Source organism: Buchnera aphidicola (Cinara piceae), assembly GCF_900699035.1.
Classification (GTDB): domain Bacteria; phylum Pseudomonadota; class Gammaproteobacteria; order Enterobacterales; family Enterobacteriaceae; genus Buchnera_F; species Buchnera_F aphidicola_AV.
Map to the genome: position 1 here is coordinate 230686 of NZ_LR217739.1, position 57671 is coordinate 288356.

General features: G+C 20.8%; 49 protein-coding genes and 4 tRNA genes (2 of these 53 only partly in view). 25 read left to right on the top strand and 28 right to left on the bottom strand.

All coding sequences use genetic code 11. The features are described 5' to 3' along the window. The 4 genes from BUCIPICE3303_RS00975 to pfkA form a co-directional block, all read left to right on the top strand. On the top strand, window positions 1–802 hold the end of the coding sequence (locus BUCIPICE3303_RS00975; RefSeq protein ID WP_154049254.1) for a 2-oxoglutarate dehydrogenase E1 component. It extends 1991 nt beyond the left edge of the window; the window shows 802 of its 2793 coding nt (coding positions 1992–2793); its start codon lies beyond the left edge, outside the window; it ends in the stop codon at window positions 800–802. Window positions 803–829: 27 nt separating this feature from the next. Beyond that, the gene (gene sucB / locus BUCIPICE3303_RS00980; RefSeq protein WP_154049255.1) at window positions 830–2026 is read left to right on the top strand and encodes a dihydrolipoyllysine-residue succinyltransferase; all 1197 of its coding nucleotides are present in this window, start codon (window positions 830–832) and stop codon (window positions 2024–2026) included. A 360-nt stretch (window positions 2027–2386) separates the two neighbouring features. Continuing rightward, entirely contained in the window at window positions 2387–3079 is a 693-nt protein-coding gene (gpmA, locus tag BUCIPICE3303_RS00985; RefSeq protein WP_154049256.1) for a 2,3-diphosphoglycerate-dependent phosphoglycerate mutase, read from the top strand. A gap of 216 nt (window positions 3080–3295) precedes the next feature. Next, complete coding sequence (pfkA, locus tag BUCIPICE3303_RS00990) at window positions 3296–4261, top strand: 6-phosphofructokinase (protein ID WP_154049257.1); 966 nt, start codon at window positions 3296–3298, stop codon at window positions 4259–4261. 229 nt (window positions 4262–4490) lie between these two features. Here pfkA and tpiA read toward each other — a convergent pair whose 3' ends face one another. The 6 genes from tpiA to serS form a co-directional block, all read right to left on the bottom strand. Next, on the bottom strand, window positions 4491–5255 hold the full coding sequence (tpiA, locus tag BUCIPICE3303_RS00995; protein ID WP_154049258.1) for a triose-phosphate isomerase: 765 nt from the start codon (window positions 5253–5255) through the stop codon (window positions 4491–4493). 118 nt (window positions 5256–5373) lie between these two features. Beyond that, window positions 5374–5688 (bottom strand): integration host factor subunit beta, encoded by a 315-nt coding sequence (gene ihfB, locus BUCIPICE3303_RS01000; protein ID WP_198410364.1) that lies wholly within the window; start codon window positions 5686–5688, stop codon window positions 5374–5376. 29 nt (window positions 5689–5717) lie between these two features. Then, complete coding sequence (gene rpsA / locus BUCIPICE3303_RS01005) at window positions 5718–7388, bottom strand: 30S ribosomal protein S1 (RefSeq protein WP_154049260.1); 1671 nt, start codon at window positions 7386–7388, stop codon at window positions 5718–5720. A gap of 334 nt (window positions 7389–7722) precedes the next feature. Further along, a complete protein-coding gene (gene aroA, locus BUCIPICE3303_RS01010) occupies window positions 7723–9009 on the bottom strand; it encodes a 3-phosphoshikimate 1-carboxyvinyltransferase (protein WP_154049261.1) in 1287 nt (428 codons plus the stop codon). Between the two features lie 62 nt (window positions 9010–9071). Beyond that, window positions 9072–10160: a 3-phosphoserine/phosphohydroxythreonine transaminase gene (serC, locus tag BUCIPICE3303_RS01015; RefSeq protein WP_154049262.1), complete on the bottom strand. Its 1089-nt coding sequence runs from the start codon at window positions 10158–10160 to the stop codon at window positions 9072–9074. A gap of 80 nt (window positions 10161–10240) precedes the next feature. After that, window positions 10241–11554 (bottom strand): serine--tRNA ligase, encoded by a 1314-nt coding sequence (gene serS, locus BUCIPICE3303_RS01020; protein WP_154049263.1) that lies wholly within the window; start codon window positions 11552–11554, stop codon window positions 10241–10243. 322 nt (window positions 11555–11876) lie between these two features. Between serS and trxB the strand changes: the two genes are divergently transcribed. The 4 genes from trxB to BUCIPICE3303_RS01040 all read left to right on the top strand — a co-directional run bounded on the left by trxB (window position 11877) and on the right by BUCIPICE3303_RS01040 (window position 15809). Further along, complete coding sequence (trxB, locus tag BUCIPICE3303_RS01025) at window positions 11877–12842, top strand: thioredoxin-disulfide reductase (protein ID WP_154049264.1); 966 nt, start codon at window positions 11877–11879, stop codon at window positions 12840–12842. A gap of 35 nt (window positions 12843–12877) precedes the next feature. After that, on the top strand, window positions 12878–13093 hold the full coding sequence (infA, locus tag BUCIPICE3303_RS01030; protein ID WP_154049265.1) for a translation initiation factor IF-1: 216 nt from the start codon (window positions 12878–12880) through the stop codon (window positions 13091–13093). A 165-nt stretch (window positions 13094–13258) separates the two neighbouring features. Further along, window positions 13259–14977 carry an aspartate--tRNA ligase gene (gene aspS / locus BUCIPICE3303_RS01035; RefSeq protein WP_154049266.1) on the top strand — a complete coding sequence of 573 codons (1719 nt, stop codon included), beginning with the start codon at window positions 13259–13261 and terminating at the stop codon, window positions 14975–14977. A gap of 109 nt (window positions 14978–15086) precedes the next feature. After that, window positions 15087–15809 (top strand): YebC/PmpR family DNA-binding transcriptional regulator, encoded by a 723-nt coding sequence (locus BUCIPICE3303_RS01040; RefSeq protein WP_154049267.1) that lies wholly within the window; start codon window positions 15087–15089, stop codon window positions 15807–15809. 405 nt (window positions 15810–16214) lie between these two features. Here the strand turns inward: BUCIPICE3303_RS01040 and pyk are convergent, their stop codons facing one another. Then, complete coding sequence (pyk, locus tag BUCIPICE3303_RS01045) at window positions 16215–17657, bottom strand: pyruvate kinase (RefSeq protein WP_154049268.1); 1443 nt, start codon at window positions 17655–17657, stop codon at window positions 16215–16217. Window positions 17658–18021: 364 nt separating this feature from the next. Here pyk and zwf point away from each other — a divergent pair, with 364 nt between their 5' ends. From zwf to tsaB, 3 genes are all read left to right on the top strand, one after another. Further along, entirely contained in the window at window positions 18022–19488 is a 1467-nt protein-coding gene (gene zwf, locus BUCIPICE3303_RS01050) for a glucose-6-phosphate dehydrogenase (RefSeq protein WP_154049269.1), read from the top strand. An 808-nt stretch (window positions 19489–20296) separates the two neighbouring features. Then, window positions 20297–21880: a TerC family protein gene (locus tag BUCIPICE3303_RS01055; RefSeq protein WP_154049270.1), complete on the top strand. Its 1584-nt coding sequence runs from the start codon at window positions 20297–20299 to the stop codon at window positions 21878–21880. A gap of 48 nt (window positions 21881–21928) precedes the next feature. Then, window positions 21929–22597, top strand: a complete 669-nt coding sequence (tsaB, locus tag BUCIPICE3303_RS01060) for a tRNA (adenosine(37)-N6)-threonylcarbamoyltransferase complex dimerization subunit type 1 TsaB (RefSeq protein ID WP_154049271.1) — start codon at window positions 21929–21931, stop codon at window positions 22595–22597. 27 nt (window positions 22598–22624) lie between these two features. Here the strand turns inward: tsaB and minE are convergent, their stop codons facing one another. Genes minE through minC form a run of 3 tightly spaced genes read right to left on the bottom strand, consistent with a single transcriptional unit; the run spans window position 22625 to window position 24456 of the window. Further along, window positions 22625–22873, bottom strand: a complete 249-nt coding sequence (gene minE / locus BUCIPICE3303_RS01065) for a cell division topological specificity factor MinE (protein ID WP_154049272.1) — start codon at window positions 22871–22873, stop codon at window positions 22625–22627. Window positions 22874–22878: 5 nt separating this feature from the next. Then, window positions 22879–23691, bottom strand: a complete 813-nt coding sequence (gene minD / locus BUCIPICE3303_RS01070) for a septum site-determining protein MinD (protein WP_154049273.1) — start codon at window positions 23689–23691, stop codon at window positions 22879–22881. A 39-nt stretch (window positions 23692–23730) separates the two neighbouring features. After that, window positions 23731–24456, bottom strand: coding sequence for a septum site-determining protein MinC (gene minC, locus BUCIPICE3303_RS01075; RefSeq protein ID WP_154049274.1), 726 nt, complete (start codon window positions 24454–24456; stop codon window positions 23731–23733). 251 nt (window positions 24457–24707) lie between these two features. Here minC and rsmC point away from each other — a divergent pair, with 251 nt between their 5' ends. Continuing rightward, a complete protein-coding gene (gene rsmC, locus BUCIPICE3303_RS01080; RefSeq protein WP_154049275.1) occupies window positions 24708–25739 on the top strand; it encodes a 16S rRNA (guanine(1207)-N(2))-methyltransferase RsmC in 1032 nt (343 codons plus the stop codon). 9 nt (window positions 25740–25748) lie between these two features. On the opposite strand, the gene BUCIPICE3303_RS01085 is transcribed toward rsmC, so the two are convergent. The 5 genes from BUCIPICE3303_RS01085 to murJ all read right to left on the bottom strand — a co-directional run bounded on the left by BUCIPICE3303_RS01085 (window position 25749) and on the right by murJ (window position 28981). Next, window positions 25749–25833: transfer RNA gene (locus BUCIPICE3303_RS01085), tRNA-Leu, on the bottom strand. A 37-nt stretch (window positions 25834–25870) separates the two neighbouring features. After that, a tRNA-Cys gene (locus tag BUCIPICE3303_RS01090) sits at window positions 25871–25941 on the bottom strand. 22 nt (window positions 25942–25963) lie between these two features. Further along, window positions 25964–26048, bottom strand: a tRNA-Ser gene (locus tag BUCIPICE3303_RS01095). Between the two features lie 157 nt (window positions 26049–26205). Next, window positions 26206–27261: a hypothetical protein gene (locus BUCIPICE3303_RS01100; protein ID WP_154049276.1), complete on the bottom strand. Its 1056-nt coding sequence runs from the start codon at window positions 27259–27261 to the stop codon at window positions 26206–26208. 166 nt (window positions 27262–27427) lie between these two features. Then, entirely contained in the window at window positions 27428–28981 is a 1554-nt protein-coding gene (gene murJ / locus BUCIPICE3303_RS01105) for a murein biosynthesis integral membrane protein MurJ (RefSeq protein WP_154049277.1), read from the bottom strand. Window positions 28982–29675: 694 nt separating this feature from the next. On the opposite strand from murJ, the gene BUCIPICE3303_RS01110 reads away from it, so the two are divergent. The 11 genes from BUCIPICE3303_RS01110 to BUCIPICE3303_RS01155 all read left to right on the top strand — a co-directional run bounded on the left by BUCIPICE3303_RS01110 (window position 29676) and on the right by BUCIPICE3303_RS01155 (window position 37469). Beyond that, complete coding sequence (locus tag BUCIPICE3303_RS01110; RefSeq protein WP_154049278.1) at window positions 29676–30386, top strand: hypothetical protein; 711 nt, start codon at window positions 29676–29678, stop codon at window positions 30384–30386. A gap of 359 nt (window positions 30387–30745) precedes the next feature. Next, the gene (locus tag BUCIPICE3303_RS01115; protein WP_172598703.1) at window positions 30746–31405 is read left to right on the top strand and encodes a flagellar basal body L-ring protein FlgH; all 660 of its coding nucleotides are present in this window, start codon (window positions 30746–30748) and stop codon (window positions 31403–31405) included. Window positions 31406–31455: 50 nt separating this feature from the next. Further along, window positions 31456–32214, top strand: a complete 759-nt coding sequence (locus BUCIPICE3303_RS01120; protein ID WP_154049280.1) for a flagellar basal body P-ring protein FlgI — start codon at window positions 31456–31458, stop codon at window positions 32212–32214. A gap of 81 nt (window positions 32215–32295) precedes the next feature. Next, a complete protein-coding gene (locus BUCIPICE3303_RS02095) occupies window positions 32296–32553 on the top strand; it encodes a S4 domain-containing protein (RefSeq protein WP_232512956.1) in 258 nt (85 codons plus the stop codon). Beyond that, window positions 32487–33242: an RluA family pseudouridine synthase gene (locus BUCIPICE3303_RS01125; RefSeq protein WP_232512957.1), complete on the top strand. Its 756-nt coding sequence runs from the start codon at window positions 32487–32489 to the stop codon at window positions 33240–33242. The genes BUCIPICE3303_RS02095 and BUCIPICE3303_RS01125 overlap by 67 nt, the downstream gene beginning before the upstream one ends. 25 nt (window positions 33243–33267) lie before the next feature. Beyond that, entirely contained in the window at window positions 33268–33465 is a 198-nt protein-coding gene (rpmF, locus tag BUCIPICE3303_RS01130) for a 50S ribosomal protein L32 (RefSeq protein ID WP_154049281.1), read from the top strand. Window positions 33466–33653: 188 nt separating this feature from the next. Beyond that, entirely contained in the window at window positions 33654–34592 is a 939-nt protein-coding gene (locus BUCIPICE3303_RS01135) for an ACP S-malonyltransferase (RefSeq protein ID WP_154049282.1), read from the top strand. Next, window positions 34589–35326: a 3-oxoacyl-ACP reductase FabG gene (gene fabG, locus BUCIPICE3303_RS01140; protein ID WP_154049283.1), complete on the top strand. Its 738-nt coding sequence runs from the start codon at window positions 34589–34591 to the stop codon at window positions 35324–35326. Before BUCIPICE3303_RS01135 ends, fabG begins: the two co-directional genes overlap by 4 nt. Before the next feature lie 59 nt (window positions 35327–35385). Further along, entirely contained in the window at window positions 35386–35631 is a 246-nt protein-coding gene (locus BUCIPICE3303_RS01145) for an acyl carrier protein (protein ID WP_154049284.1), read from the top strand. An 11-nt stretch (window positions 35632–35642) separates the two neighbouring features. Further along, window positions 35643–36638 (top strand): DNA polymerase III subunit delta' C-terminal domain-containing protein, encoded by a 996-nt coding sequence (locus BUCIPICE3303_RS01150; protein ID WP_154049285.1) that lies wholly within the window; start codon window positions 35643–35645, stop codon window positions 36636–36638. Window positions 36639–36665: 27 nt separating this feature from the next. Continuing rightward, complete coding sequence (locus BUCIPICE3303_RS01155) at window positions 36666–37469, top strand: TatD family hydrolase (protein ID WP_154049286.1); 804 nt, start codon at window positions 36666–36668, stop codon at window positions 37467–37469. A gap of 131 nt (window positions 37470–37600) precedes the next feature. Here BUCIPICE3303_RS01155 and asnS read toward each other — a convergent pair whose 3' ends face one another. The 3 genes from asnS to BUCIPICE3303_RS01170 all read right to left on the bottom strand — a co-directional run bounded on the left by asnS (window position 37601) and on the right by BUCIPICE3303_RS01170 (window position 43144). Beyond that, a complete protein-coding gene (asnS, locus tag BUCIPICE3303_RS01160) occupies window positions 37601–38998 on the bottom strand; it encodes an asparagine--tRNA ligase (protein ID WP_154049287.1) in 1398 nt (465 codons plus the stop codon). A gap of 225 nt (window positions 38999–39223) precedes the next feature. Further along, window positions 39224–40165 carry a rhodanese-related sulfurtransferase gene (locus BUCIPICE3303_RS01165; RefSeq protein ID WP_154049288.1) on the bottom strand — a complete coding sequence of 314 codons (942 nt, stop codon included), beginning with the start codon at window positions 40163–40165 and terminating at the stop codon, window positions 39224–39226. A gap of 114 nt (window positions 40166–40279) precedes the next feature. Then, window positions 40280–43144 (bottom strand): valine--tRNA ligase, encoded by a 2865-nt coding sequence (locus BUCIPICE3303_RS01170; RefSeq protein WP_154049289.1) that lies wholly within the window; start codon window positions 43142–43144, stop codon window positions 40280–40282. Between the two features lie 684 nt (window positions 43145–43828). On the opposite strand from BUCIPICE3303_RS01170, the gene argF reads away from it, so the two are divergent. Beyond that, window positions 43829–44842 carry an ornithine carbamoyltransferase gene (gene argF / locus BUCIPICE3303_RS01175; RefSeq protein WP_154049290.1) on the top strand — a complete coding sequence of 338 codons (1014 nt, stop codon included), beginning with the start codon at window positions 43829–43831 and terminating at the stop codon, window positions 44840–44842. Between the two features lie 39 nt (window positions 44843–44881). Next, window positions 44882–45259 (top strand): RidA family protein, encoded by a 378-nt coding sequence (locus BUCIPICE3303_RS01180; RefSeq protein WP_154049291.1) that lies wholly within the window; start codon window positions 44882–44884, stop codon window positions 45257–45259. A 77-nt stretch (window positions 45260–45336) separates the two neighbouring features. On the opposite strand, the gene BUCIPICE3303_RS01185 is transcribed toward BUCIPICE3303_RS01180, so the two are convergent. The 10 genes from BUCIPICE3303_RS01185 to ftsH all read right to left on the bottom strand — a co-directional run. Beyond that, entirely contained in the window at window positions 45337–47082 is a 1746-nt protein-coding gene (locus BUCIPICE3303_RS01185) for a DEAD/DEAH box helicase (RefSeq protein ID WP_154049292.1), read from the bottom strand. Between the two features lie 273 nt (window positions 47083–47355). Further along, entirely contained in the window at window positions 47356–49449 is a 2094-nt protein-coding gene (gene pnp, locus BUCIPICE3303_RS01190; RefSeq protein ID WP_154049293.1) for a polyribonucleotide nucleotidyltransferase, read from the bottom strand. 211 nt (window positions 49450–49660) lie between these two features. After that, window positions 49661–49930, bottom strand: a complete 270-nt coding sequence (gene rpsO / locus BUCIPICE3303_RS01195; protein WP_154049294.1) for a 30S ribosomal protein S15 — start codon at window positions 49928–49930, stop codon at window positions 49661–49663. Window positions 49931–50162: 232 nt separating this feature from the next. Then, entirely contained in the window at window positions 50163–50930 is a 768-nt protein-coding gene (truB, locus tag BUCIPICE3303_RS01200; RefSeq protein WP_154049295.1) for a tRNA pseudouridine(55) synthase TruB, read from the bottom strand. 42 nt (window positions 50931–50972) lie between these two features. Beyond that, window positions 50973–51332 (bottom strand): 30S ribosome-binding factor RbfA, encoded by a 360-nt coding sequence (gene rbfA / locus BUCIPICE3303_RS01205; protein ID WP_154049296.1) that lies wholly within the window; start codon window positions 51330–51332, stop codon window positions 50973–50975. Between the two features lie 71 nt (window positions 51333–51403). Continuing rightward, window positions 51404–53641 carry a translation initiation factor IF-2 gene (gene infB, locus BUCIPICE3303_RS01210; RefSeq protein WP_232512958.1) on the bottom strand — a complete coding sequence of 746 codons (2238 nt, stop codon included), beginning with the start codon at window positions 53639–53641 and terminating at the stop codon, window positions 51404–51406. 341 nt (window positions 53642–53982) lie between these two features. Continuing rightward, window positions 53983–55470 carry a transcription termination factor NusA gene (gene nusA, locus BUCIPICE3303_RS01215; protein ID WP_154049298.1) on the bottom strand — a complete coding sequence of 496 codons (1488 nt, stop codon included), beginning with the start codon at window positions 55468–55470 and terminating at the stop codon, window positions 53983–53985. Between the two features lie 287 nt (window positions 55471–55757). After that, window positions 55758–55847: transfer RNA gene (locus tag BUCIPICE3303_RS01220), tRNA-Leu, on the bottom strand. 82 nt (window positions 55848–55929) lie between these two features. Then, window positions 55930–56178, bottom strand: a complete 249-nt coding sequence (gene secG, locus BUCIPICE3303_RS01225; protein WP_172598704.1) for a preprotein translocase subunit SecG — start codon at window positions 56176–56178, stop codon at window positions 55930–55932. Window positions 56179–56774: 596 nt separating this feature from the next. Beyond that, window positions 56775–57671, bottom strand: partial view of an ATP-dependent zinc metalloprotease FtsH gene (ftsH, locus tag BUCIPICE3303_RS01230; protein ID WP_154049300.1) — the 3' portion only. It continues 936 nt past the right edge of the window; only the last 897 of its 1833 coding nucleotides appear in the window; its start codon lies off the right edge, out of view — the gene reads right to left on this strand; the stop codon is at window positions 56775–56777.

Genomic DNA, 57671 nt, shown 5'->3' on the forward strand with positions numbered 1-57671 from the left:
TGGTTATTCCATGGTATCTAATAAATTATTAAATATATGGGAAGCTCAATTTGGTGACTTTTCAAACGGAGCACAAATTGTTATTGATCAGTTCATAGTATCAAGTTTACAAAAGTGGGGTTATTCTTCACCTTTAGTAATTCTATTACCACATGGATATGAAGGTCAAGGACCAGAACACTCTTCAGGAAGATTAGAGAGATATTTACAGTTATGTGCTCAAAAAAACATAAAAATATATATACCAACTCAAGCATCTCAAATGTATCATATTTTATTAAAAAAAGGAAAAAGTTTATCTAAAAAACCATTAATTATTTTTACTCCAAAATCATTATTAAGAAATCCATTAACATTTATTTCTATTAAAAAATTATTACTTGAAAAATTTCATAAAATATTACTTACAAAATTAAATAACAAAAAAAATTTAATATATCGTGCTATTTTTTGTTCAGGAAAAATTTATTACGAACTATTAGCATTCTATAAAAAAAATAATATTGCTAATACAATTATAATTCGTATTGAACAATTATATCCTTTTCCTTTTTTGAAAATAAATAATATCCTACATCAATTTATCAATATTCAAAATTTTATATGGTGTCAAGAAGAACCAAGGAATCAGGGTAGTTGGTCATATGTGTATTTTTATTTTAAAAAACATATTTTAATAAATTATAACAAAACAGAATTAAAATATGCTGGTCGACCAAAATTATCTTCTACCGCTGAAGGAAATTTTATTAATCATCAAACACAACAAATAAAAATTATAAAATTAGCATTTTCTATATAAATAGAAAAAAAATAATAAGTGAAATCTATGAAAAAAAATATCAAAATTTTAGCACCAGATTTACCTGAATCTGTTAATAATGCAGTTATGTTAAAATGGCATAAAAAAATAGGGGATTATGTTCAAGAAGATGAACTTATTTCTGAAATTGAAACAGACAAAATTATATTAGAAATTTCATCTCCTATAAATGGTATTTTAAAATCACAAATATTATTAACAGGTCAAAAAATAAAATCACAGTCAATACTAGGATATATTCAACCAACTGATTTTAAAAAAAAATTGCATAATATAAATAATGAAGTTAAAAAAAAGAATAACTCTTTATTTTTTTTTACCCCTAAAATGCGTAGATTAATTTCATATAATCAGATAAATAAAAAAAAAATAAAAGGTATTCAAATACACGGTAAAATTACAAAAAAAAAATTCATTATTAATGACATACATAAAAAACAAAAAAAAGAACTAAATAAAAAAATAGATCCAAAAAAAATATTTAACAATAAAAATATAGATAATCGCAGTGTTAATAGAATTACCATGAATCCATTAAGAAAAAAAATTTCTGAAAGATTATTATTAACTAAAAAAAAAACAGCAATGCTAACAACTTTTAATGAAGTTAATATGAAACCTATTATTTCATTAAGAGAAAAATACAAAGATATTTTTGAAAAAAAATATGAATCTAGACTTGGTTATATGTCTTTTTATGTAAAAGCAGTAACTCAAGCATTAAAAATATTTCCAGAAATAAATGCATCAATTGATGGTGCTGATATTATATATCATAATTACTATGATATTAATATTGCGGTATCAACACCAAGAGGGTTAGTCACTCCTATTTTAAAAAATACTAATTATTTATCTATGTTTGAAATTGAAAGAAAAATTAAATCTTTTTCTACATTAGGTCAAAATGGAAAGCTGAAATTAGAAGATTTAGAATCTGGTACGTTTACAATTACTAATGGAGGTGTATTTGGTTCATTAATGTCAACCCCTATTATTAATTATCCACAAGTAGCTATTTTAGGTATGCATCATATTAAAAATAGACCTGTAGTAATGTTTAATAAAATAAAAATATTACCTATGATGTATTTAGCATTATCATATGATCATCAATTAATTGATGGAAAACAAGCAATACAATTTTTAAATTATATAAAAGATATTATAGAAGATTTTTCGCGCATCATAATTGATATATAAAATATGATATTAAAATTTGATAAATTCATAAAATTTATATCCCATATTTAATATATATACAGAATAAAAAAAATATTTAATATTTATTTAAATAAAAAAATAATAATTTATTTTTAATGCTTATTGTACAAATAATAAAATTATTGCTATATATCAAATACGTATAATCAAAATAATTAGAAAATAATATTTTATAAATAATTGATAATTATACTACTATTTAATTAATATTAAATATATATACATATCGTTATAAAAATAATAAAATATTTATTATATTAATAATATATGTCATCATATAATAATATGATATTAAATTTATACAAAAAATTATTATAAAAATAAAAATTTAGGTAATATATGAATATAAAAAAAATAATTCTAATGAGACACGGGGAAAGTAAATGGAATCAATTAAATAAATTTACAGGATGGAAGGATATAAATTTATCAAAAAAAGGAAAAAAAGAGGCGTTAAATGCAGCAAAATTGCTAAAAAAAAATCATTTTTCTTTTGATATAGCTTATACATCTGTTTTAAAAAGAGCAATTAAAACCACATGGATAATTTTAGATTATTTAAATCATATGTGGATACCAGTATATAAATCTTGGAAATTAAATGAACGTAATTACGGTTCTTTAGAAGGATTAAATAAAGAAGAAACAACAAAAAAATATGGGGAAAAACAAGTTCAATTATGGAGACGTAGTTTTACGACACTCCCCCCATGTTTAAATACTCAAGAATACAATAATTTAATAAATAATAAAAAGTACAAAAAATTAAAAAAAAATGAAATACCAACTTCTGAAAGTTTAGAAAAAACATTTAATCGAGTTATTCCTTTTTGGAAATCTAAAATTATTCCGCAAATAAAAAAAAATAAAAATATCATTATTATAGCTCATGGTAACTCATTACGCGCATTAATAAAATATTTAAATAAAATTAATGACAATGATATTATAAATTTAGATATTTCTACAGGTTCCCCGATTGTATATGAATTCTCCAGTGAAAATAAACCAATAAGATATTATTATTTATAAAAAATATTTTTTTAAATAAATTTTTTATAATCTCATTAATATTTAAATTATAAATAATTTTATTATATAAATATATTTTAATAAACATATTAAAAATATAATTTTTTTTTTATATATTTTTAATTTTTATAAATAATATACTTTTTATATATTATGAGATATTAATAATTTTTATATTATTAAAATACATATAAAAATTAAGGTTGTATAATTATAATGATTAAAAAAATAGGAGTTTTAACCAGCGGGGGTGATTCTCCAGGAATGAATGCAGCGATTCGTTCTATAGTGTATACAGCTTTAAATAATAATTTAGAAGTCATTGGGGTTCATAATGGTTTTTTAGGTTTATATAAGAATACAATGACACCTTTGTATCATAACGATGTTTCTAATTTAATTAATAAGGGTGGAACATTTCTAGGTTCTTCTAGATTTTTAGAATTTAAATCAGAAAAAGTACGGCTTATAGCTATAAACAATCTTTTGAAAAGAAAAATTGATGTTTTAATTATTATTGGTGGTGATGGGTCATATATAGGAGCAAAATATTTAACAGATATGGGGGTTCCATGTATTGGAATACCTGGCACAATAGATAATGATGTTTCGGGAACAGATTATACTATTGGGTATTTTACTGCTTTAGAAACTATAGTAAATGCTATTGATAAATTAAGAGATACTACTATTTCACATCAACGTATTTCAATAATAGAAATTATGGGACGTTATTGCGGGGATTTAACTTTATTTGCATCTATAGCTGGGGGGTGTGAATTTATTATTATTCCAGAAATTGTTTATAAAAAAGAATCATTATTATTAGAAATAAAAAAAAAAATTAACGAAGGAAAAAAACACGCGATTATAGCAATCACTGAAAATATATGTGATGTAAATAAATTAGCGAAATATATTCAAAAAGAAATAAATCAAGAAACGAGAGCAATAACACTCGGATATATTCAACGAGGGGGGATTCCAGTTGCTTATGATAGAATTCTTGCGTCGCGAATGGGAATATATGCAGTACAATTATTATTAAAGGGGCAGAAAGGAAAATGTATCGGAATTATAAACAATAAAATTATTCATAATGACATTGGTTATGCTTTATCACATATGAAAAAATCTTTTGAATATGATTTATTTAATACAATCAAATATTATAATAATTAAATTTTAATATAAAAAATAATAATAATATAATAAGTGCCGGTATCCCGGCGCTTAAAAATAATTTAATTATAAATAATTAAAACAATTATTTTTAAAAATTTAATTGAGAATTAAAATTATATTTTAAATTTATATTTTTATAAAAAAATATAAATTTTTTTGATATTTATTAAAATTAATTGATTTATTATCAAAATTTTTAATATTAAATTATGTACAATATTATATTTTACATATTTGCTATTTCTATAATTTTAGTAAATTCTTTTATTTTTAAAGAAGCGCCACCAACTAAAAAACCATCAATGTCATTTTGAAGAATTAATTCTTGTGCATTTTTATCGGTAACAGAACCCCCGTATTGAATAAAAAAATTTTTAATCTTATGAGTAATTTTACTCTTTATATAATTACGTATAAAATAAGAAATATATTGAGCTTCTTTAGGTTTAGCCGAATGATTAGAACCAATTGCCCAAATAGGTTCATATGCAATAATGGAATTATCAAAAGCATAAGCACCACATATATCAAATATTATATCTATTTGTTTTTTACATATTTCCTTAGTTTTTTTATTTATTTTTTCTTCTTTTGTTTCTCCTATACATAAAATAGGAATTAATTTATTTTCTTTTAAAATATGAAACTTTTTTGCAATCAATGTATTACTTTCTTTATGATTAAATCGTCTCTCTGAATGACCAATAATAACATGTTTAATCCCAATATCTGTTAACATACATGGAGAAACTTCTCCTGTAAACGGACCAAAAGTATGAATATCAACATTTTGCGATCCTAAAAAAAAATTTTTTTTATCAGAAAATAATATTTTTTGAATTAAAGGAATATATAAAATAGGCGGTGTAATGATTGTAGTACATTTTTTATGATATGGATTTAAAAACTGATTTAATAACTGAAAAAAATTTCTAATAAATATTTTATTACCATTTAATTTCCAGTTTCCTACAATAATTGGTTTGATCATTTATTAATTACCTCTTTGAGCAATTATTGGAGTATTACGTACTCTAATAATTGCTAAATTATAAAAAAAAACTTACTGAATAGAATTATATTTTAATTGCTAAAATTAATTAATACATTTAACTATTTTTATACATATGATTTATTCGATCTCTTAATTGTTTACCGGGTTTAAAATGAGGAACATATTTTCCTTTCAAATAAACTTGTTCACCTGTTTTTGGATTTCTACCTATTCGAGCAAATCGATAATGTAAAGAAAAACTACCAAAACCTCTAATTTCAATCCTATTACCTTTTTCTAAAGATAACGACATGTATTCTAAAATATTTTTTACTATATATTCAATATTTTTTGCTGAAATATAATTTTTTTTTTCAGTAATTCTTTCAAATAATTCTGACTTTTTCATATATCCTCTAAATAAAACTATTAAATATTTTGAACTTTTTAGTAGTTTGTTTAATTTATTGCTTTTTCAAATGCTTTTGTCATAGTATTATTAATTTTGTTATTTTCAATTAAATTTTCTTCTAATAATTTTCTTTGTATATTTTCATTATGAACATCTTCTGTAATAGACAAATAAATAATTCTATTTTTTTTATCAAAACCTAAAATTTTTGTTAATAAATTTTTTCCGATAGAAATCTGAGATATATATTTTGAGCGATAATCGATAGGGATATCAATTAATTTTAAACATCCCTGAATTCCTGTTTCTATATTAAATAGTATAGCTTTTTCTTCAATAGATTTAATTTCACAAGTAATTATAGTATTTTTTTTATTTTTTAAAATATATTTACGAAATGGATCTTCTTGTAATTGCTTAATACCTAGAGATATACGTTCTCTATCTGGATCTACTTGTAAAACAATAGCTTCTATATTTTCTCCCTTTTTATATTTTTTTACGAATCGCTCTCCTGCAACTGACCAAGATAAATCAGATAAATGAACCAAACCATCTATACCTCCCTCTAATCCTATAAAAATTCCAAAATCAGTAATAGACTTTATTTTTCCTTGTACTTTAGATCCTTTATTATTGTTTTCAAAAAATTGTTTCCAAGGATTGATTTTACACTGTTTAATTCCTAAGGAAATTCTTCTTTTTTCTTCATCGATATTTAAAATAGATACACTTATTTTTTCTCCAGAAACTACTACCTTAGATGGATGAATATTTTTATTTGTCCAATCCATTTCTGATACATGCACCAAACCTTCTACACCTTCCTCTATTTCTACAAAACAACCATAATCTGTTAAATTTGTTACATACCCTGTATGTATACTTTCTTCTGGATAACGTTTAGAAAGATCTTTCCATGGATCAACACCTAATTGTTTTAAACCTAAAGATACTCTTATTTTTTCTTCATCAAATTTTAATATTTTAACTTTAATTTTATCACCAATTTTTACTATTTCACTAGGATGTTTAACTCTTCTCCATGCCATATCAGTAATATGTAGTAATCCATCTACACCACCTAAATCAATAAAAGCCCCATAATCCGTTAAATTTTTTACTATTCCTTGAATAATATTATCTTCTTGTAAATTTTTTAATAATTGATCACGTTCTGCACTATTTTCAGATTCAATAACAGCTTTACGTGAAACAACAACATTATTTCTTTTTTTATCTAATTTAATAACTTTAAATTCTAGTTTTTTACCTTCAAGGTGTAATGTTTCTCTAATAGGGCGAATATCAACTAAAGATCCAGGTAAAAAAGCTCGTATGTCATTTAATTCAACAGTAAAACCACCTTTTACTTTTCCATTTATAATACCAATTACATTCAATGCTTCGTTATGTGCTTTTTCTAATTTTATCCATGATTCATGTCTTTTTGCTTTTTCACGCGATAAAATAGTCTCACCAAATCCATCTTCGATGGCATCTAATGAAACATCTACTATATCACCTATTTTTACTTCTATACTACCTTGTACATTTTTAAATTGTTCAATTGGAATAGAAGATTCTGATTTTAATCCGGCATCAACTACAACTATATCACTATCTATAGATATTATAGTACCCTGAATAATAGAACCTGGACGTGTTTCTACTTTTTTTAATGATTCTTCAAATAGTTCCGCAAAAGAGATAGTCATATCAAATAATCTGTTAGTATAAAATTATAGATGTTTAAAATAAAAATGCTTAAAATAAATTAAACATAAATAATATGAGTCAATAAAAACCATTTATATTGTAAAATGGGGCGTAATAAAAAAAATATATACATATAATAATATATTTTCTATTTGAAAATTTATTAATATATAATTAACAATTTGTATAAAAAAACAAATTTATATTAATTATATAATAAAAAAATTTTAAAATAATATTTATTATTTTTTTTATAATTCTTTTATATAAAAAGAAATAATTATTATTCAGAATTAATTATACTTACTAATTAAAATAATTTTGTATATTGATTTAATAATGACAAATTGAATAAAATTTTTTAAAAAATAAAGGAAAAGTTTTGTTTACACATCCTGGGTTTAATAACGTTATAGATACCCCGGATAATGCAACCAAAGAAAAACACATAGCAATTCGATGATCATTATATGTATTAATTGTAGCATGTAAAAATTTTTTTACTGGATGTATTATTATAAAATCCGTCCCTTCTTGAACATTAGCTCCAATTTTTTTTAATTCAGTAGACATAGCATACAATCGATCTGTTTCTTTAACTCTCCAATTATATATATTTTTAATATGTACAAACTGATTAGAGAATAAACCTAACATTGCAATAGTCATTGCCGCATCCGGTATATGATTGCAATCTATTGTAATACCAAATAAATTTTTTTTTGTACAAATTAAAGAATTTTTATTCCAAATTATAGAAGCACCCATTTTCTTTAAAACATTAACAAAATCTGTATCCCCTTGTATACTATTTTTTTGCATACCATTTATTTTAACTGATCCTCCCTTTATGGCTGCGGCTGCTAAAAAATAAGTTGCAGAAGAAAAATCACTTTCTATAAAATATTCTTTAGGAGAGATATAATTTTGATTCCCTTGAATATAAAAATATTTATAATTATTTAAAACATCTACTACAATACCAAATTTTCTCATTAAATTAATAGTTAAATCAATATATGGTTTAGATACTAAATTACCTTCTACAACAATTTTTGTATTTAATTGTGCTAAAGGAGAAGCGATCAATAAAGAACTTAAAAATTGACTTGATATAGTTCCATTAACTGTTATTTCTCCTCCTGAAAAACCTCCTTTTATATATACGGGCGGGAATTCTTGTTTATTTAAATAACTTATATTTGCCCCCCCTTGTTTTAAAGAATTTACCAAATGACAAATAGGTCTTTCTTTCATTCTATCATCACCAGTTAAAATTATTTTATTTTTTTTTAAAGATAATATTGCTAATAAAGGTCGCATAGCAGTTCCTGCATTACCTAAAAATAATGTAATTTTTTTCTCTGAAAATAAAGGACCGGAAATACCTTTAATTTCACATGTTGATTTACTTTTATTTAAAGAAAATGATACACCTAATTGAGATAATGCATTTAACATATAGTTAACATCATCGCTATATAATAAATTTTTTAAGATAGTATTTCCGGTAGATAAAGCGGATAATAATAATACACGATTTGAAATACTTTTTGAGCCAGGTACATTTAATTCACCATCAATATATCTAATTGGTTTTAAAGTTAAACTTTTTTGCATTATAAATGATATCCTTAAACATAATATTATTTTTTTTATAAAAATATTTTTTTATAAAATTTTTAACTAAATTTTTTTTCAAAAAATTTCATAAATTTAATTAAAGATTTTATTCCTTGAATAGGCATTGCATTATAAATAGATGCTCTCATTCCCCCAACAATTGAATGACCTTTTAATCCATATAATCCATATTTCTCAGATTGTTCAAGAAAAGTATGCGTTAAGTTTTTTTGTTGTAAATGAAACGTTACATTCATACGTGATTGATTAGAAGGTAAGATATAATTTTTATAAAAACTGGTAGTATTTAAATATTTATATAAAATTTTTGCTTTTTGTTTATTGTTTTTTTCTATAATTTTTAAACCGCCTAAATCCTTTATCCATTTAAAAACTAATCCTGAAACATACCATGAAAATACACTAGGGGTATTTAACATAGATTTTGATTTTATTAATAAATTATAATCTAAAATAGAGGGAATTTTATTATTTAAATTAAATAATAAATCATTTCGAATAATTACAATTGTAATACCAGCTGGACCAATATTTTTTTGTGCACAAGCATATATAATACCATATTTTTTTATATTAATTTGACGTGACAAAATAGTAGAAGAAAAATCTCCGATTATAATTGTATTATGAAATTCTGGTTCTTCAAAAATTTCTATTCCTTCAATGGTTTCATTTGGACAATAATGTAAATATGTATTTTTAGATGATATTTTCCAAAATTTAGTAGATTCAATATATATTTTTTTATCTTTTGTTAATCTTCGAACATCAATAATATTTGGTTTACAATATTTTTTTGCTTCTTCTGCGGCAGATAAAGACCAATATCCACTATTAATATAATCTGGTTGTATAAAATTTTTAACAAAATTTAATGGTATAGCAGAAAATTGCCCTCTAGCTCCACCATGGCAAAATAAAATGTTATAATTTTCAGGTATATCTAATATATCTCGAAGATTTTTTTCAATCTGCATTGTTTCTTCTATAAACTGCTGACTTCGATGACTAATTTCAATAATTGAAAAATTAGAATTATTCCAATTAAGAAAATTTTTTTTTATTTTTAATAAAACAGATTGAGGTAAAATAGCTGGACCTGGATTAAAATTATATATTTGAGACATATTTTTCACCAATATTATTTTATTTTTTTTAAAAAATTTTAAATAAAATTTAAATATTTTTTTATTTAAAAGAAAAATTTTTATTTAAATAATTTTAAAAATTTTATACCATTCATATATGGATATTGTAATACTTTCGGGATAGCTATTTTATTAGTTGAACATTGAAAATTCTCTAAAATAGCCGCTAAAGTTCTTCCTACTGCTAACCCTGAACCATTTAGAGTATGCACAAAACAATTTTTTTTCTTTTTATAATCTTTATATTTAGCATTTATTCGTCTAGATTGAAAATCACCAGTTAAAGAACATGATGATACTTCTCGATATAATTTTTGCTCTGGAAACCATACTTCTAAATCATATGTTTTTTGAGAGGAAAATCCAAGCTCATTAGAACATAATAAAATCTTTCTGTATGGTAATTTTAATAATTGTAAAATTTTCTCAGCATGTTTTGTTAAGACTTCTAAAGTTTTTTCAGATTTTTTAGGGTGAACAATTTGTATAATTTCAACTTTATCAAATTGACGATTTCTAATTAAACCTTTAACATTTTTTCCGTATGTATTAACTTCAGAACGAAAACAAGGACTTAGAGCAGTAAATTTTAAAGGTAATTCATTAGGTAAAATTATTTTGTTTTGTACTAAATTAATTAAAGGTACTTCTGATGTAGGTATTAAAAATAAATTATTATATTGATTTTTCTGATAATTATTGTGCATAGAATATGTATGAAATAAATCTTGTTTAAATTTAGGCAACTGTCCAGAACCATACATAGAGCTTTCTTTAACAATGTAAGGTACATATACTTCTTCATATCCATGAAGTTTAGTTTGTACATCTAACATAAATTGACCTAAAGCTCGATGTAATTGTGCAATAGATCCTTTCATAATGGTATATCCTGAACCTGAAATAAGAGCAGCGGTTTTCCAATCTAATCCTTGTATTTTATTTCCAATTTCTATATGATCCATAATAGAAAAATTATATTTATTTTTTTTCCCCCAACAATAAATTTCCTTATTATTTTTTTCTCCTATACCAACAGGTATATCTATATGTGGTATATTAGGGATAATAACTAACATCTGATGTATTTTTTTTTTAACTTGTTCCAACTTTTTTTTTAAATATTCGATATGATTACGAGAATCAATAAGTTGATTTTTAAAAATGTCAATTTCAAGATAAATACTTTTTCTATATAATAAATGTTTAGATAGTCGTTTATGTTCTGATATTTTTTTTTCACTATTTATTTGTAAAGTTTTACGTTCTTTTTCTAATTTTTTAAATTTAGAGACATCTAATAAAAAGTTTCTTTTTTTTAATTGATCTTTAAAAAAAGAGTAATTTTTTTTAATTTTGTTGAAATTTAACATAGCACCTAGATCTTTATATATATAAATTTTTAAGAAAAATATAAATATTTATTAAATATATATTTCAAATATAAAAATTATTTAATACATTTAATTCATACATCAAATATATTCTTTTATTTTTTTTCTAATAAAAAATTTAAAGAAATATTCTATAAAAATAAATATTTATATAAATATAATTTTTATTATGATAATTATAATATAATTATATTATAGAATAATAATTCTATCATTATACACAAATACTAATGTTATTATATTAACTATTTTTAGTTAATAACATTTAAATAAAAAAAATATTTTTTAAAAAAGGCGATTTATGGAAAAAAAAGAAAAAAAATATACACAACAAATTATTATAGGGTCCGGGCCAGCAGGATATACAGCTGCAATTTATTCTGCTAGATCTAATATTAAAACAATATTAATTACAGGACCAAACCCAGGAGGGCAACTAATACAAACAAATGAAATAGAAAATTGGCCGGGTGATTATAATAATCTAAGTGGAATTAAATTAATGGATCGTATGTTAAATCATGTAAAAAAATTTTCTATTGATATTAGAGATGATATTATTACATCTGTAAATTTTAAAAAATATCCATTTGAATTATATGGAGAAGAAAATATTTATTTTAGTACATCTATTATTATAGCAACTGGGTCTTCTACAAAATTATTAAATATTCCCTCAGAAACAATATATATGGGTAAAGGAATTTCAACTTGCGCAATATGTGATGGATTTTTTTATAAAAATAAAATTATAGCAGTTGTAGGTGGAGGAAATTCAGCTCTTGAAGAAACAATATATCTATCAAATATTGCGCAAACAGTACATTTAATTCATCGTCGTAATCAATTCAGAGCAGATAAAATATTAATTAATAGATTATATACTCAAATAAAAAATAATAAAAATATTATTATTCACTTCAATTCTTGTATTATAGATATATTAGGGGATAATATAGTAATGAATAAAATTCAAGTGTACTCTGAAATAGAGAAAAAAAATTATCAGCTTAATATATCAGGTTTATTTATTGCTATTGGTCATATTCCAAATTCTAAAATATTTTCTAAATATATTGATATTAAAGATAATTATATAAAAATTGGTTATAATAATTTAATGAAAACACAAACCAGTATACCGGGTATATTTGCAGCTGGAGATGTATCAGATCATATTTATAAACAGGCTATAACAGCTGCTGCTAGTGGATGTATGGCCGCTATAGATGCAGAGAAGTACTTAAATGCAAGTAAATGTAATTAAATATATCTTATAAAATTAATATATAGGAGTTCTTTATGAAAGAAAAAAGTATAGAAATGCAAGGAATAGTAATAGATACTTTACCAAATACAATGTTTAAAGTGAAATTAGAAAATGAACATATTATCATTGCTCATATATCAGGAAAAATGAGAAAAAATTATATAAGAATTTTAACAGGTGATAAAGTTACTTTAGAAATGACACCATATGATCTAAGTAAAGGTAGAATCATTTTTAGAAGTAGATAAATTATTTATATGGGTTTCATTTTATTCAATATATATAAAATATATTTATATATAAATTGTATATTATATAATACTATTTATTTCTTATAATATAAATATATATATAAAATTATATTTTTATAAAAATATAATTTTTTTTATCAATTAAAAAAAATTAGGATTATTATGCGCACAAAATATTGCGGGGAAATAAAATTAACAGAAATTAATAATATTATTACAATATGTGGATGGGTAAATAAAATAAGAATATTAAAAAATATAATTTTTATTAATGTTAGAGATATAACAGGAACTGTACAAGTTATTTTTAATAAACAATATAACTCTTATTTTTCATCAGCTTTAATGTTACGAAATGATTTTTGTGTACAAATTAAAGGATTAGTTACTATAAAAAAATTAATACATTTACAAGAAAACGTATTAAAAAAAAAAATAATTGAAATTGTAGCATTTAAATTAAAAATTTTTAATAATTCTTTACCTATTCCTTTAGATTATAACAAAAAAAATAAAGAAGATATACGTTTTAAATTTCGTTATTTAGATTTACGTCGTAGAAAAATGTTAAAAAATATACAAATAAGAAGCACTATAACAACATTAATTAGAAAATTTTTTGTAAATAAAAATTTTTTAGAAATTGAAACTCCTATTCTTACTAAATCTACTCCAGAAGGAGCGTCAGACTATTTAGTTAATAGCCGATTATACCCAGGAAAACATTACGCTTTACCTCAATCTCCTCAGTTATTTAAACAATTATTAATGATATCAGGAATAGACCGATATTATCAAATCGCAAAATGTTTTAGAGATGAAGATTTAAGATCAGATCGACAACCAGAATTTACACAGATAGATATTGAAATAGCTTTTAAAGAAACAGATTTTTTACATAATTTGATAAATGATTTAATACATAAACTATGGTTATCTATAAAAAAAACTAAATTAAAAAAAATTAAAAAAATGAGTTATACTGATAGCATGTCAAAATATGGAACTGATAAACCTGATTTAAGAAATCCTATTCAGTTTATTGAATTAAGTAATATTTTTTTAAATAAAAATTATGAAAATTTATTTCCTTGGTTATCAAGTAACAAGATAAATAGAATTATAGCTATAAATATACAGAATGGTGCAAAATTTATTACTAGTAAAAAAATAAATATTTATAAAAATTTTTTAAAAAAATTAAAAGCAAATCAGTGTATTTGTATAAAAATAATGGATATAAAAAATTATATTGTAAAAATTGATCAAATTATTAATATTAAAATTAACAAAAAAGTATTAAAAAAAATATTTTCTTATACTTCTGTAAATAATGGAGATTTATTATTTATAGTAGCAGAAAAAATAAATCTAGCAAATAAAATATTAAGTGAATTACGATTAAGAATAGGAATTGATTTCAAAATAACAGATCTAAAAAAAATATGTCCTATTTGGATTATAGATTTCCCTTTATTTAAAAGAGATAAAAAAAATAATTTAAAATCTGTACATCATCCATTTACTTCCCCTAAATACTCTATTAAAAATATTACATCTATTAATCCATTAGAAATAATATCGAGTGCATTTGATTTAGTCATCAATGGATATGAAATTGGAGGAGGATCTCAACGCATTAATAATAATGAAATACAAAATCAAATTTTTGATTTACTTAAAATCAAAAAAAATGAACAAAAAGAAAAATTTGATTTTTTTCTTAAAGCTTTACAATATGGTACACCACCTCACGCTGGATTAGCTTTAGGTTTAGATCGTTTAACTATGATATTAACAGATAGTAATACTATAACAGATGTAATAGCATTTCCAAAAACTAATTCTGCAACCTGTTTAATGACAGGTGCTCCTTGTTAAAAAAAGATTCATAAAATGATTATGAATCATAATTTATTATTATTTTTATATAAAAAATATAAAATATATTATATTTTTTAAAACATACTTGATTTTAAAATGAGGATACATGGCTGGGCATAGTAAATGGGCAAATACAAAACATAGAAAAAATACTCAAGATATAAAACGTAGTAAACTATTTACTAAAATAATAAAAAAAATTACGATATCTAGTAAAAAATACGGATCAGATGTAAATAAAAATTTTAAATTAAGAACTATTTTAGAAAAAGCTCATACATTGAATGTAAATAAAAACTTAATAAACAATGCTTTAAAAAGAGGGGCGGGGGAAAATAAAAAAAATATTTTTCATACAGTAAAATATGCCGGATATAGTATAAATGGAGTTGTAATTATTATACACTGTAACACTAATAATAGTAATAGAACAGTATCAAATATAAGAAACATATTATCTTTATACAAAGGTAATTTAACAAAATATAATAATATTCAATATTTATTTAATTTCTTTTATGTAATAAAAATTAATATTAATTTATATAATAAAAATATTATTTATAATCTTATAAATAAAAACAAAATGGTATACTCTAAAAAAAAGTATAAAGATTATGTTAGTATAACAATAAAAATGAAGAATTTTAAAAAAATAAAAAAAAATTTTTTATCTTATTCTATTACATTTGATCAGGTAAACGAATTAATTACTCCTAAAATTATACGTGAAATTGATCTTATTAATAAAAAAAAAATAATTAATATTATTAATTTATTAAAAAAATTAAAAGAAACAGTTTATATTACTCATAATATGAATTTATAATATAAAAAATGTCATATAATTAAATTAATTAATTTTAATTATATTTTCATATATACTTAAAATTAATTATATATCTATATATTTTTTTATATAAAATTATTTTTTAAAAAATATATTATTATTTTTCTAAAAATATATAATATCCTGAATTGACTATATATGATAAACAATTTAATTTTTTATTTAAATTTATTAAGATTGTTAAATTTTTTTTAAAAACAATATATTTATAAAAAAAATTATTTTTTTATTAAATATTATTTTTAATGTTACAAAAAAATATTTTTTTAAAAAAAATATCATGTATATTAAGTTATAATTTAATATTAAATAAAATCAATATGTCTAATCATATCTAGTCAATACAGCATTTACATATTTCTAACTATAAACATAAAAATATTTTTAAGATACATTTATAATTTTATAAGAATTAACTGATTGACAATGATTTTTTTTGTTATTTTTTATTACTATAATTGTATTATTTTTTCTTAACAATTTTTTATCTTTAAGTAATTTTATTGCAGTATTAGTGGTATTTTTATTTTTTAATATATTCTCTAAATATATTGGAATTACACCTCTGTATAATGTTGATAAACGAAGTTTTCTAATAGAATTAGATATATAAAAAATAGGTATACCTGATGTAATTCTAGATGTTAATAAAGCAATTTTATTAGATGTTAATATCATAACAACAGCAACAATATTTTTTAAATGATTAGCGGAATACATAACTGACATGGATATTGTTTCGGGTATATTATCAAATTGTTTATGTAAACGATGTTTAGAAATATGCATACACGGTACTTTTTCAGCACCTATACAAATTTTTGACATGTTTTGTACAGTTATTTCTGGAAAATTACCAGATGCTGTTTCTGCAGATAACATAACTGCATCTGTTCCATCTAAAACTGAATTAGCTACATCCATAACTTCTGCTCTGGTAGGAAAAGGATTTGTAATCATAGATTCCATCATTTGTGTAGCCGTAATAGATACACGATTTAATTTTCTTGTTATTTTAATTAATTTTTTTTGTACTCCTATTAATTGATAATCACCAATTTCCACTCCTAAATCACCTCTAGCAATCATAATTGCATCAGAGGCTATGATAATATCTTTTATTATTTTATCAGAAGATATTGCTTCTGCTCGCTCAATTTTAGCAATAATTTTTGCTTTACTTCCAGCTTGTCTTATTAATAATCGAGCTTTTTGTAAATCTTGTGAAGATCTTGGAAAAGAAACAGCTAAATAATCTATATTAATCCTTGCTGCTAATTTTATATCTTCTTCATCTTTTTTTGTTAAAGCTGATGCAGATAAACCTCCTCCTAATTTATTTAAACCTTTATTATCAGATAAATATCCACCAATAATTACTTTTGTAAAAATTTTTGTATTATTAATTTTGATAACTTTTAATTTTATTTTTCCGTCATCTAATAAAAGAATATCATTACAGGATACTTCATTAGGAAGATTAGTATAATCAATACCTACTGCATTTTTATCTCCTTTATTTTTAGGAATATTTAAATCTAATAAAAAATTGTCTCCATGTTTTAAAAAAATTTTTTTTTCTTTAAAACTAGAAATACGTATTTTCGGACCTTGTAAATCACCTATTAATGCTACACAACAATTTAATTCTTTTTCTAATGATCTGATTTTATTAACTCGATTAATATGATCTTCAGCTATACCATGAGAAAAATTCAATCTTAATACATTAACACCTGATTTTATAATTTTTCTTAAAATATTTTTTTTATCAGTTGAAGGTCCTAGAGTAGAAATAATTTTTGTTCTTCTAATAGAATTCATTATATATTAACCTTGTTTATAGTTATATTGAAAATTTAAAAAAAAATAATTAATTTTACTAAAACTATTTAATCTTTAATATAAATATTATTTTAATTTATATTAAAAAATAAATTTTTATAGTGTATTTTATGTACATATCATTATTAATGATGTTTTTTATTTTATAAAATATATTGTATATAATTAGTTTTTTATTAAAAAATAAAATATAATTAATTATAGATGAAAAAAACAAAATATATATATTTATATTTAAAAATATTTTATTTATATTATAATAAGATTTACTTAAAGAGATATAATTTTTATATAAAAAAAATTTATATAAATATATATTTATATATATAATATAATAGGGTATCTAATGATATTAAAAATAATACCGCATGATTTAATTATTTTTGGAGCAACAGGTGATTTAGCTAAAAGAAAATTATTTCCAGCTTTATATCGTTTAGAAAAAAAAAAAAAATTAACAAGTAATATGCGAATTATTGGTATTAGTAGATCACAAAATACTATAAAAGAATATAAAAATATCATTTATTCATTTTTAAAAAAATTTTTAAATGAAAATATAGAATTATCTATATGGAATAAATTTAAAAAACGTCTTTTTTTTTGTAAAATAGATGTTAATCAAATTTATAACTTTAAAAAATTAATGAATTTTTTTAAAAAAAAGAATAATATTTTAATTAATTACTTTGCGGTATCTTCTAATATGTTTGTCAATATTTGTAAAGGATTAGCGTCTATTAAGTTAAATACAAAACAATCTAAAATTATTATAGAAAAACCTATCGGTAATTCTTTAAGACAATTTTATATTATTAATAAATCTATAAAAAAATATTTTTCTGAAAAACAAATATTTCGTATTGATCATTATTTAGGAAAAGAATCTATACTTAATCTTATTTCATTAAAATTTGCTAATCCTTGGTTTAATAATATTTTAAATGATAAAAATATTGATCATATTCAAATTACATTATCTGAAAAATTAGGAATAGAAAATAGATGGAACTATTTTAATGAAACCGGGCAAATAATAGATATGATACAAAATCATATGTTACAAATTATTTCCATCTTTTCTATGAATACTCCTAAATCATTAAAAAAAAAACATATTCAAAAAGAAAAAATAAAAATATTAAAATCTTTAAGTCATTTTAATAATAAAAATATATACAATTCTATTGCTTTAGGGCAATATTCTGAAGGAAAAATTAACAATCATATGATTTCATCATATTTACAAGAAAAAGGAGCAAATAAAAATAGTTTAACCGAAACATTTGTGTCTATAAAATTATATATAAATAATTCAAAATGGAAAAATATCCCATTTTATATACGAACAGGAAAAAGATTAACTAAAAAATGCTCAAAAATTGTTATTTATTTTAAAGAATTAAAAAATAATTTATTTTATACAAAAAAAATAAATACTATATCAAATAGTTTAACAATAAACCTACATCCAGAATTCGGAATAAAAATAAAATTTTTTAATAAAAAACCAGAATTAAATTCTAAATTTAAATTAAAACCATGTGAAATGTTTTTAAATTATAAAAAAATATTTAAAAAATATACTGTACCAGAAGAATATGATCGATTACTGTTAGATAGTATAATAGGAAATCCATTTTTATTTGTTCATGAAAAAGAAATTATATATTCTTGGAAGTGGATAGATCCAATAATAAGAGCATGTAAAAAAAATCCATCATTATTAAAATATTACCCATCCGGTACATGGGGCCCGAAATCATCAAATTATTTAATACAAAATGATAAAAGAGAATGGGATAATGATTAATTATATTTCATAAAAATAAATACAAAAAAATATTTTTTTCACATAAATAAGATAAATTCCTCATCAAGCATACAAAAATTATATTATTTTTTCATATTTATAAAATCTTATTAATTTTTATTTATATTAAAAAAAATCATTTTTTAATACAAACAATGTATTAAAAATAATATATCAGTTATATTAAAAATAATTATTAAATATTTTTTTAAAAAAAATTCAAATTAAATTCTTTCAATAAAAAAAATAAAATACTTAATATGAATATCTATTTATATGTCTTTTATAAAGACAATGATTGTTAATAAAAATTTTATATTAATTAAAATATTAAAAATATAATTATATAAAATATAAACATCTATTAATCATAGATACAAAATATCATTTGATATAAATTTTATTAATATTATTATTATGATATATTTTATTATTTTTTATATTCTAATTTTTAGTATACATAATAGTAATTTTATTTATATATAAAAATATATATTAAACTTAATAATCCTAATTAATAACAAAATAATAAATTAAATTAATAAAATATAAACATATATATGTATTAATATTTATTTTATAAAAAATTCATATTTGCATTATTAATTTTCATATATGAATAATATTTATTTTATTAATCAAATAAATATTATATTATATGCAAAAAAAATAAATATTTTTTATTAAGAAAAGAAATATAATATTTTTTTTAAAATTAAATAATTAAACTAATTATATACATTACATAAATTAAAATATTATTTATGTACAATTTAATAATATTACATTTCTTTTGAGGTACCTTTTCATGCATCTTTTTGTAGATCCATCTGCTATAGCGGGGTTTTTTACTTTAATGTTTTTAGAGATAATTTTAGGTATTGATAATATAATATTTATTTCTATTTTATCTAAAAAATTACCTCATAATCAACGTAATAAGGCTAGATATACCGGTTTAATATTAGCTTTATTTATGCGTTTTGGTTTATTAATTATAACTTCGTTTTTAGTAAATTTAAAAAATCCAATATTTATAAATAAATTTTTTGTTTTTTCTATAAAAGAAATAATTTTATTAATTGGTGGAATATTTTTATTTATAAAAACAATTTTTGAATTATTTAATTATGTAAATATTATAGTTAAAAAAAACAAAAAAAATATCAGAAAATCAAGTTTTTGGTGCATAGTTACTGAAATTGTTATATTAGATGCAATTTTATCAATTGATTCTGTCATGACAGCTATAGGAATGATACAAAATTTATCGATCATAATATCAGCAGTAATAATATCTACAATATTTATGATATTTTTATCTAATTTATTTATTAAATTTATTAATTCACAAAAAAAAATAATTGTTTTGTGTTTATGTTTATTATTAATAATTAGTTTAAATCTTATTATAGAATCATTAGGTTTTTATATTCCGAAAGAATATTTATATATATCCATTGGATTTTATTTATTTGTTGAAACTATAAATCAAATAAGAAAAAGAAATAAGATTAAACAAAAACAAAAAGAACCATTAAGAAAAAAAATATACAATATAATATATAGAATTATTAATAATAAAAAAGAAAATCAAATAAACAAAAAAAAAGATTTATTTTTAATTGAAAAAGAAGATAAAATTTATAATTATATAAATAATAAAAATAATATAAATAAAATAGAAAATCAAGAAATTAAAATACTAATTAATATATTAAAATTTAATAATAATAAAATTCAAAATATCATAATCCCACAAGAAAAAATTATTTGGATAAATATTACTGAAAATTACGAAAGTATTAAAAATAAATTACTACATATTTCACATAATATGATACTAATATGTGAAAATGAATTAAATGAAATTATTGGTGTAGTACCAAAAAAAAAATTACTTCGAATCATAAAAAATAATGAAGATATATATAATTTTTCTATTAAATATCCACCATTTATTATCCCGGACACTATCAATACAATCAATCTATTGCATCTATTACGTTATTGTAAAAATAATTGTATTATAGTTAGTAACGAATCAGGTATAGTAATCGGTCTAATAAAACCTAAAGACATATTTAATATAATTGTAGGAAAATTTTTAGACAAAAAAAATACACCAAAAGTAATCATTAATGACAAGAACTGGATAGTAACAGGTTCAATGAACTTAAATAACCTAAAAAAAATATTAAATATTACTACATTAAACAATAGTAGTAATTGTATTTCAATAGCTGATTTTTTAATAAAAAACAACAAAAATATTCCAAAAACAGGAACAACAATTTATAGCAAACCCTATTATTTTTATATAATAAAATCAAATTTATATAAAATACATTTAATAAAAATTACCCAAGATAAAAAAAATAATTTTCATTAAAAAAGCAATATTTTATATATTTAAAAGTCTTAAGGAATTATATTAAATATGAATTTCACTAAAACAATTCTAGCTTTAGATACAACACTATATTCGTGTTCTGTATCTTTGCTATATAAAAAAAAAATATATAGTTTGTTTAAAAATAGTTCTACAAACCATGAAAAATATATACTACAAATGATCAAAAAAATCATAAAAATAGCTAAAATTACTTTAAATAAAATTAATTTCATTGCTTGTACAATAGGACCGGGGAGTTTCACTGGCATTAGGATTTCTGTAGGAATATCTCAAACAATATCTATTATTTATAAAATCCCAATTATTGGTTTTTCCACATTACAAATTTTATCAGAACAAAGTTGGAACACTAACAAAGTAAATCGTGTTTTAATTGCTCTGCAGGTTTCTAAAAATCAAATTTTTTGGGCAAAATATTTAAAAAATAAAATAGGTTTATGGGTTGGGAATCACACAGAAAGGTTATATTCTAATATGAATAATATAAAAAAAATAGTAAAAAATTACACAGGACTTTGGTCTACTATTGGGTTTAAAAGAAAATATTTAAAAAAATCTACTAAATTAGTTTATACACATATTACTACCCCTCACTCTAAAGATATTATTTCTTATTCTATAAAATATTTGCAACACAATACAAAATATAAAATAATGAAAATATATCCAAGATATTTATCTCCTATATATTAAATTAATTATTATCTGCTTTTCTAATTTTTATTTTGTATTTGGAATATTGACTTCTAATATAAATATATTTTTATTATTTTTTTCTATTTGAATTGATACTTGATTTGATTTAATTTTTATATACTTCGCAATTACTAATAATAAATCATTTTTTAATTGCGGAAAATAATCTGGTTCTTTTAAATTCTTTTTTGATTGCTTAATTATTATCTGAAGTCTTTTTTTAGCTAAATTAGCTGTATACTTTCTTTTTGATAAAAATAAATCTAATATCATTATATTTATCTCCTGAATAACCATTGTAAAAAACTTTTTTTTTTCTCTAAAAAAAATCGTAATGGTTTATTTATACCTAATAAACGTTGAACTGTATCTGAATATGCTTGTCCGGCAATAGATACTTTATCTAATATGACAGATAATCCTTGATTAGAAGATTTTAATACAGCCAAATCTTCAGGAATCAATCCAATTAAAGGAATTTGAAGTATATCTAAAACATCTTCCATGCTTAACATATCACCTTGCATTACCTTTTGCGGGTTATATCTTGTTAATAATAAATACTCCTTCACTGGTGAACTGCTCGTTTCTGCTCGTTTAGATTTAGAAGATATAATACCTAGAATTCGATCCGCATCACGTATAGAAGAAATTTCTGGATTAGTAACAATAATCGCTTCATCTGCAAAATAAAGCGAAAGAATAGCACCAGATTCAATACCAGCCGGGGAATCACAAATAATAAAATCAAAATTCATTCCTAAAAGAATTTGTAAAATACGTTCAACTCCAGATTTAGTTAAAGAGTCTTTATCTCTAGTTTGAGAAGCGGGGAGTAAAAATAAATTTTTTATCCGTCTATCTCTTATTAGAGCTTGATTAATTGAAGCTTCTTCTTTAATCACATTAATAAAATCATATACTACGCGACGCTCACAACCCATAATTAAATCTAGATTTCTTAGCCCTATATCAAAATCAATAACTACAGTTTTTTTCCCTTGTAAAGCTAAACCAGTGGCAATAGATGCACTTGAAGTAGTTTTACCAACACCACCTTTACCGGAAGTAATAGTAATAATCCTTGACATATAATCAATACCTCTTTTATAGCATATGTATATAAATATTTAAATTAAATTTTTAATACATAAAATATGATTAATTAAACTAATTTCAACACTTTTTCCTAAATATTTTAATGGTATTTGTTCAATTGTTAAATATTCTCCAGCGATAGATATTAATTCTGCAAATAAGTGTGTACAAAAAATTTTTCTAGTAATATCACCACTAGCTCCCGCTAATACTCTTCCTCTCATCATGCCATATATATGAACATGACCATCTGAAATTAATTCAGCTCCCGCGCTAACATTATTTGTGATTATTAAATCAGTATTAGGTAAATACACTCTCTGTCCAGATCGTATTAATTGATTAAAAACATAATTTTTCTGATCGTTAAGATTATAAAAAGAGGTATTTATAGATTTTTCTTTTTCAATATTAACAAAATTTTGATTAGTACAAATTTTTGATTTCAATTTTTTTTGTGTAGATAAAATCAAAAAACCAGATTTCAAAATCATTTTTTCTATATTTTTATTTTTACAACCTGTAATACCAATTAAAAATAAACCAATAGATAAAATAAAATTTTTAATATTTATCCAATCAAATGTATATGATAACTTTTCTATATTTAATACAATAGGTATATTTTTAAAAAAAGAAGGAGATTCTTGAATTTTTTCAAGTAAAAATTTTTTAAAATAAATAAATTTTATATTTTTTAAATGAATTACTAAGATAGTAAAATCATTCTTTTGAAAAGTAACTAATTGATGTTTCATATATTTTGACCTGAAATACAAATAATATTAATTATATAACAATAATTATAATAAATAAAATAAATTTTAATATATAAATAAAATTAAATATTATATACTAAATATAGTACTATGCACTATATAAGTATAAACAAATATATTAATAATAATTATTTATAATATTTATATTATATACATAGATATAATATAATTATTATATATACAATTACTCATTACAATTAATATTATAATTATAATATCAATTAAAGAAAATGAATCATATGTGTTCTCAACTATTACACTCATCTAAAGAATATCAACTATTAATAAAAAACATTCAATTATTTAAAAATAAATCTACAATTTTATCCGGGATAATCCCATATCAATTATGTTATACAAAACTTTTTAAAAAATTTATTATATATCTTCAATATTATAATTTGTATAAAATAAAATCTAAAAAAATTAATAAAAATATAATTTTCAATAATTTTTATTATCCAAATATATTAGATAAATATCAACAACTAATTTATTTTTGGGGAAAAAATAAAAAAGAAGTTAAATTTCAATTAACATGTTTATTATCATTTATTTCATATCATTGTCATATTTATATAGTAGGTAAAAATAAAAGCGGAATTAATGGAATTAATAATATTTTTGATAATTATTTAATATTTAAAAAAATAGATTATGCACGTAATTGTTCTTTATATAAAGGATATATAATAAAAAAACCAAAATTTTTGTTGAAAGCATTTGTTAATACATATAAATGGAATAAATTAATTATTAATAGTTTACCAGGAGTATTTGGATATAAAAAAATAGATGAAGGTACTAAATTATTAATATCAACATTTAAAAGTAATATTAAAGGAAAAGTATTAGATATAGGGTCAGGAACAGGAATATTAGGTATCGCTTTAGCAAAAAAAAACCCTAAAATAGATTTAACTTTAATAGATAATTATGATGCAGCAATTTGGTGCAGTAAAAATAATTTAATCAATAATCATATTAAAGGAAAAGTATTTTTTAGTAATATTTATTCTAAAATAAAAAAAAAATATAATTTGATTATATCTAATCCACCATTACATAATAATTTAGATATAAATTTAAGCATAGTAAAAGAAATAATAAAAAAAGCAAAAAACTATTTAATAAAAAATGGGGAATTAAGAATTATTATACAATCTTTTATATCATTAGATGTACTTTTAAAAAAAAAATATTTAAATTATAAAATAATATTAAAAAAAAATAATTATATAGTATTAACATTTACATTATAAATCTTTTTATACCCAGGGCGGGAATTGAACCCGCAAAGCCATAACAGCCGAGGGATTTTAAGTCCCTTGTGTCTACCGATTTCACCACCTGGGCATATTTCTAATATTTTAATAAATAATATTATTTTTTTAGGCGCATCCCGGAATTGAACCGAGTTATATGGATTTGCAATCCACCGCATGACCAATCTGCCAACGCGCCTATTAAAAAAGTTTATTTTATTCGGAGGAAGAGGGATTCGAACTCTCGGATAATTTCTCATCGGCGGTTTTCAAGACCGCTGCCTTAAACCACTCAGCCATTCCTCCCAATAAAAACTTAATAAGTATATTATACTTAGAACTAAAAAAAAGTAAAGCATTTGAAAAAAACGTTTTCAATAAAATAAATTTAATAATTTATATATTGTACTAAAAAAATACAAAAAAAACAATAATATATCTTTATTTAAAAATAAATTGAATATTATTTTGATTCAATATTAATTTTTTTATTAATAGGCATATTGTCCATTAATATTTTTTTTTTATATGCAAAATCATTATCTATATTAAATTTTTTATTTTTTAATGTATTGATTTTTTTAATAATAAAATTTTGTCTTAATAAATCTTTTTTCATTAAATATTTATTTATCATTAAAGTTCTTTTAAGAGATAATATTTTATTACATCTATGTGTCCCTAATATCCCTATATGATCAGTAATTATCAAAATAATTTTATCTTTTTCTTCGTTATTTAATGTTTTTTTAAAATTTTCTAAAATACGATTTGCTTCTGCAGAAACTATTGGATTATTAACATAATGGGACATATGATATTTTAAATCTTCATTTCTCATTACATTTATTTTTTTTTGTAAAAATGTTTGTCCATTATATTTTTGAATATTACTTAAATTAGTACATAATTTCCATGATATTCCTGCATCTATATTATTTAATATTTTGGTTAAATTGTTAAAATTTATGTTTTTTAAACTATTATGAAAGTTAATATTCATATTACCTTGTAAATAATTATTAAATAAATATTCTATACCAACAGAAAGAATTGGATTAAATTGTTGATATCGTGATAATAAAAAAATATCTAATAATTTTTTATTATTAACTTCAGTTGTTAATTTAGCTCCTATTTTTGTATAAAAATTGATATTTTTTCTAATTGGATACATAAAATTCGTAGCATACTCTATACTAGAAAAATACGTATTGAATGCATTTGTTTTAATGTCTTTGACTATTTTTTCTATTATATTTGAATTTAATTGAAAATTAAGATAAGGATTTAATTGATATTTTGTAAAAATACCCGGGTTTAAAGCTAGAAACCCTTTTATAATGTGATTGAAATTGTTATAAGATAAATTTTTATATTTATCAAATATATTTTTAAGATTAAATGAATTACATTGAATTCCAAAATCTAACTTCTTCATTCTAGGCGCAGATTGTGCATGTACTGTTGAAAAAAGACCAGATACTAATAAAACAAAAATTATAGAAATTCTTTTCATATATATACCTTCACTATCCAGATTAATAATCTTTACTTATTTTTAAAAAATATTATTTTTAAAAAAAATTATTAGAAAAAATTAATATAATTTAATATTATTTAAATAAATTATAAATTAAAATTTTAATAATATATTTTTTATTAAAATTAATTTTTATATATTTTTATATATTTTTATCTTCATAATAAAATTGTTTTATATCTACATTATTAAACCATAATGATATTATATAAATAAATCCACCAAAAATACAAACACTAAAAATACGTAATATTCTAATAAATATATTTCCTACACACCAAGTAGATATAAAATAAGATAAAAAAAATAAAAAAACCGACATAATAACAGTCGATAATAATATTTTTTTAAAAAAAACATACCACCCTGGTTGAGGAAAGAAAATTTTTTTTTTATATAAAATAAAAAATAATAATATCGCATTAATCCAGGCTGATACACTCCCAGATAAAGCTAAACTAGATTGATTTAAAAAAAAAACAAAAAATAAATTTAATATTTGTGTAATTAATAACGTTAAAAAAGATATTTGCATAGGTATAATAACATCTTTAATTGCATAAAAAGCTGTCGATAAAACTTTTACCATTATCAATGCAATAATACCTAATGCATAGCATAAAAGAATTTTTTGTGTAATTAATGTATCACTGTTTGTAAAATTACCATATTGAAATAAAGAAATAATAAACGGTTTTGATAAAAAAATTAAAAAAGAAGTACATGGTAAAGATAACAGTAATGAAATACGTAAGCTCCAATCTAATAATTTAGAATAATTTTTAGTATTTTTTAATGTATGATACTTAATTAATTTTGGAAAAATTAATGTGCTAATTGAAGAACCTAATATACCAACTGGTAATTCAGTAAGTCTATCAGCATAATATAACCATGATATTGAGCCTGATTTAAATAAAGAAGCAACAATACTATTAATAATTAAAGATATTTGACCAATAGATACTCCCAATAAAGCAGGCATAAGTCTACTTAATACTTTTTTTAAACCAATATTATAGAAATTAATAGTAGGTAATACTAATATTTTTTTTATACTTAAAAACGGTAATTGATAAATTGTTTGTAAAACCCCACCAAATAGTACTCCCCATCCTAAAAATAAAATTTGTGAATATAAAAAAAAATCTTTAAAATAAATACTAAACAAAGTAAATAAAATTATACAAATATTTAATATAATCGGTGAAAATAAAGGAATTAAAAAAATATCATATATATATAAAATAGATGAAAAAAAAGAAGATAAAGATGCAAAAATAATATATGGAAAAACAATTTTAAAAAGTTTAACTGCTAAACCTAACTTATATGTATTTTTTAAAAAACCTGGAGACATTATTATTACAATAATATTAGGAAAAATCATGCTAATAAAAATTATTATTGTTAATAAAATTATTAATAAACCAAATATACAGGAAATAAAATCTTTTATTACGGAATTTTTATGATTTATTTTATATTCCGATAATACTGGTATAAAAGCTTGAGAAACAACACCTTCTGTAAAAATTCTACGTAATACGTTTGGTATCTTGAAAATTGAAAAAAATACATCCGTTTCAAGAGATGCGCCAAATTTATATGCAATTAAAAAATCTCGTACAAAACATAAAAAACGACCACTAGCAGTAACTAGACTCATTGATGCTAAAGATTTCAAAAGATTCATTTTGTCTAACCTTAGCTCTTATATTTTATATAATGATTTTAACATTTATTAATATAATTTAATATTTTATTACATTAATATAATAATATTTTCTATATAGAAGTAATAAAAAGATTTTTTAAATAAAAAAATATTTAAAAAAAAAATAGACAATTTATATTCTATATATAAATATGTTTTTTAAAAAATATAACTATAAATTATATTATACCAATATTTACAATATTTAAATAAATGTTATTATTAAAATAATATTAATTAGTATTATTTATTGTTAATTAAAAACGTTTATACTTTATAAATATTTTTTTATAATGATATAATTTTAATAATATATATAAAATTTTTATTTATATATTTATTTATAAAATACAAATATGTTATTATTTTATAATAAATGCATTTAAAAAATTATCTTTTATAAATAAAATTTATTACCAGATAAATAAAATATTTCATAATATTAAATTTTTAAATTAATTACATATACATTTATATTATAATGTATAAAAATATAAATTTAAAAAATAATTTACTTAATATATAAAAAAATTATAAAATATATTTATCTTATAAAATAAATACTATATTTTTATTATAAAAATATGATAAAATAAATTTTTAAAGTAATTTTTGCAAATACAATTTTTAAAATATCAATCATAAAAACATTTTTTATAAAATGAGGCTAAAAATGAAAAATTCAATACAACCAATGATTACACTTGCTAATATACATTTACCAAAAAGTACTACTACAACAAAAAAAATATCAGATACGTTAAAAAAAGATTTACCAAAACAAAATGTATATAATATTAAAATAACTTCTAATAACAAAAAAATAATAAAAAAACAAGATACAGAATCCGATACAATTCATATCAAACCATTTCAAACATATAAACCTTTTAGAAAAATTGATGATGAAGAAGAAATCGGTTGGTTTTCAATTTTAGATGACAAAGGATATGAAGGATTTTTAGTAGAAGGAAGAGTACGAATAAATAAAAATCGTGAAGTAACAATGGATGGTTATCGTGTATTAAATATTGAAGATAAAGTAATTAAAGTACCTGAAAATAAAAAAATACTTGTTAAATCTGAAGGTTTAATCGTCATAAAAGAAGATGATGATAAAAAAAATAAAAAGCCTACAGTGTTAGGACAATTAAAATTTATTTCGTTAAATAAAAATGATGTTATAGCACGAAAACATAATAAGATATACGATTTAAATGATTCGGGTTTGGAAAAATATAAACAAAATGAATTAGAACTTAAATATAAATTTTTATCTAATGAAGAAATAATTAAAAATAATGAAAAATCAACTCAGAATTTAATTAATAAAATAAATTTAATTAGATCTTTTGAGTTTGATACTATTAAAAAAAAAAAATAAGCTGTAAAAGATAAATAATATTAAGAATATATTTAAATTTTTTTTAAAAATAAAATATATATAATTTTTGATTATATTTAATTTATTATTTTTTTTTAATCAAATATATAATTTTTAATTAAAAAAATAATTATAGAAACTAGATATACACTAGTTTCTATACTTTTTTTTATATAAAAATATATAAAAAAATAAAAAATTTATAAAAAAGATATTATTATTTTTACTGTAAAAAAAAACAGTAACTTTTTTTTGAACAATAAAATTATAATTATTTTTCACTTCTAGTATAAAAAATACTTAATAATATTCATCTAATATCATATTAGATGTTTATATTATTAAAGGCATTATATTTAATGATAAAATTATTCTCTTCAATACTTAAAAATATTTTACTAATAACGCTAATCATTTTTACTATAAGTAATAATGTTTTTCCTTATAAAAAAATAATAAATAAAAAATTTTTTTTACAACCAATTCAAATAATTAAAAAAAAAAACAAAAAAAAAATAAATAATTATTCCTCATGGTTTACTAATTATAAAAATTATAAAATTGGAGATCATATCACTATATTTTTTAATGAAAAAAATAATATTGATAACTATATACACAAATATATAATTAAAAAATCATATAATATCTATCGTTTAAAATTATTTTTTATAAAAAAAATAAATATATATACTAGATACATAAATAAAACAAAAAAATTATTGAATAAAAACAATTTTTCTATACAAAATAATATAAATTTAAAATTATCAGTAAAAGTCGTATCAATATTAAAAAATAAATATTTAAAAATTTTAGGAGAAAAAAAATTTTTTATTAATAATAATATACAAAAAATCAGATTTTATGGAGTTATTAATCCAAAAAAAATTAATTTAAATAATTCAATTAAATCTTCTGAAATTTATAATTTTAAAATTAAATATTCACATCAAAATTTTAAAAAAAATATTTTTTTTTACTTAAAAAAAATATTTTTTTTTAAAAAAATTAAATAAATGTACTATCAAATCATAGTATATATACTATTCAATATAGTTGAAATTATATGAAAATGATATCAAAATTCAAATATATAATTATTATTCTTTATATTTTATTAACTAATCAATCTTACATATCTGCAAAAAAAATTTATAATTTAATAAATATTGTAGGAATTCAAAACACTCAACTAATAGGATATGGTTTAGTAGTTGGATTAAATGGCACAGGAGATACCACTTCTCAAATTCCTTTTACATATCAATCATTAAATAATATGTTAATAAAATTAGGAATTTATACTAAAAATGCAAAAAATATACAAACAAAAAATGTAGCTTCAGTTATAGTTACAGCAATGATATCACCATTAAATTATATTGGACAAAAAATTGATATTACAGTTTCTTCTATCGGAAATGCTAGCAGTTTAAATGGCGGCACTCTACTTATGACTTCGTTAAAAGGTCAAGATAAAAAAATATATGCTGTTGCTCAAGGTAATATAGTAATGAATTGGAAAGAAAAAAAAATATATTTTAAAAAAAATAATCAATATTTTTTTAATAGAAAAAAAATAATTCATGGAGCAATTTTAAAAAAATCTACATCTATTCAATTAAATAGAAATAATAATGGTATTATTTTTTTAAAATTAATAAAAAGTAATTATTATTTATTAAAAAATATTTGTAATATAATTAATAAATATTATTATAATATTGCAACTGTTCTTGATTTTAATACGATACAATTACATATACCAAAAAATAAAAATTTACAAAAAAAAATATTATTTCATATCTTTAATATAAATATATGATTTAAAAAAAATATACATAAAAAAAAATATAATATATAATTATATATATCTATTAAAATATTTTATATATAAGAAAATTATATGAATAATAAAGATTTTTTAAAAAAATCAATTATAGTACAAAAACATATGTCAGGTCAAAGAATTGATAATTTTTTATTTAAAAATCTTAAAAAATTACCAAAAAGTATGATATATCGTAGTTTAAGAATAGGAAAAATAAAAATAAACAAAAAAAAAACAAAACCATATTATAAAATAAAAACAAATGATTGTATTACCACATACTCTATTATTATCAATATAAAAAAAAAAAAATTTATTTACAAAAATCTATAATCAATTTATTTTTAAAAAATATCTTATTTGAAGATAAATATTTAATTATTTTTAATAAACCATGTGGATTTGCAGTACATGGAGGTAGTGGAATTAATTATGGAGTAATAGAAATATTCAGAGAAATTCGCAAAGAATTAATATTTTTAGAACTTGTACATCGTATTGATAAAGATACTTCTGGTATACTAATACTTGCAAAAAAACGTTCAATTTTAAAAAAAATGCATGATAATTTACGTACAAAAAAAATATATAAAGAATATTTAGCATTATTACATGGTTATTGGTCTAAAAAAAATAATATCATTGACCAACCTTTATTAAAAAGAAAAAATATTACACAAAAAAAAAAAGTATATATTCATAAAAATGGAAAACCCTCTAAAACAAAATTTCAAGTAAAAGAATACTTTAATGAAACAACTTTAACATCAATCATACCAATTACTGGAAGAACTCATCAAATTCGAGTACATACTTCGCAATTTGGCCATCCTATCGTTTTTGATAAAAAATATGGAAATATTAAAAGGGAAAAAAAATATATTTTAAAAAAGAATCAAAGATTGCTATTGCATTCATATAAAATTTCTTTCATTCATCCAAAAAAAAATAAAAAAATTTTTATAATAGCTCCATTAGATGAAAAATTTAAAAATTGCTTGAAATATTTTTCAAAAAAATAATCTTATAAAATAATTAAGGAAGAAAATGGCTGTACAAAAAAGTAAACCAAGTCGATCAACAAGAGGAATGAGACGATCGCATGATCATATATCAGAAAATAAATTATCTATAGATAAAACATCCAAAGAAATACACATCCGTCATCATATAACAAAAAATGGATTTTATAAAGGAAAAAAAACTTTTTTATTCTCTAAAAGAGCTGAAAAAAAAATAGATTAGTCATAAAAATTTATTAAAATTAATAATTATATTAAAAATATATTTTAATATAAAAAATATTGTTCAAAAAAAAATTTATTATTATAAATATTTAAAATAATTTAAATTAAAATTATCCATATAAAAAAAATATTTTTCTATATACTACTAATATAGTATATAGAACAACAGAGGTTAATTTGTGATTTATGAAAAAATTTTCAGTTATTTTTCCTGGATATGGATTATATAATATAGAATTTTTAAAAAAATTTATAAAGAAATATTCTATAATTCAACAAACATTTAAGGAAGCATCTGATATTGTAAATTACAATATAGAAAATTATTTTTTTAAAAAAAAAAATAATTTCACCTTTTATAATAAAAATATATATTTATTAACATTTATTTCTTCAGTTGCGATATATAGATTATTAGAAAAAGAAATAAATATTCAACCAAATATAATATCTGGACACAGTATAGGTCAATATTCTGCTTTGGTTTGTAATAAGAATATATTATTTAAAGAAGCCATTAAAATTATAAAAATACGTAATAAGATTATGTTAAAAGCAGTACAAAATATTCGGATATTAACATTAGTAATAATTGGATTAAATTATAATATTATTAAAAAAATATGTTCACTAATTTCAACAAAAAAAAAAATATTTATTTCTATTATTAATTCAAAAAAACAAATTGTTATTACTGGAAATTATTCTGAAGTATATACCGCGGGTTTAATATTTAAAAAAAAATTTTATGCAAAAATAATTCGATTACCAATGTTAATCGCGTCTCATTGCTTATTAATGAAAAATTACCAAAAAGAATTTTCTTATTATTTAAAAAAAATAAAAATTTTTACAGGAAAAAATCCTATTATTAGTAATCATAATGCAAAAATTATGTTTTCTAAAAAAAAAATATATTCTTCGTTAACCAAACAAATATATAAAAAAGTACAGTGGTATAAAAGCATAAAAAAAATCATTTCAATGGGAATAGATATTTTTATTGAAGTTGGACCTGGGGAAATACTAACAAATTTAAATAAAGAAAATAAAAATATATCATCGTATTCAACAAATAGTTATAAAAAATTATTACTTGTGATGGATATCATAAAAAAACTATGAAAAAAAAAATAGCTTTAATAACAGGGGCTAGTCGAGGTATTGGAGAAAAAATTTCAATAGAATTAGCAAATTTAAATATATTTGTAATTGGAACTTCTACCACTAAAAAAGGAGTAGAGCAAATTAAAAAAAATTTACAAAAAAATGGAACTGGTATATTAATAAATCTTTTGAAAATTACAACAATTAAAAAGAAAATTAAAAAATTAATTAATCAATTTAAAAAAATTGATATATTTATACATAATTCAGGAATAATACATGATAAACTATTAATAACTATGAAAGATTCAGAATGGAATGATGTCATTAATATTAATCTATCTTCTATATTTTATATAACTAAAATAATTTTAATACCAATGATTAAAAAAAAATATGGAAGAATAGTTATAATTAGTTCAATAATTAGTCATATGGGACAAACAGGGCAAACAAATTATGCGGCGTCAAAGTCTGGTTTAATTGGTTTTTCAAAATCTTTAGCTCTAGAAGTTGCATCAAAGGGAATTACAGTGAATTTAGTTTCTCCTGGATATATAATTACAGATATGACAAAAAAAATTCTATCATTAAATAAAAAAAAAATATTAAAAAAAATACCTATGGGTTATTTTGGAAAAACAAAAGATATTGCTCACGTTGTATCTTTTTTATCATCAGAAAAATCTTCATATATTACAGGTCAAAATATTCATATAAATGGAGGAATGTATATTGATCTTTCTACATAAAAAATATATCTTATAAAAAAACAATTTTTACTATTAAAAATAACAATTGAGATAAATATATGAATAATATTCTTGATCGAACAAAAAAAATAATCAAAAAACAATTTCAAATAAAAAATAAAAATATTTCATCAAATGATGATTTAAAAAAAAAATTTAAAATGGATTCATTAGACTTTATAGAATTAATTATGTTATTAGAAGAAGAATTTAAAATTGAATTATTTGATATCGAAACAGAAAAAGTAAAAACCATAAAAGACATAGTAACATATATTATGAAAAAAATTAAACAAAAAAAATAGAATATTTATCAATGAAAAATTACCCATGGTTAATTAATCAATACAAAAAAATAACAAAAAAATATTTTAATAATAAATTACATCCAATAATTTTAATTCAAGCGCATATTGGTATAGGAATATCACAACTAATTTTTAATATTGCTCGATGGATTCTTTGTTTACATAAAAAGAAAGACAATAATTGCAATCAATGTTTATCATGTATCTTAATAAATCAAAAAAAACATCCAGATTTTTATAATGTTGATGATATTTCTAAACATAAATATATTGGAATCAATATAATTCGTACTATTATAGACAATATATATCATAGTTCACAACAAGGTGGGGCAAAAATTGTTTATTTTTCATCAATTAATAAGCTAACTATAGAAGCAAATAATGCTTTATTAAAAGTAATAGAAGAACCACCGAAAAATACTATATTTTTTTTAAATACAACTAATATAAATAAAGTTATTAATACAATTAAAAGCAGATCTACAATTTACTATATAGCTCCACCAAAAGAAAAAGATAATTTACTTTGGTTAAAAGAAAGAAATAAAATTTATAATTCTATTCAATTATTAACAGCTTTACGAATCAATAATAATGCTCCTATAATTACACATAAATTTTTAAATAGTAATGAATTAAAAAAAAGAAATATATTTATGATAGCAATATATCAATATATGGTGAATAAAAAACACATTGATTTATTAACAATAATATTAAATTATAGTAAAAAAAAAATAATTACATGGATTTGTTACATTATTCTAGATGCTATAAAATATCTTACATGTAAAAAATATAAAATCCAAAATTTAGATCAACTTAAATTAATTATAAAAATAGCAAAAATAAATAATTTCAATATATTAATTACACATTTAATATCTTGGATTCAATGTAAAAAAATATTATCTTATTCATATAATATTGATAAAAAATTAATACTTACAGAACAAATTTTTTTGTTAATGACTGAAATATTAAATAATAATAACATTTAGTTTAAAAAATAAACAGGAATTAAAAATATGTTTTTAATTGATACTCATTGTCATATTAATCATATTAATACTATTAATAAAAATGACAATATAGATAATATTTTAAAAAAAGCTTATAAAAAAAATGTTAGATTATTTTTATCTATTTCAACTTCAGTTCAAGATTTTTATCATTTATTTCAATATACTTATTTTTATAAAAATATTTTTTTATCTTGCGGGTTACATCCCAATTATACTCACCATAAAAATGATTTAAAAAATATAGAAATTATATCTAAATATGATAAAGTTATTGCTATCGGTGAAACTGGGTTAGATTTTTATAGATCAAAAGAAAAAAAAAAACAAATTGAACTTTTTCAAAATCATATATTGATATCTAAAAAAATTAAAAAACCTATTATTATTCATACTAGATGTGCAGACAAAGAAATAATAAATATTTTAAATTCTTACAAAAATCAATTATATCCAGGAATTATACATTCATTTACAGGAACTGTAGATTTTGCAAGAAAATTATTAGATATTGGATTTTATATTTCATTTTCAGGCATAATTACATTTAAAAAATCAAATGATTTACGGTCTATTTTAAAATTTATACCGTTAAATAGATTATTTATTGAAACTGATTCACCTTATTTATCTCCTGAACCATATAGAGGTCAAATAAATCAACCATGTTTATTATGGTATATTGCTAAAATAATTCAAAAATGTTTAAAAATAGATTTTTTAACATTCACTCAAATATTAAATAAAAATTTTTTTACTCTATTTAACATTAAAAATAATATATATCAATCATATAATCAAAAAAAATAATTTTTTTATATAATTTTAATAAATACAATAAAAATTGTATTTATAAAAATTTATATATTACTATGTAACATTTATTATTTTACAATTTAAAAAAAAAATATTTATTTTATTTAAATTTAAAAAATAAATATTTAAAAATCTGCATGCCCTACAGTTCTAGGAAATGGGATTGATTCTCTAATATTTTTAATTCCTGTAATAAATAATATTAATCGCTCTAAACCTAAACCAAAACCTGCATGAGGAACTGTACCATATTTTCTTAAATCTTTATACCAATCATAATTTTCTTTATTTAACCCCATTTCATTCATTCTTGTCTCTAAATAATTAATTCTATCTTCTCTTTCGGATCCACCTATAATTTCACCAACATGTGGAAGTAGAATATCAAATGCAGATACTGTTTTTTCATCTTCATTTATACGCATATAAAAAGCTTTTAATAATTTTGGATAATTTCTTATTATTACTGGCGCTTTAAAATAATTATTTACTAAATATTTTTCATGACATGAAGATAAATCATCCCCCCATGAGATCTTTTGATTAATAATATTATTATTTTTCAATAAAATATTAATAGCTTCATTATATTCAATATTTACAAAATCAATATTTAAAAAATTATTTAAACGAAAAATAATATTTTTATCAATTTTTTTTTGTAAAAATAATAAATCAGAAATACAATTATCTAATACAAAACTAACTGAATATTTTAACAATTTTTCCGCAAAAATAGATATGTCATTAATATCTGAAAAAGCTTTTTCTACTTCTAACATCCAAAATTCTGTTAAATGTTTTTTTGTGTTAGAATTTTCCGCTCTAAAAGTTGGACCAAAAGAATAAACCTTAGATAACGCACAAGCATACGCTTCTAAAGTTAATTGACCGGATACAGTTAAAAATACTTTTTTTCCAAAAAAATAATTTTCTTTATTAATACTTTTTTTTGTATGTAAATGATTGTTAACATCTAAAATAGATACTTGAAACATTGATCCCGAACCTTCTGTATCAATACTTGTAATAATAGGAGTCGATACCCATATATAACCATAATTATTTAAAAACTGATTTAATGACTGAAATACTACATTTCGAATTCTTGCTATAACACTAATTAAATTAGTACGAGGACGTAAATGACCAAAATTTCTTATATATTCTATTGTATGTTTTTTTGCTGACATAGGGTATGAATCGGGACGATCTACCCATCCTATTATTTTAATTTTATTAGCTTGAATTTCATAAGTTTGTAAATTACTAGGAGATAATGTTAAATAACCTGATACTATAACAGAACAACCTACAGTTAATTTTCTAATTTCTGCAGAATAATTAAATAAAGATTTTTTAGCAATTACTTGAATAGTATATGCAGAAGAACCGTCATATATAGTTAAAAAGGATATTCCTATTTTTGATATTCTTTTACTTCGTATCCATCCACTCATAGTAATTATTTTATTTAAATAATTATTTTTTGTATAAATTTCAAATATAGAAATTTTCTTCATAATTATTTCCTAATATATAAAATACAAATATTTAAATTTTAATATTATAAATATTAAATTATTTAAATTACTAAAAATAAATTTATTTAAATAAAAAATTAAATACAGATAAATATATAAATTTCATTTATATAAAAAATATTATATTAATAGAAATATAAAAAGTAATTTCTATTATCACTATATATAAATATAATTAATTATTTTTTATTAAAAGTTCTATATTTATAATTTATTTTTGCAATCTAAACAACAACATGAATTCAATTTTATCGAACATTTTCGACATTGAATAAATAAACGATGACAAAAGTTATTTAAACAATTAATATGTATACTATCTGTATATTTTTTACAATTAATACATTTAGAAAATATATCATTAGTAATTTTTTCAGATAAGCGGTCATCAAAAACAAAAATTTTTCCTTTAAAATAGTTAGTAAAATTATATTTTTTAACTTGTTTGAGATAACTCAAAATACCACCATATATATGATATATTTGAGAAAAACCTTTATATTTTAATAAAGCAGTAGCTTTTTCACAACGAACCCCGCCTGTACAATATAAAACAATTTTTTTATTTTTATATATTTCTAAAAATGTAGGCAATTTTTCTAATTGTTCACGAAATGTTTTAGCTGGGATTGATAAAGAATTATCAAAATGTCCTACTTCATATTCATAACTATTTCGCATATCAACAAAAACAAAATTTTTATTAAAAAAATATTTATTTACTAAATAAGCATTTAAATAAATACCGTTCTTATTACTTGAAAAACAAAAGTTTTTAATTTTACTAGATACAATTTGCTTTTTAATTTTAATTCTTAAATTCCAAAATGCCATTCTTTTATTTTCAATTGTATAATTAATATACATTCTTCTAGTTTTAGTATGAATTTTTTTGAAGAAGTTTTTGATATATTTATATTTAATAAAAGGAATACTAATTGTTCCATTAATTCCTTCACTTGAAACATAAATACGTCCTAAAATATTCTTATCCTGTAAATTTAACCTAATAAAAAAAAGTAATTTTTCAGGATTTGAAATAAAAAAATACTTATAAAAAGATAAAACAATACGTTTATTATATAAATAATGTATATATACATTTTTTAAATTATTATTTGAAACTATTTTTTTTATTTTATACATAAATGATATATTCTTTTAGTAAAAAAATAATAATTATGAAGTAGATAAATTCAATCTAATAAATAATTAATATACTGTTTTATATAAATTAAAAGTAATAAATAATTATTATATTTAAATTAATATTTTTTTTAATAAGATATTTTTTTGATCATTAATTTTTTTTAAAATATCAAAATTGTTTTTTAATAAAGATTGTTTTTCTAAAATAAAACTTGAAGGAGCGTTTGTTAAAAATTTTTTATTTGATAAAATATAATTTATTTTTTGAATTTCTGTATTAAGTAAACTAATCTTTTTATCTAAACGCTGTAATTCAATATTAATATCAAAACATGAATCAATAGAAATAAATATTTCAACATCATCAACAATACGAATTATAACAGAAGATAAATTTAATGGTGATTTAATTTCAATCATACATTTTAAATAAGCTATTTTTTTCAAAATTATATTATTTTCTTGTAAAAAAATTCTTTGATATAAAGAAACATTTTTATAATAAACGTTTAGTAATTTCGTATGCTTCACTTTAGTATCTACTCTAATAGATCGTAAAACAGAAATAATTTTTTGAAACCAATTCATAAATTTAATAACATATATATTTTTTAAATTTGTATTATATTTTGGAAGAGAATTTAAAATGATTACAGAATTAAATTCTTTATTTGATTTATGTAATATAGTCCAAATATACGTGGTAATAAATGGTATTATAGGATGAACAAGAAGAAGAATATGACTCAGTATAAGAAATAAAAAATTTTTAATGATATTGATTTCATAAACTGAACCAGTCTGTAATATTGGTTTTATCATCTCTAAATATTGATCACAAAATTTATTCCATATAAATTTATATAATAATGTTGATAATTGATCAAATCGAAATAATTTTAAAGAAATATGATATTTTTTAACAACTTCATTTAATTCATTATAAATCCATTGATTTAATATACATAAAAAAATGTTTGCTTTGTTAAATACATTTTTTTTTATGTTATGTATAACAAAACGACTAGCATGCCAAATTTTATTACAAAAATTTTGATATCCTTTCAAACGATTCATATCCCAATTAATACTTCTACTTGTAGATGCTATAGATAAAAAAGTAAATCGTAAAGCATCAGTACTATGAGACAAAATTCCTTTCGGGAAACTCTTGATAGTATTTATTTTAACTGAATTTATCTGTTTAGAATTTAATAAATTCTTTGTTCGTTTTTTTATTAGTTTTATTAAACTAATACCATCAATCATATCTAGTGGATCTAAAATATTACCATAAGATTTTGACATCTTTTGACCTTGTTCATCTCGTATTAAACCGGTAACATATATATATTTAAAAGGAATTTGAGGGTTTCCAAATTTATCTTTTATAATATACATAGTAATCATAATCATGCGAGCAATCCAAAAGAAAATGATATCAAAACCACAAACTAAAACATTAGTTGGATGAAACATATGTATTTTCTTAGTATCTACCGGCCATCCTAAACCAGCAAAAGTCCACAAACTTGAAGAAAACCAAGTATCTAATACATCAGTATCTTGTTTAAGAATGATATCTTTTTTTAAAGAATATTCTTTTCGAATTACTTCTTCACTTTCACCCACATATGCATTATTTTGTGAATCATACCAAATTGGAATTCTATGTCCCCACCATAATTGACGAGAAATACACCAATCTTGAATATTATTCATCCAAGATAAATACATATTTTTATATTGTTTAGGAATAAAAATAATCTTATCTTCTTTAACTGCTTTAATTGCTTCTATAGATAATAATTTTGTACTTAAGTACCATTGATTAGTAAGCATAGGCTCTAAAATTACACCACTTCGATCTCCATGTGGAATATTATTTTTATACGAAATTACCTTTCGTAATAAATTCTCTGACTTTAAAAGAGATAAAATATTTTTTCGTACAATAAAACGATCAAGATTTCGTAAATTTTTTGGAATATGATTATTAAATATTTTTTCTTTTTTACCATTATAATTAAAAATATTCAATTTTTTTAATGTTTTCCCGTCTCTAGTAAAAATATTAATCATAGGCAATTTATTACGTTGTCCAATATCATAATCATTAAAATCATGCGCGGGCGTTACTTTCATGCATCCTGTTCCTTTTGATATATCAATAGATATATCACCAATAATAGGAATAGACCGATTCATAATAGGAACTTTGACAAAACAACCAATATATTTCTTATATCTATTATCACTTGGATGAACAGCTAAAGCTGTATCTCCTAATAGTGTTTCAGGTCGAGTAGTAGCAACTGTAACATATTTTTTATGTAAAGAAGCACTATTATGATCATCTATTAAAAAATATCTAATATACCACATCATACTTTTACATACTTTATTTTCAACCTCTAAATCAGAAATTACTGTCTGAAACTTTGGATCCCAATATACTAATTTTTTACGTCTATAAATTAATCCATCTTTATATAATTTAATAAAAACATTATTTACTGCTTTTGAAAAATTAGAATCTAATGTAAATCGAACTTTCGTCCAATCAATTAAATGACCTAAACGTTTAATTTGATTAAACATAATTAATTCAGATTTTTTTTTCCAATCAAAAATTTTTTTTATAAATTCTGATCGAGTATACGCATCTTTATTTTTACCTTCTTTTATTAATAAATAACGCTCAACAACCATCTGAGTTGCAATACCCGCATGATCTGTTCCCATTTGTAATAATGTATTTTTTCCAGACATACGATGATACCGAATTAAAGTATCCATAATTGTCTGTTGAAAAGCATGCCCCATATGTAAATAACCTGTTATATTTGGCGGTGGAACCATAATACAAAAATTATCACGATTTAAAAAATCATTATTATGAAAAAAAAATTTATTTTTTCTACAATATTTTTGTATCTTTTTTTCTATTACATGAAAATTATAATTTTTATCCATAGTTTTCTACAATTATATGTGTGTTTTTATTTACAATAAAAATATAAAATTTATACTTTAAGTTTAAAGTGATAATTTAAAAAATAATTATTAAAATATGTTTAAAAAAATTGTTTTAATTAAAAAATATATATTTATATATAAAAAAAATTACTTATATCAAAAAAATTAATATAAATTACAAAATAAAAAACTTTATTTTTAATATACAAAACAAATTATTATCTAATAATATTTTCATTTATATACATATATAAATATATATTGTAAAATAAAATTTCATTATTATCAATTAAATAAAAAATTTTTTCATAAAATATACGATATATAATATATATTTAAAATATTAAAAATATTTCAGAAATTTATAATCATAAAAATTAGTGAAAAAATCTTTAATATAAACATTTTTTTAAAAATAAAATAAATATTATTTAGTAAATAAATGATTTATTATAATTCATTTATTTTTCAAAAATACTATTCATTACATATTGATATCTTAAAATAAATATAAAATTTAATAATTATCTATAAAATAGTTATGTATAAAAATAATTTTTATAAATATAATATATATAAAAACATATTAAATAAAAATTCAAAAAAAAATTAAAAAATTTTTACTTAAAAACTAAATAATTTAAATTAAAAGTTTAAATTTTAATATATAAGAAAAATATTATGAAGACATTATATAAAAAAAGTTTATTGCAATTATCAGACTATACATATAAAGAAATTATTTATTTAATAAAATTATCACAATTTTTAAAAAAACAAAAATATGATAAAAAAGAAAATAAATATATAAAAGGAAAAAATATAGCGTTAATTTTCGAAAAAGAATCCACAAGAACCAGATGTGCTTTTGAAATAGCAGCTTATGATCAAGGAGCAAATATTACATATTTAGGTCCTAATGATACACATATCGGGTATAAAGAATCTATTCAAGATTCAGCAAAAGTATTAGGAAGAATGTATGATGCAGTACAATACAGAGGTTATAATGATAAAATCATCAAAAATTTTAAAAAATATTCTAAAATACCTGTTTGGAACGGTTTAACTGATACATTCCACCCTACACAAATCCTAGCAGATTTACTTACTATTAAAGAAATCTACCCTACAAAACCATTTAAAAAAATTAAATGTGCATATGTGGGCGATGCACAAAATAATATAGCAAATACTTTACTAGAAGCTGCTTATATTACAGGATTAAAAATAAATATTGTGGCTCCTAAAATATATTGGCCTAAAAAAAATTTTTTATTTAAAATAATAAAACAAAGAAAAAAAAATAAAAATATAATATATACAGATAATATAAAAAAAGGCGTTAGAAATGTTGATTTTATCTATACAGATGTATGGGTTTCAATGGGGGAAAAAAAAGATATTTGGAAAAAAAAAATAAAAGAATTATATCCGTATCAAATTAACAAAAAAATGCTTAAAATGACAGATAACAAAAATATAAAAGTATTACATTGTTTACCAGCACTACATGATAAGAAATCTATATTAGGAAATGAAATACATAATAAATTTAATATTGATAATGGATTGGAGATTACTCACGATATATTTAACTCGGATGTAAATCTTAGTTTTGAACAATCTGAAAATAGATTACATACCATTAAAGCTTTATTAGTTTCGTGTTTATCAAAAAAATCTTTTTTTTAAAAATTATTAACAAAATATAAAAAAACTTATGGAACTATGATGTTAAAGAAAAAATATACACCAAATAAAATATTTGGACCATATTCACCTATTTTTCAAATAAATAATTTATTCTTTCTTTCAGGGCAAATACCCGTTGATCAAAAAACAGGAATAATTCCTAAAGATTTATGTAAACAAACAGATTTAATATTAATGAATATATATAGTTTATTAAAAAATCATAAATTAAATATTAAAAATATCATTAAAACTACGATATTTACTACAAAAATGGATAAATTAAAAGAAATTAATTTATCCTATAAAAAATTTTTCGATCAATATACTGATACATATCCTGCGCGATCATGTATAGGTGTATCAGAACTACCCCAAAAAGTAAGTATAGAAATTGAAGCAATAGCATCTATATAATAATTTTATGCCACTTAGTGGCATAAAATTTAATAAAAATAAAAAATATAATATATCATTTATTATAATAATTTATATTAAATTTTATGTTTTTTATAATTTTTGTTATTACGTAATATTATATCTCTTTTTTTTATTTGTAAAGCCAAAGGTATTATAGGTTTAATTTTAATGGGTTTATTTAAAATACGAGTATGTAATAAACGAGCTAATAACCGTTGAGAATGCTTTTTAGGTAATTCTATAGTAGAATGATTTGTAAATAATCTAATATTACCAATTAAACGACTACTAATATCTCCTTCATTTGCAATAGCTCCCACTATATGACGAACTTCTATTTTATCTGTACGACCCACTTCAATACGATAGATAATCATATCTTCTAATTTTTTATTATTTTTAGTAAATCGATTATTTATAGATTTTTTATTATACATCATTCTTCTTTTATTAAAAGGTGATGATACATATTGTTTCCTAAAAGATAAACCGGAATAATTTTTTTCAGGAGGAATAATTAATGGACGATCACCTTGAGCTAATTTTAATAAAGCTGCTGATAATTTCTCAAAATCCCAACCTTCTTTTAAATTTAACTTAAACAATAATTTTCTATATACATCTAAATCACTACTATTTAATTGTTTTTGTACTTTTTCTGAAAGTATTTTTAATCGATGTTGTACAACTAATTCAGATTTTGGTAATTCTACTTCTAGAATAGAATGTTTTATTATTCTTTCAATATTATAAAGTAATCTACGTTCACGATATTCTACAAATAATAACGCACGACCTGTTCTACCTGCTCTTCCAGTCCTACCGATACGATGAACATATGATTCAGCATCCATAGGAATATCATAATTAATAACAAAACTAATTCTATCAACATCTAAACCACGTGCTGCAACATCAGTAGCGATTAATATATCTAATTTTCCTGTTTTCAAACGCTCTAATGTCTGCTCTCGTAATAATTGATTCATATCACCGTTTAATGCTGCACAATTATATCCGTTTTTTTCTAAAGCTTCAGATACTTCTACTGTAGCATTTTTTGTACGAACAAAAATAATTGTAGCAGAAAAATCTTCTATTTCTAAAAATCGAATTAAAGCATCAGTTTTTTTACCGCGAACTATCCAATAACTTTGTTGTATATCAGGACGAGTAATTCCAGTAGACTGTATTTTAACTTCTTTAGGTAAATCCATAAATCGTCTAGATATTCTACGAATAACATTAGGCATAGTAGCTGAAAATAAAGCAGTTTGATGTTTTTTAGGAATTTTTGACATAATTGTTTCTACATCTTCTATAAAACCCATCCGCAACATTTCATCTGCTTCATCTAAAACTAAACTACTTAAATTTATTAAATTTAATGTTCCTCTTTTTAAATGATCTAATAAACGACCTGGTGTTCCAATGATAATTTGTGGTCCTTTTCTTAATGCCTGTAATTGAATTTCATACCTCTGACCACCATATAAAGCTAAAACTTGTATTCCAGTAAGATATTTAGAAAAATCAGAAAAAGCCTTTGCTACTTGTATAGCTAATTCTCGAGTAGGAACCAAAACTAGAATTTGAGGAGCTCTTAAAGAAATTTTAATATTATTTAATAATGGTAATGCAAATGCTGCTGTTTTTCCACTACCAGTTTGTGCCATTCCTAATACATCTTTTCCTGATAATAAATAAGGAATACAAGTAGATTGAATAGGAGAAGGTTTAACATACCCTAATACTTCAAGGGATTTTAATAAAAAAGAATTAAGTCCAAAAACGGAAAAAGAATTATAAATTTGAGTCATGTAGAGTATAAGCCTCTTATGTTACAACAATGGCCAGTATACTACATAACTCATTATGAAAATTGCTATTAATTTTCATTAAAGAGTATGAACCGGCTAAATTGAATGTATATACATTTTTTAAAAAAAATAATAAATTATTTTAATAAAATAACTATATACTAAAATATTTAATATTTTTAGCTGAATTAAAAGAATGTTTATTATACAATAAAAATTTATAATTAGATAGTATCTAACATATAAAATATCAATTATGTATAATATTACAAATTATTTCAGCTCATTAATATTTTTCATACTTAATCTAATACGGCCTTGTCGATCTACCTCTAATACTTTTACAGAAATAATTTGATCAATTTTTAAATAATTCACTACTTTATCTACTCTTTTATGTGAAATTTGAGAAATATGAATTAACCCTTCCTTACCCAAACCGATAGATACAAAAGCGCCAAAATCAAGAATACGAGTTACTTTTCCTGAATAAATTTTTCCAATTTTAATATCTTCAGTAATTTCTTTAATTCTACGAATAGCATTTTTAGCTTTTTTTCCAATAGAAGCTGATATTTTTACTATTCCATCATCTTTAATTTCAATAATTGTTCCAGTTTCTTCTGTTAACATTCGAATTATAGAACCGCCTTTACCTATTACATCTTTTATCTTTTCAGGATTAATTTTCATTGTATATATCCTAGGAGCAAATTTTGAAATGTCACTTCTAGGGATTTGTAAAGCAGTTTCCATAATATCTAAGATTTTTAATCTTGCAAATTTTGCTTGATAAAGAGAATCTTTAATAATATTAATTGAAATTCCAGAAATTTTTATATCCATTTGTAAAGCAGTAATACCTATTCTACTCCCGGAAACTTTAAAATCCATATCACCTAAATAATCTTCATCCCCTAAAATATCTGATAAAATTACATAAGAATTATTTTCTTTTATTAAACCCATAGCAATTCCCGCAATTGCGGATTTAATAGGAACACCGGCATCCATTAAAGCTAAAGATGCACCGCAAACAGAAGCCATTGAAGAAGAACCATTAGATTCTGTAATTTCAGAAACTAAACGAATTGTATAAGGAAATTCTTCAATATTAGGCATTACAGCTAAAAAACTACGTTTAGCTAATTTACCGTGACCTATTTCTCGTCTTTTAGGCGAACCAACAATACCAATTTCACCCACAGAATATGGAGGGAAGTTATAATGAAATAAAAAATTATCAGTTCTATCTCCTAAAAGATCATCTAGATTTTGCGCATCACGAGATGTCCCTAGAGTAGCAGATACTAAAGCCTGAGTTTCACCTCGAGTAAATAAAGCAGATCCATGAACACGAGGAAGAACACCAGTTCTTACATCAATATATCTAATTGCATTATTTTCTCTACCATCAATTCTTGATTTACCTTTTAAAATACGTTTACGTACAATATTACGCTCCAATAAATATATATTTTCTTCAATTTTAGCTGAAATTAATGTATTATCATGATTTAATAAATCTAAAACTAATTTTTGTTTAATATCACTTAATTTTTTTAATCTCTCTTTCTTTTCTAATATATGATATGCTAAATTAATATCTTTTTTAATTTTTTTAGAAACTAAATTATATAATTTTTCATCCAGTCTATAGGAAATTGAATTAATATTAGGAATTTTATTTGCTTTTTTAGAAAATAAATAAATATTATCAATTAATGATTTTTGATTTTCATGTCCAAATAAAATAGCATTTAAAATTTCTTCTTCAGACAATATATTAGCTTCCGCTTCAACCATAAAAATAGTATCTTTAGTACCTGATATAACTAAATCTAAAAAACTTTTTTTAATTATTTCTGTAGAAGGATTTAAAATATATTTATTATTTATGTATCCAACTCGAGCTGCACCTATAGGACCTAAAAAAGGTAAACCAGATAAACATAAAACAGCAGAAGATCCAATGATAGCAATAATATCAGGATTGATTTGAGGATTTACTGAAATAACTGTTACAATAATTTGCACTTCATGTAAAAAATCTTTAGAAAATAACGGGCGAATAGGTCTATCAATTAGCCTGGAAATCAAAATCTCATTTTCACTAGGACGACCTTCTCGACGAAAAAAACCACCCGGGATTCTACCGGCAGCATAAGTACGTTCTTGATAGTTCACAATTAGAGGAAAAAATTTTTGTCCTACTGGTACTGTATTATCACAAACAATAGTAACTAAAACAGTTGTATCATCCATACTAGCTAAAACTGCAGCAGTAGCTTGTCGGGCTATAACTCCAGTTTCTAGAATAATAGAATGATCGCCATATTTAAATTTATGTGTAATTGGTTTTAACAAAATTAACGTCCTTATAAAAAGTGATTTAAAAAAATACTTATATTTTATTAAAAATAACTTCTTATATTAAAAATTTTAAAAAAAATAAACTTATCTTTAATAAATACAAAAATACAAAGAAAAGAGCTATAAAAGCCCTTTTCTATATATATAATTATACTCTATTTACTAATAAATTTTAATGTTATATAATAATAATTATATAATAAGTTTAATAACGTAAATCTAAATCTTTAATTAAAAATAAGTAATGTTTGTGTTTTTTAGATTTTATATAATCTAATAATTTTCTACGACGAGAAACCATATTTAATAATCCTTTACGACCACAATGATCCTCTTTATTAACGGAAAAGTGTTTTTGTAAGTGATTTATTTTTCTAGTTAATAATGCAATCTGTACAGATGAACTTCCACTATTACTATATAATTTTCCATACCTCATAATTAAATCTTTTATTTCTAATTTATTTTTTAACATAAATATACCTAATATACTTATTTATTTAATGTAATAAAATTATAATTTTTTATAAAAAATTATAATTAATTAAATAAAATACATTCTAAATTAAATCATGATATATATATTTTATTTTTTTAATTTCTAAAAATATATGATTTAGTTTTTTAAAAAACTAAATTAAAAGAATCCTAGAAAAAAAATACATAAAATACATTTTTTTTAAAAAATTTTTAGTATCTTTTTCAAATTATTTGATTAGTGGATATTTTAAAAAAACTGAACTAATAGGTAATAAAAATGTATTTAATATATTAAAAAGACAAAATTTATATTCTTGTTGTATATCCATTTTTTTAATTTGATACAAATCAGATAATTTGACTAATTGTGACGAATAATAAGGACCTACTCTTAAACGACGTAAAAAAATTACATGTGCACCACAATGTAAATTTCTCCCAATATCATACACTAAACTACGAATATATGTTCCTTTAGAACATACAACTGTAAATTCCAAAAAACAATCAATAAATTTAATAAACTTTAATTGATAAATAATTAATTTTCTTTTATCACGAGGAATAGTAATACCCAATCGAGCATATTTATATAATGGTATTCCATGATATTTAATAGCTGAAAACATAGGAGGAACTTGATATATCACACCGATAAAATTTTTTAAAATTTTAATTAAATAATTAATGTTTATACATACTGCGCGCGTCTCTAATACTTCTCCAGCTAAATCACCGGTTGTAGTAATTTCTCCTAATTTAGCTATTACATGGTATTTTTTTACTGAATTAGTTAAATATTTTGAAAATTTTGTTGCATGACCAAATAAAATAGGTAACATTCCAGTAGCTAAAGGATCTAATGAACCCGTATAACCGACTTTTTTTGCAAAAAAAATTTTCTTAATTTGTTGTAATATACAATTAGAAGAAACTCCTTTTGGTTTATCTAGTAATAATATTCCAGTATAATCTATACCATCTCTATAACCCATTTGAAAGCCTATATTCAGATTACTCTACAAATTCATTAGTAATTAACTTAATATACGATTACTAATTAATTTTGAAATAAATATCCCGTTAATAAAAGAAATATCATGAATAAAATGTAATTTAGGGATAATACGTAAATATACATGTTTATTAAGATGAGAACGAATAAAACCTCCTGCTTTTTGTAAAATACTTAACATTAATTTAATATAATTTTTATTTTTATATTTTAAAAAAGTAACAAATACTTTCGCATAACTTAAATCTAATGATAATTTTACTTCAGAAATTGTTATTAATAAATTTATTCGCGGATCTTTTAAATCATGTTGAATAATCAAAGCAATTTCTTTATGTAATGTTCGTTCTAATCTCATTGATCGACTAAAATCTTTTAACATATCATGCCTTATGAATAATGAAAATATTGTTATATAAAAAATGTCATTTTCAATACAATATTATTAATTATTTATTTAAATAATTGAAAAACTTCAATCTTATCTCCAATAAGAATATCGTTATAATTTTTTACTCCAATACCACATTCAATTCCATTGCGAACTTCTATAACATCTTCTTTAAAACGACGTAATGATTCTAATTCTCCTTCATAAATCACAATATTATTTCTCAAAACTCTTATTGGGTTAGTTTTTTTAATAACACCTTCTATAACCATACATCCAGAAACTAATCCAAATTTAGGGGATTTAAATATACTTCTTACTTCCGCTAAACCAATTATTTTTTGTTTATGCGTAGGTATTAATAATCCTGACATAATTTTTTTAATATCATTAATTAAATCATATATTATAGAATAATATCGAATTTCTATATTTTCTAATTCTATAATTTTTTTCGCAGAACTATTAGCGCGAACATTAAATCCTATTAACATAGATGAAGTAGTAATACTTAAATATACATCAGTTTCTGTAATTGCCCCTACACTTGACATAATAATATTGATTTTAATAATTTTATCAGATAATAATTGCAATGAATCTAATAATGCTTCTAAAGAACCTTGAACATCAGCTTTTAAAATAATATTTAAATCTGATATTTTTTTTGTACTAATTTTAGTAAATAAATTATCTATATCAGTTTTTTTTTGATTTAACAATCTTTTTTCTCTAAATTTTGTTTTTCGATATATAGATACGGCTCTAGCTTTTTTTTCATCATGAACAACTGTTAATATATCTCCTGTTTGAGGAACACCTGATAAACCTAATACTTCTACAGGAATAGAAGGGCCAGCTAATAGCACGTTACTATTCAATTCATTTCTAAGTAATTTTACTTTTCCGTATTCCATACCACATACGATAATATCATTTAAATGTAAGGTGCCTTCTTTAATTAAAACAGTAGCTATAGGTCCACACTTCACATCTAAAAACGATTCAATTACTACACCCGAAGCCATTCCATTATATATAGATTTTAATTCTAACATTTCAGATTGAAGTAAAATTACAGATAATAATTCATCAACTCCAAAACCAGTTTTTGCTGAAACTAATACAAATATATTTTCTCCACCAAATTCTTCAGAAATAATGGAATATTTAACTAAATCTTTTTTAATCTTTTCTAAATAAGCCTTTGTTTTATCAATTTTATTAATAGCTACGATAATTGGAATATTAGCATTTTTTGCATGTTGAATTGCTTCTATTGTTTGAGGCATAACACCATCATCAGCAGCAACCACTAAAACAACGATATCAGTAATTTTTGTTCCTCTAGCTCTCATTGCAGTAAATGCTGCATGACCAGGGGTATCTAAAAATGTAATAATTCCATGAGGAGTATTTACATGATACGCACCAATATGTTGTGTAATACCTCCAAACTCTTTTGAAACTACTTTAGTAGATCTAATGTAATCTAATAAAGATGTTTTTCCGTGATCTACATGACCCATTACAGTAACAATAGGAGGTCTTGTTTCTTGTATTAAATTATTTGAATTACGATTTTTCATTAAAGAAATTTCTAATTCATTATCCGGGCGAAAAAGAACTTTATGGCCCATTTCTTCTGCTACTAATTGAGCTGTATCTTTATCTAATAATTGGTTAATAGACACTGAAAAACCTAAATTTAACAAATTTTGAATAACTTTAGAGCTTTTAACTGACATTTTATTAGACAACTCTAATACAGAAATATCATTACTTATGATAACTGGCTTATTAAAAATTTTAGAAGGTTTGTTAAATTTCTGTTGCAGTATAGAATTTTTTATCAAGTGTGATGTATTTTTTTTTTTATAATTATAAAAATTTTTTTCAGATCTATTTGAAGAAAATATAGTATTTTTTTTATTATTTTTATTAATATTAGAAAATCTATGTAATTTATTATCAATATAATTTTTTTTTATTTGTTTAGAATCTCGATTATTATATATATTTTTTTTATTTTCATTTATTAAAATATGAGAATCTATTTTTTTATTTTTTAATGTATTTTTATTATTTAATGAATTGAATAGAGATGTTTTCTTTTTCATATTTTTTTTAAATATAAAATTAGTATTTTTTTTATTTCTATCTTGTAAAGAATTATCTGATGTAACAAATTTAGAATTGACTAAATTTATTGATTTTTTTTTATTATTGAATATTTTTTTTTTCTTATCTTTTATTGGTAATGGATTATTATTGTTATATTTTACTTTTTTCAATTTCACTGGTAAAATTATCTCTTTTATTTTAAATGTAAATTCAATTAATGATTAATATCATAAAATTTTTATTAAAAATAATATATCAAAAAATATACTTAATACATACTATTTTTCATTTAATTATTTAATTAATATAAAAAAATATATTTATTTAAATAAATTGAAATTACTATTTTTTTAAAAAATTATTTGATATAATCTATATGTTATTTTTTTAATAAAAATAATAATTTTATTAAAAATTTATATATTCTTAATTTAAAAAAATTAATAAACTTTCTAAAAATAATTTTATTTTTTTAAAAATTTGTTATTATAATCACAATTATATTTTGTATAATCTTTTATTTATTTTCATTAAACCAACAAATATTACGAGCTTCCATAATTAATTGACCAGCTTGTATAGACGTTAACATAGAAATATCATGTAAATCATCAATACTTTTTTCAGCTAAATGTTCCAAAGTATATATTTTTTTTTCTATTAATTTTTGAATTACAGTTTCATTTATATTTTTTAAACAGAATAATTCTGAATTTGAATAATTTTTATAAAATATTTTTACTAATTTTTCTTGATTATTTTTTAAAATTAAAATTGCTTTTCTTTTTATTTTTAAAATAATATCATGCTTAATCCCTTTAATAGAAGATAGTTTATTAATAGATGCATCAGCAATTGATTGTATAGAAGAAAAACCTGCATTAAATAATAAAAAGATATCATTTTTTTTCAGTTTTAGTTGATTTTTAAAAATATAAAAAAAATCATTTTTTTCTAATTTTTTATTTTTTATTAAAGAATCAGAAGTCATGATATTTAATTCCCATCCAGTTAATTGAGAGGCTAAACGAACATTTTGTCCGTTTCTTCCAATCGCTTGAGCTAAATTACATTCTTTAACAGATATATTCATAATATGATTATGATCATCCAAAAAAATTGATGATACATCAGCAGGAGCCATTGAATTAATAACAAATTTTTCTGGATTATTGTCCCATAAAATTATATCAATCCTTTCTCCCCCCAATTCATTAGAAACAGCTTGAACTCTAGCCCCTCTAATACCAACACAAGCTCCAACGGGATCAATTCTACTATCGTATGTCATAACAGCAATTTTTGATCTTGAACCAGGATCTCGAGCAATATCTTTGATTTCTATTAATTTTTCTCCAATTTCAGGAACTTCAATACGAAACAATTCAATTAACATATCTGATCGCGATCTACTGATAAAAAGCTGAATTCCTCGAGATTCACAAGAAATATTATATAATATTCCTCTAACTCTATCATTAATTCGAAAATTTTCTCTTGGTAACATATCTTCACGCATAATTATACCTTCAACATTATTACCAACATCTAAAATAATATAATCTCTATTAATTTTTTTAACAATTCCTATAATAATTCTACCTTTTTTTTTACAAAACTGATTAATTAGAGTTTCCCTTTCAGCTTCTTTAACTTTTTGTATAATAACTTGTTTAGCGATTTGAGTCGCAATACGATCAAAATTTACAGAATTAAAACAGTCTTCTATATAATCATTCAACTTTATTATACTATTTACAAATCGAGCTGCTTCTAATGTAATTTCTCTTGTTGGGTTAGATACAACATCTACTACTAACCATCTTCTATATGTATTAAAAATACCATTACTACGATTTATGCATACTCTAATATTAATATCTTGATTATATTTTTTTTTCGTAGCAATTGCTAAAGCACTTTCTAAAGCTTCAAAAATTTTTTCTCTTGGGATAGACTTTTCATGTGAAACAGCATCTACTACAGATAATATTTCTTTGTTCATGTCAATTATCCTTAAATTTAAATGGATATATTCAACTAAACAAATAATTCAAAGAAAAGAAATTTTGTCAATCAAAATAAAAAATAATACTTTATGCATAAAATTATTTGTTTAAGATACTCAATTTTTTATAATAGATATTTTTTAATAAAAAATTTTTATCTATTAAAAAATTGTAATAAAAAACCCCGAAATTTTTCGGGGTTAAAATATTAAATTACTATTTTAATAAAAATATATGTAATATAAAAAATACAAAAAAGAAAGAAAAAAAGAAATATAATTTATACCGAAGACGGGAATTGAACCCGTACACTTATTTAAAATTAAGTACTATCTCCTCAAGATAGCGTGTCTACCAATTTCACCACTTCGGTTAAAGTCTTTATATTATTATTATAATATAAATATTTTAAAAAATAAGTAGAAATTATAAAAATAAATAATTAATATAAATAATTATATATTTAAACTATATTGAGCCCAATAATTAAATTTACATAACATTAAACTCATTATAAAAAATAAAATTAATAATACTATGATTGTATATGTCATAACATAACTTTTCGAATGTTCAGTAAATAATTGAGAAGAATAATCACTAACATTAGAAGATAAATTACTACCAGAACTACATTGAAATATAATAAGAGAAATTAATACAAAAGAAATAAAAATAAAAATTATTAATAAAAAAAAATGCATATAAAACACCATATATTATTTTAATACTTAATAATATCATCAATATAAAATATTTATATAATTAATTATTATGGATTTAAATCTAAAAAATTTTATATATTAAAAAATAGTATATACCAATTAAAATAGTATATAAATAATTTTTATCTACTTTTAAAATATTAAAATAATTGTTTTTTATATTTAACTATCATAATGAATATTTTATATATCTATATAAAAATTTAAAAAAATTATTATATATCAATATATTCTATTTTAGAGAAAATAAATTCTTTTTTATCACAAAAATATTCATATACTACATATTTATAGAAAATATAAGTATTATCATTTTATATATATAAATTTTATTTTTTAATAAACTATATATATTATAATATATTTTATATAAATAAAATTTGTTTTAAAAAAATATATATTTTATAAAAATTATATATTTATTAATGATATCTATTTGAAAAAATAGATATCATTAAATTATTTTTAAAAATCATTATAAACAATAATATTAATATTATTATTAAAATATCTAATTGATGATAGATATCATTTATTTTTTTATAAAAAAAATTTTGTTATAAAAAAAATTATTATTAACGTAAATGCCATCCATCCGGTATACGTACTAATTTTCTAGACATTAAATCATTAATTTGTAAAGAATCTAATGTTTCATATTTCATTAAAGCATCTTTCATGGCATGTAAAATATCTATATTTTCATTTAAAATTTTTCTAGCTCTCTCATAATTGATATTAATTAGTAATTTTATTTCCTCATCAATAATTTGAGTCGTTTTATCTGAAATATATTTATTTTTTGTTATAGATTGCCCTAAAAAAAATTCTTTATCTTCATTTTTATATAATAAAGGCCCCAATTTTTCTGAAAAACCCCATTGTGTAACCATCTTTCTTGCTAATCTGGTAGCTACTGCAATATCACTATATGAACCAGTCGTGACTTCAGTTGAACCATAAATCAACTCTTCAGCTAAACGACCACCATATAAAGTAGATATCTTACTTTCTAATTTTTTACGACTTAAAAGACACATATCAGATGAAGGTAAAAATAATGTTATTCCTAAAGCATCCCCTCTTGGAATAATTGTAACTTTATGTATAGGATCATGTTCAGGAACTAATCTACCCACAATTACATGTCCAGCTTCATGGTATGCTGTATATTCTTTTTGAGATTCTGTTATCATAAGAGATTTTTTCTCAGAACCCATTGTAATTTTATCTCTAGATTTTTCAAAATCTGACATAGTAACTGAAGTTTTATTAAAACGAGCTGCTAATAATGCCGCCTCATTAACCAAATTAGCTAAATCCGCACCTGAAAAACCTGGAGTACTTCGCGCCAGAATAATAGGAATTACATCATTAGAAACAAGAATTTTTCGCATATGAATTTTTAATATTTCTTCTCTACCTTTTATATCAGGTAAAGAAACTGTAACTTGTCGATCAAATCTACCGGG

Excerpts from the sequence above, each read along its gene's own strand:
- BUCIPICE3303_RS01040 (WP_154049267.1), top strand. The coding sequence starts at position 15,087 with ATGGCTGGGCATAGTAAATGGGCAAATACAAAACATAGAAAAAATACT.
- infA (WP_154049265.1), top strand. The coding sequence starts at position 12,878 with ATGAAAGAAAAAAGTATAGAAATGCAAGGAATAGTAATAGATACTTTA.
- BUCIPICE3303_RS01100 (WP_154049276.1), bottom strand. The coding sequence starts at position 27,261 with ATGAAAAGAATTTCTATAATTTTTGTTTTATTAGTATCTGGTCTTTTT.
- argF (WP_154049290.1), top strand. The coding sequence starts at position 43,829 with ATGAAGACATTATATAAAAAAAGTTTATTGCAATTATCAGACTATACA.
- fabG (WP_154049283.1), top strand. The coding sequence starts at position 34,589 with ATGAAAAAAAAAATAGCTTTAATAACAGGGGCTAGTCGAGGTATTGGA.
- serS (WP_154049263.1), bottom strand. The coding sequence starts at position 11,554 with ATGTTAAATTTCAACAAAATTAAAAAAAATTACTCTTTTTTTAAAGAT.
- BUCIPICE3303_RS01155 (WP_154049286.1), top strand. The coding sequence starts at position 36,666 with ATGTTTTTAATTGATACTCATTGTCATATTAATCATATTAATACTATT.
- BUCIPICE3303_RS01185 (WP_154049292.1), bottom strand. The coding sequence starts at position 47,082 with ATGACTCAAATTTATAATTCTTTTTCCGTTTTTGGACTTAATTCTTTT.
- minD (WP_154049273.1), bottom strand. The coding sequence starts at position 23,691 with ATGTCAAGGATTATTACTATTACTTCCGGTAAAGGTGGTGTTGGTAAA.
- BUCIPICE3303_RS01120 (WP_154049280.1), top strand. The coding sequence starts at position 31,456 with ATGAAAATGATATCAAAATTCAAATATATAATTATTATTCTTTATATT.
- murJ (WP_154049277.1), bottom strand. The coding sequence starts at position 28,981 with ATGAATCTTTTGAAATCTTTAGCATCAATGAGTCTAGTTACTGCTAGT.
- nusA (WP_154049298.1), bottom strand. The coding sequence starts at position 55,470 with ATGAACAAAGAAATATTATCTGTAGTAGATGCTGTTTCACATGAAAAG.
- tpiA (WP_154049258.1), bottom strand. The coding sequence starts at position 5,255 with ATGATCAAACCAATTATTGTAGGAAACTGGAAATTAAATGGTAATAAA.
- sucB (WP_154049255.1), top strand. The coding sequence starts at position 830 with ATGAAAAAAAATATCAAAATTTTAGCACCAGATTTACCTGAATCTGTT.
- rpmF (WP_154049281.1), top strand. The coding sequence starts at position 33,268 with ATGGCTGTACAAAAAAGTAAACCAAGTCGATCAACAAGAGGAATGAGA.
- BUCIPICE3303_RS01165 (WP_154049288.1), bottom strand. The coding sequence starts at position 40,165 with ATGTATAAAATAAAAAAAATAGTTTCAAATAATAATTTAAAAAATGTA.
- BUCIPICE3303_RS01145 (WP_154049284.1), top strand. The coding sequence starts at position 35,386 with ATGAATAATATTCTTGATCGAACAAAAAAAATAATCAAAAAACAATTT.
- serC (WP_154049262.1), bottom strand. The coding sequence starts at position 10,160 with ATGTCTCAAATATATAATTTTAATCCAGGTCCAGCTATTTTACCTCAA.
- secG (WP_172598704.1), bottom strand. The coding sequence starts at position 56,178 with ATGCATTTTTTTTTATTAATAATTTTTATTTTTATTTCTTTTGTATTA.
- aroA (WP_154049261.1), bottom strand. The coding sequence starts at position 9,009 with ATGCAAAAAAGTTTAACTTTAAAACCAATTAGATATATTGATGGTGAA.
- BUCIPICE3303_RS02095 (WP_232512956.1), top strand. The coding sequence starts at position 32,296 with ATGAATAATAAAGATTTTTTAAAAAAATCAATTATAGTACAAAAACAT.
- trxB (WP_154049264.1), top strand. The coding sequence starts at position 11,877 with ATGGAAAAAAAAGAAAAAAAATATACACAACAAATTATTATAGGGTCC.
- gpmA (WP_154049256.1), top strand. The coding sequence starts at position 2,387 with ATGAATATAAAAAAAATAATTCTAATGAGACACGGGGAAAGTAAATGG.
- BUCIPICE3303_RS01180 (WP_154049291.1), top strand. The coding sequence starts at position 44,882 with ATGTTAAAGAAAAAATATACACCAAATAAAATATTTGGACCATATTCA.
- rpsA (WP_154049260.1), bottom strand. The coding sequence starts at position 7,388 with ATGACTATCTCTTTTGCGGAACTATTTGAAGAATCATTAAAAAAAGTA.
- pfkA (WP_154049257.1), top strand. The coding sequence starts at position 3,296 with ATGATTAAAAAAATAGGAGTTTTAACCAGCGGGGGTGATTCTCCAGGA.
- asnS (WP_154049287.1), bottom strand. The coding sequence starts at position 38,998 with ATGAAGAAAATTTCTATATTTGAAATTTATACAAAAAATAATTATTTA.
- tsaB (WP_154049271.1), top strand. The coding sequence starts at position 21,929 with ATGAATTTCACTAAAACAATTCTAGCTTTAGATACAACACTATATTCG.
- BUCIPICE3303_RS01170 (WP_154049289.1), bottom strand. The coding sequence starts at position 43,144 with ATGGATAAAAATTATAATTTTCATGTAATAGAAAAAAAGATACAAAAA.
- rsmC (WP_154049275.1), top strand. The coding sequence starts at position 24,708 with ATGAATCATATGTGTTCTCAACTATTACACTCATCTAAAGAATATCAA.
- BUCIPICE3303_RS01150 (WP_154049285.1), top strand. The coding sequence starts at position 35,643 with ATGAAAAATTACCCATGGTTAATTAATCAATACAAAAAAATAACAAAA.
- BUCIPICE3303_RS01110 (WP_154049278.1), top strand. The coding sequence starts at position 29,676 with ATGAAAAATTCAATACAACCAATGATTACACTTGCTAATATACATTTA.
- zwf (WP_154049269.1), top strand. The coding sequence starts at position 18,022 with ATGATATTAAAAATAATACCGCATGATTTAATTATTTTTGGAGCAACA.
- truB (WP_154049295.1), bottom strand. The coding sequence starts at position 50,930 with ATGGGTTATAGAGATGGTATAGATTATACTGGAATATTATTACTAGAT.
- rpsO (WP_154049294.1), bottom strand. The coding sequence starts at position 49,930 with ATGTTAAAAAATAAATTAGAAATAAAAGATTTAATTATGAGGTATGGA.
- BUCIPICE3303_RS01055 (WP_154049270.1), top strand. The coding sequence starts at position 20,297 with ATGCATCTTTTTGTAGATCCATCTGCTATAGCGGGGTTTTTTACTTTA.
- BUCIPICE3303_RS01115 (WP_172598703.1), top strand. The coding sequence starts at position 30,746 with ATGATAAAATTATTCTCTTCAATACTTAAAAATATTTTACTAATAACG.
- BUCIPICE3303_RS01135 (WP_154049282.1), top strand. The coding sequence starts at position 33,654 with ATGAAAAAATTTTCAGTTATTTTTCCTGGATATGGATTATATAATATA.
- minC (WP_154049274.1), bottom strand. The coding sequence starts at position 24,456 with ATGAAACATCAATTAGTTACTTTTCAAAAGAATGATTTTACTATCTTA.
- aspS (WP_154049266.1), top strand. The coding sequence starts at position 13,259 with ATGCGCACAAAATATTGCGGGGAAATAAAATTAACAGAAATTAATAAT.
- minE (WP_154049272.1), bottom strand. The coding sequence starts at position 22,873 with ATGATATTAGATTTATTTTTATCAAAAAGAAAGTATACAGCTAATTTA.
- rbfA (WP_154049296.1), bottom strand. The coding sequence starts at position 51,332 with ATGTTAAAAGATTTTAGTCGATCAATGAGATTAGAACGAACATTACAT.